Origin of the sequence: Rhizobium sp. BK538 (assembly GCF_014197575.1) — a bacterium.
In the GTDB taxonomy this organism is placed as follows: domain Bacteria; phylum Pseudomonadota; class Alphaproteobacteria; order Rhizobiales; family Rhizobiaceae; genus Rhizobium.
The window spans coordinates 170,875-221,423 of record NZ_JACIFT010000013.1 but is presented as its reverse complement, the minus strand read 5'-3'; the positions used below and the strand labels follow the sequence as shown (position 1 = coordinate 221,423).

The following is a 50,549-nucleotide window of genomic DNA, read 5'->3' as shown; positions in this document are numbered from 1 at the left end:
GCCTGCAGGTAGCGACGGATCAGTCGCAGTCCGGATACCATCCAGGTCAAACGGTGCCCTCCCACGACGCGCCATGCCTCGCGCACAACGAAAAAGCCGCCGGTCTTCCGGCGGCTTTCGATCAGTTCTGCCTCTCGGCTCAGTTGCGCGAGGCGACTGGGCGTACGAGGGCCGTCACGCGACGGATGGTAACGCGGCGGTTTTCCTGGTTCGGCCCCTGCGTATTGACCTTGAGGTAACGCTCGCCGTAGCCCTGTGTTGCCAGGTTTTCAGGCGGGATGCCGTAGACGTCAGTCATGACGTTCGCCACCGCCTCTGCGCGCTGGTCCGACAGGACGAGGTTGCTCTGGTCGGAGCCGACAGCGTCCGTGTGACCTTCGATCAGGAAGGTTTCCGACGGGTCCTTGCGCAGCACCTCGTTAATCGCATCGGCAACCTTGCGCAGGCTGCGCGCCTGGCTCATCGGGATCTCGGCACTACCCGTCGCAAAGGTGATCGTATCGAGGTCGATACGACGTACCTTGTCGCGGATACGGGCCGAATACTTCACCTCATCCAACGAATAGACACGCTCCACCGGCTCCACAGGTGGTTCGCGCAGGAAGTCGTAATAGTCGCGGTCGTCGTCGCTGCTCGTGTCCATGATGTAGTCATCAAGCGGAATGCGCAGGCGCATCGGCGGCAGATCACGGCCCGGATCCTCGAAGTAGCCGCGGTCCGGATCTTCATAGAGGTCGGGCGAATAGTAGAGCACGGACTCACGCCCGCGATTGTCGACGCGCGACCGCTGAATGATGTCGCCATAACGGTTACGGATCGTCACGATCTGATAGCCGTCACGGTCGATCGTCTCGCGGTAACGGTCCCGCGGCAGCTGCTCGTAGATCGGACGTTCGCCATCCCGCAGGAAGCGCCGGTCGTCATCACCGCGAATGATCGTCTGGTTGTTGATCTGGATGATCACGCGATTGTCGTCGCCGCGCTCGCCGAAGCGTGCGCCTTCCGGCTGTTCGAACTGCGGACGCCTGTCGAGACGCTGGCCCTGTTCGCTGGTGACGGCTTCGATCCTGATCGGGGCGGCCTTGGCGCCTTCTGTTATGATCTGGGCGTCAGCGTCGGATTTCGGAACGCGGAAATTCTGCTCCTGGCCACGCTGCCTGTCACGATCGCGACGGGACTGGATGCCACCGGAGCGGTCGGCGTCCTTGTCGCTATCGAGAACGGCGGCACCGTTCTCAACCGGCAAAACGACGGTCTCCGTGCTCTTGCTCGGATCCGCGGCAATTTCCTTGCGACGCTCGAGTTCCTTGGGCGTGATCTTCTCCGGTGCCGGGATAGCCTGCTCGGCCTGGCCCGTTACCGGCTGATCGGTTGGTGCGCCGTTTGGCTGAGCCGGGATTTGTTCGCCCTGCTGAGGTGCGGGCACCTGCTCGCCTTGCTGCTGGGTCGGCTGTGTGCCGCCAGGCTCGGCCTCTGTCGCAGGCTCCTGTGCGGGAACTGGCGGCTTTTCGGCTGTCGGAGCTTCCAGTGGCTTCGGAGCCTTTTCGGGCGCCGGCGATTCCTGTGGAACGGGTGTCTGTTCCGCTGTCGGCTTTTGCGTTTCCTGCTGCTGCGTTTCAGCGGCGGCCGGCTTCTTGCGCGGCTTTACCGGCTGTTCGGAACCTTCAGTCGCCTGCTGTTTGCCTCCCTTACCCTTGGGCTGCGACTCTTCACCCTGCGGCTGAGCCTGCTCCTGCTGCGGGGCGACCTGTTCTGTCTGGGGCTGCGGCGCGGCCTCCTGTTGCGATGGCTGTTTGTCGCGCTTATTTCGACGCGGCTTTTCCTGGTTGTCCGCGGGTTGCTGTTCCTGAGCCGGAGCTACCTGCTCCTGCGGAGCGGCGGGCTCTGCCTGCTCGGCAGCGGGCTGGCGCTTCTTGCGCGGCTTTTCGACGGGAGCTTCTTCCTGCTGCTGAGACTGTTGTTCGGCGGCAGGTTCTTGCTGGCGGCGCGGCTTCTCGGCCGGTGCTGCCTGTTGCTCGGGCTGCGCTTCGGCTGCCGGCTCAGGCTGCTTGCGGGGCTTTTCGGCAGGCGCTTCCTGCTGTTGCTGCGGCTGCTCGGCAGGGGCTTCCTGTTGTTGTGGCTGCTCCTGGGCCGCTGGCGCCTGTTGCTCGCCGCCACCATCCTGTTGTTTCCGCCGCTTCTTCAGAATCTCTTCGTCTGAAGGTGCTGCATCCTGCGCAACCTCGAAGCTGCCCGCGACCGCCTCCGGCGCCGTGCGAACCTGCTCAACGCTGGCAACCGCGGCAAAAGAATGCACTGGGGGCATTACAAGCGACAGCGACAACAGCGGAAAGGCGGCACTGGCAAACAATCTGGATTTCATTCCCATAGGGGCTCCTCGTTGACTTTATGTTTTTGAGACGCAGTCGTGGCCACGTCCGATTTTGGGGCAATCACCCGCGGCGAAAACCGCGCGAGGACTGCATTTGTTCCACGAGTTTTAGGAACTGGACTATTAACCCGGTATGAATGTGGCAGTGCGGCATTGTTCATCTTCGCCATAGCTGACCCTTCGCCGCGCCCCTCCGATTCCAGTTGCAATTCCATAGAAAAAGGGTTGAGTATCGCGTCAAGGCAGTGCCCAGCATCGCCCTGCTCAGCCGCCGTCCAAAAGAAGAACACGAGCGGCAGCACCAACAGAGAGGACTAACATGCGTATCTCCACCCGTATTCTTGCCGCCGTTTCCGTCGCTGCGATGTCTCTTTTCGCAGGCGCCGCCATGGCTGATGGCGAGAAGTATGTAATCGGCACAGACTCGACCTATCCACCCTTCGAATATGTTGACGCCAGCGGCCAGTTCCTGGGCTTCGACATGGACATCGCCCGCGCGCTCTGCGCCGAGATGAAGGCCGAATGCACCATCGTCAGCAGTGACTGGGATGGCATCATTCCCGCGCTGCAGGCCAAGAAATTCGACATGATCATCTCGTCCATGTCGATCACGCCGGAGCGCTCGAAGCTCGTCGACTTCACCAACAAGTATTACAACACCCCGCCGGCAATCGCCGTACCGAAGGATTCGACCGTCACCGACGTTGCCGGCCTGAAGGGCAAGATGATCGGCGCGCAGACCTCCACCACCCACTCGAACTACGCTGAAAAGCACCTGCCCGATACCGAGCTGAAGCTCTACCCGACAGCAGACGAGTACAAGCTCGACATCGCGAACGGCCGCGTTGACGCCGTCATCGACGACATCGTCGTTCTGTCGCAGTGGGTCAAATCGGATGCCGGCGCATGCTGCAAGATCCTGACGCCGCTCCCGGTCGACAAGGAAATCAACGGCGTGGGTGCAGGCATTGCCGTCCGCAAGGGCGACGACGCACTGCGTGAAAAACTGAACACGGCGATCGCCGCGATCCGCACCAGCGGTGAATACAAGAAGATCCAGGACAAGTACTTCGACTTCGACGTTTACGGCGAATAAGAAAAGCTGTAGCTCGCCCATAAAGCTGATGGCGGAAGGCTTGCTCTTCCGCCATTTTTGTTTGACAAGAATAGAAAGATCAAAGCGGTACAAACCGCGAGGGGAAACTGGCATGGGCGGATTATTTTCCGCACTAGGCTCATTTTGGGCCTGGATTGGTTACATCTTCGATCCGCTTTGCGGACCCGCAGGACTCTTCACCTGGTTCGGTTCTTCAACGATCCTGGCCTGTGGCGACACTGGTTGGGGCGATGAGATCGCCGCCGGTCTGAAAGTCACCGTTGCGGTCGCTCTGGTTACCCTGCCAATTGGACTGATCATCGGCTTTCTCGTGGCGCTGGGCCAGCAATCGGAAGAGAAATCGGTCCGTCTTGCTGCCGGCATCTACACCACGATCTTCCGCGGCCTGCCTGAACTGCTGACGCTGTTCATCATCTATTACGGCATGCAGATTCTGATCCAGTCCATCCTCGCCTCCATGGGCTACGACGGCCGCATCGAAATCAACGCCTTCTTCGCCGGGATGATCGCCCTTTCGGTCGTATTCTCCGCCTATTGCTCGGAAGTGTTGATGTCGGCGTTCCGCGCCATTCCGAAAGGCCAGTACGAAGCCGGCGACGCGCTGGGCTTTCATCGTGGCCGCACCCTGCTCCTGATCGTGCTACCGCAACTGGTGCGCATCGCCCTTCCCGGCCTCGTGAACCTTTGGATGATCCTGCTCAAGGACACATCCTATGTCTCGATCATCGGCCTTGCCGATATCCTGCGCCAGACCGGTGTGGCTGTTAAGGTCACCAAACAGGCGTTTTTGTTCTACGCGGTCGCCTGCGCTCTCTATCTCGGCCTTGCTGTCATTTCCTCCTTCGGCCTCAGCTACATCGAGCGGTGGGCCAAGCGGTCGGAGATTAGCCGATGAGCCACGCCCAGACGCTCATTCCGGCACAGCCGGCGCCGAAGCAAGCGCACAAGCCGATCACCGCTACGCGCATCACCGGCTACATCGTCGTCGCACTCTGGACCGCCCTTGCGGCTGCGCTGGTCGCCATGGTCGTGAGCGGCTGGGATCCGGAGAAGTTCACCCGCTATGGCCCTCGCTATCTGCATGGTCTGTACACGACGATCGCGCTGGTGGTGATCTCGGTGTTCTTCGGTGCCATCCTGTCGTTGCCGGTAGCCTTTGCCCGCATGTCGAAGAACAGGTTCATCAACGGCATCGCCTACTGCTACGTCTATGTGTTCCGCGGCACGCCGCTGTTGGCGCAGCTCTTCCTCATCTACTATGGTCTCGGCAGTTTCCGTCCGCAGCTGGAAACCGTCGGATTATGGTGGTTCTTCCGCGATGCCTGGTTTTGCGGCCTGTTTGCGATGACCATCAATACGGCCGCCTATCAGGCTGAAATCCTACGTGGCGCCATCCAGAGCGTTCCGCGCGGCCAGCACGAAGCCGCAGCCTCGCTCGGCATCCACAAGGTCATCGCCTTCCGCAAGATTATCTTGCCGCAAGCGCTGATCGTCGCCTTGCGACCCTACGGCAATGAGATCATCTTGCTGATCAAGGGCTCGGCGGTCGTCGCCATCATCACCGTCCTCGACCTGATGGGTGAAACGCGTTACGCCTTCTCGCGCACCTTTGACTATCAAACCTACCTTTGGGCGGCGATCTTCTACCTCAGCATGGTCGAAGCATTGCGCCACCTCTGGGGCTGGATCGAGCGTCGCATCACCCGCCACCTGAAACGCTAAGAACCTGGCAGCACTCACCGACGATAGCTGCTAACGATTTGAAATTATAAAACAAATCCACAAACCGCTGGCAATTCGTCAAGCTTCGGTTAAGCATGTGATGGTTCCATTTCCAAGATCACTAACAAGCGATCGTTTGGAACCAGAAGCGAGACGACGATGCACAAGGACATGGAAAGGCAGCTTCAGGGCTACGGCCTCACGACGGCTCAAATCATCTACAGGATGCCGGATCACCAAGCGATCCTTCAGACCTACATCTGGCAGGACTACGATCTTGCTCCAGACTTTCCCGAGATGCGTAGCTTCCTGAAATTTTGGCAGGAAAAGCTGGACGGGCCGTTGCATTCGGTGCGCTACATACACCGAAAACTCATCTCGGCCACCGAATGGCGCGCCCTGAGAGGCGAGTTCATCCTCAACTGACTGTGCAGCAAGCGCCGGTCAGACATGAGCCTCCCCCTGGACGAATTCGTCTTCGTCCATCTCGCGATGCAGTGTGCCGTACAGGATGCCGACATAGGCCAAGCTCACAATGCAGAGTACGCCCCAACCCGGAATCGGGCCAAGCGCCGCGTTGTCGATGACATAGCTCCATGAATGCGCCTGCGTCAGCGGATTTCCTTCGGTTTGGAGTTTGGGTGTCGTAATCTTCAGGCACCATGCGAGAAGCAGGATGAGGTACATCCAGCAATAGTTTCTCCGCAGTCGGCGCTTCACCGCCCCGGGATAGCTCAAGAGAAACTGCGGCTTGCGCAAACTCTTGGCGATGGCCCCGGCCCAATCGGGCCTGGCGTCACCATTCGGCGCAAGAACCTGCGCGAAATAGCCCCGCTCCAGCTTGCGTACACGGGAGCGATAAATGTCGAAGAAGCGGTAGCGGCGCGCTTCGATGAGCAACAATAGGGTTATCAGCATCATCCCGAAAAGCAGCACGCCATGGTGTGACGTGGGCGTTGACAGAGAGACTGAAAGGAGTGCCGCCGCGACTGTGATTGCCCAATTCGATGTTCGGTCGATGCGATCCCGCCAGCTTATCATGCGGCCGAGCTCGCCGCGATAATAATGGCTGAGCGTATTCGTGATCTCGCCTGGAGTGGCCGGGAGCGTCGGTCGCGGACTATCCATCTCCTTCTCGAAACTTGCCTTGCTGATTTCGGCGACCATGGCATTTCCTCCATTTTGTTCTTATCCATTAGGGGATGCTTATTCTGCGCCTCGGACGTCGCCATTGCAAAAGACATTCAGTCGCCTTAGACGCAGCTCTGGAATAAAAACGATGGTGAATTGCTATGGCCAAGAAGATCGACGAAGACGCACTCGCGGAAGCCTACGAGCGGGCTCTTGCCCTTGAGAAGGCGGGTGATGTTGATGCAGCCGTGAAGGCCTATGAAGAGGTTCTTGCCATCGATCCCGACGATCATGGCGGTGCGGCCGTGAGGATCGCCTCCATGGGACGCGGCGAGACCCCGACAAAGGCGCCGGACGCCTATGTCGAGACCTTGTTCGATCAGCATGCCGAGGTCTTCGAGGACGTTCTGGTGGAACAGCTCGGCTACCACGTGCCGATGATGGTCCGCCAACGCCTGCAGGACCTGAACCTTGGTCCCTTCAAGCGTATGCTCGACCTCGGCTGCGGCACCGGCCTTACCGGCAGCGCGCTCGGCGATCTCTGCGAGGACATGACCGGCATCGATATCTCCGAAAACATGGTCGAGATTGCCCACGAGAAGGATCTCTACGAAACGCTCTTCGTCGCAGAAGTCGAAGACTTCCTCGATGACAATGACGAGGATCCATTCGACCTCATCACCGCAACGGACGTCCTGCCCTACCTCGGCGCACTGGAGCCGCTGTTCTTCGGCGCGGCGGAAAACCTCAATCCTGGCGGCCTCTTCATCTTCTCCTCGGAGGAACTGCCCGAGGCATCTGCGAAAGGCCAACCTTACCTGGTCGGCCCCCACCAGCGCTTCCTGCATTCGGCGGCTTACATTCGCGAAAGGCTCACGGCGACCGGATTCGAACTCGTCGAGATGAGGGAGATCAACGTCCGCATGCAGGATGGTCAACCGAGCCCGGGCCATCTGGTGATCGCGCGCCTCGGCTGATGTCTGCAGCGAAAGATTTCCGCGACGCAGCAGTTGCGACACTGAATGCAATCAGTGATTGTATTGCGTTGCTAGACGAATGACGTGGGATCTATCAGACGATTGATTGGGTCGGGCAGGCGCAACTGTCGAGCATTCGAAGCGGCTGGACAACGGGCCAACACCGCCTCCGTCCGCCGATAGTTAGCCAATGACGCAACTTTTCCATTGAACCCACATCGACGACCTGATACTTAGCCAATCGCGCAAGTTTTTAACAGCGTGAAAGGCTGGCCGCATGTCGCTTTCCCTCCACAGTCACCCGCTTGCATCCTTCTGCCACAAAGTCTTGATCGCGCTTTACGAGAACGCCACCCCCTTCGAGGCCGTTCATGTCGATCTCGGAAACGAGGCATCGAGAGCGGCGTTCCTCAGCATCTCGCCACTCGGGAAGATGCCAGTGCTGCGCGACGAGGCGCGCGACCGCACGATCCCAGAAACGACAATCATCATCGAGTATCTCGATCAGTACTATCCGGGCAGGACGACCCTCATCCCAGACGATTTCGACAAAGCGCTCGAAGTCAGGCTGTGGGATCGTTTCTTCGACCTGCATGTGCAGGATCCGATGCAGCGAATCGTTGGCGAACGCCTGCGTGGCGGCGGCGATCCAGCCCGTGTAGCCGAGGCTGAGGCGGCGCTGCGCAAAGCCTACTGCATTATCGAGCGGCAGCTCGGCGAATACCCATGGATTGCCGGGGACAGCTTCACCATGGCCGATTGTGCCGCAGCGCCTGCCCTTTTCTACTCCGAGACACTGGTTCCCTTCGTGGACCAAGCGAAGCTGCAAGGTTACTATAACAGGCTTCTGACGCGCCCTTCCTTTGCGCGCGTCCTGGAAGAGGCGCGCCCCTACTTCAAGTTCTATCCCTACCGCGAACGCCTGCCTGCGCGCTTCCGGCCGGACGAAGCCGCCGAATGATGCACGAACCCGCCGCGCTCGATCAGATGTTCCGCGCGCTGTCGGACCGCAGTCGGCGCGGCATGGTCGATCGCCTCGGCCATGGGCCCGCCTCGGTATCGGAGCTCGCGGAACCTCTGTCGATGGCGCTTCCGACCGTTATGAAGCACCTCGCGGTTCTGGAAAAAAGCGGCCTCGTCCACTCGGAAAAGAGCGGCCGTGTGCGCACCTACCGCCTGCAGAAAGATGCACTGGCGCAGATGGAGCACTGGCTTGCCGCGCACAAGGCGAGCTGGAACAAAGCCTTTGACCGCCTGGACCAGTTCCTGGCAGACGACCAACCGGAGTGACGACCGTGATGATGAAATATTCCGCCATGCACGAAACCTTCTCGATCGAGCGAAAGATGCGGGCGCGGGTCTCACGCGTCTTTGCCGCTTGGGCCGATCCGGAAGCCAAGCGCCAGTGGTTTGCCTGCCACGACGAATGGGTGCCCCTCGAATACAGCCTCGACTTCCGTGTCGGCGGCCGGGAGCGAAACCGCGTCGCCGACAGCGACGGCGTTCCGCACGCCTATGAGGCGCGCTATCTCGATATCGTGCCGCAGGCACGCATCATCTATGCCTATGACATGAAGCTCGGCGAAACGCGCATTTCGGCATCGCTTGCGACAATCACCTTCGAGGCGACTCCATCGGGAACAACCATGCTCTTCACCGAGCAGGTCGTTTTCCTCGATGGCTACGCCGACGGCGGCTCACGGCGGCAAGGAACCGAGATTCTGATCGATCGCATCCAGGCCTATGTCGAGCGAGACGGCAGCACCGCACACTAAATATTGGACCGCTTTCATGCTATAGATTGGCGTCTTAACAATCCCACGGCTGCAAGTGAGGCGGTATGGCTGCAGAGAAGCGATCTTCACAAGGTGGAACCGCACTAAAGCGTCGGCACAAATTCAATCCCAAGCGCGGCCCCAGACCACAAGTCCTGGCCAATGCCAACCGCACGGTTGCTTGGGGAGCTTCCTTGGTCGTCGTTGCTTTTGTCGTGCTCGTCACCCTCAACGCATTGCTGTTCTAGCCGCCTCGCGAAACTGCGCCCGCTATTGCGGTTGCTTGGCTGTCTTCAGCCGGCCGGTTTACGCGCGCTGATGGCAAAGCGATGCTGGATTCCGCGCGACAGCGCCTTCAGATAGTTCCAGTGCTTCGCCTGGCTCCTGTGGATTTCGCGCAGGTTCGTGTCGATCGTGATCCCTTCGAAGCCGGCGTCGCCGAGCATGCCTGCGACCAGATCCGCCCGTGCCCCTTCCGAAAAGTGGACGCGCGAAACGATGTCACTGTGATTTTTCATGAGCTCGGGCGGTGCATGCGGCGGATCGGCCTTGAGCAAGCCTGCCCTCTCCATGGTCTTCGCGAGCGCCTTCAGAACGCGTTCTACCCGGCTGACATTCACGAAATCCCCATCGACGATGAGGATCGTCCCGCCCGGCTTCAAAACACGCATCCATTCGGCGAAAGCCGCCTTCGGATCCACTAGCGTCCAGACCAGATGGCGCGTTATGATGACGTCGTAGGTTTCGTCGGGCTCCATCGTGTTCTCGACATCGGCCATTCTAAACGAAATCGAGCGCCCCCTCGCCTTTGCCTTGGCGCGCGCTCGCTCCAGCATCGGCTCGGCCCAATCGAGCCCGGTCACCTTGAACCCCAGATCGTCCATCAGATGGGAAATCACGCCGGTACCGCTGGCGAGGTCGAGCGCCAGCCTGCCGTTGCCCGGCCCCAGATGCTTCAGAATCAGGCGATGCCAGGCAAGGCGCTCTGGCTCGGAAAAAATCTCGTGCCCAGGAGACAGATCGAAGGTCGCCGCGCGTGCTGACCAGTAGGCCTTGATCTCCTCGCGAAGTCCATAATTGTGCCCGCCTGCAATTCCCGTTTCACTCATACTCATGCCAATCGCCATTTCAGTTTGAAATCGTTCTAATAGATATAACTTGACTGCTTAAGTCATAAAATAATAGACGACGAAAAGTTTTCCATGGGGGTATACTTTTCGATGCGACTTACAGGCAAAACAGCAGCGCTTGCAATGGGCTTTCTCGTCTCCGCGGTCCTGCCCGCCCTGGCCGACAAGATCACGATCAAGGACGTGACCGGCCGAAGCGTCGAAGTGAGCGCGCCCGTCAACCACATGATTCTTGGCGAGGGACGGCAGATCTACTTCCTGGCTGCTCTCGACAAGGAGGCGCCTTTCGAGCACGTCGTCGGCTGGCGCGACGACCTGCCCAAGGCGGATCCCGAATCCTACCAGGCCTATCTCGCGAAGTATCCTGACATCGCCAAGCTTCCGACCTTCGGCGGCATGAAGGACGGCACCTTCGATGTCGAGCAGGCCGTGGCGCTCAAGCCCGACGTCATTCTGATGAACGTCGATGCCAAGACAGCAACCGAAGAAGCCGGCTATATCGAGAAGCTCGCCAAGGTCGGCATCCCGCTGGTCTACATAGATTTCCGCGAAAAGCCGATGGAAAACACCGAGCCCAGCATGCGCATCATGGGCCAGCTGATGGGCAAGGAGGCCGTTGCCGAGGACTTCATCAAGTTCCGTGCCGACAGCATCAAGCGCGTCACCGACATCCTCGAAAAGAACAATCCGGCCAAGCCCGTCGTGTTCGTCGAGCGCGCCGGTGGCTACTCCGACGATTGCTGCATGTCCTTCGGCGACGAGAACTTCGGCAAGATGGTCGAAATCGCGGGCGGAAAGAACATGGCCAAGGACATCATTCCGGGCACGTTCGGCACCGTCAATCCCGAGCAGATCATTGCCTCCAATCCTGACCAGATCATCATTACCGGTGGCAATTGGGACAAGTATGTTCCGGGCGGCGCCTGGGTCGGCGTTGGCTATGGCGCTGACCTCAAGGAAGCGCACCGCAAGCTCGAGGCCCTGACGAAGCGCCCTGCCTTCACCGACGTCAAGGCCGTCGAAGACAAGAACGTTCACGCCATCTGGCACCAGTTTTACAACAACCCCTACCAGTTCGTGGCAATCCAGGAGATCGCAAAGTGGCTGCATCCGGATCTCTTCGCCGATCTTGACCCCGAAGCGACGTTCAAGGAACTACACGCGCGCTTCCTGCCGCTGGAATACAAGCCGGGTTACTTCGTTTCGTTGAAGGACGACCAGTAGGACGCGACCGGCGGGACCACCGAAGGTCCGCCGGCATAGCAAGACGGGCCGCGCGTATGCGGCTCCGTTATTTCCTTTTTCAGATTGAGAGGTGTCCATGCGGCTCACGACACTCCGGCACATTGCCGTCCTTGCGCTTGCGCTCGTAACCAGGCCCGCCCTGTCTGCGGAAATCACCGATGTCACCGGTCGCACGGTCGAGATTGACCTGCCAGCCAAGCGCGTCATCGTTGGCGAGGCGCGTCAGATCCATGTGATTGCAGCGCTCAAGGGTGAGCAGACCTTCGGTACCATCGTCGGCTGGCGCGACGACCTCGTCAGGAAAGACCCTGATAGCTACAAGGCTTATGCCGAACGTTTCCCGCAGATCGAGAAGCTGCCGCGTTTCGGCTATGTGCCGCAGGGCGATTTCAGCCTCGAAACCGCGATCTGGCTCTCACCGGATGTGATTACGCTCAATCTCGAGGCGGAAAAGTCCGCGAAGGAGAGCGGATTCGAAGAGAAAGCGGCAGCCGCCGACATCAAGGTGATCTACCTCGATTTTCGCATCGATCCCGACAGGAACAGCGAGACTTCGATCGAGATTTTAGGCCAGCTCTTCGGCGCGGAGGAGCGTGCAAAGGAGTTCATCGCCTATCGCCGCGCAGAGATTGCGCGCGTGACCGACAGGCTTGCGACCGTCAAGGATCTCAAGCGACCGCACGTCTTCATCGAACGCGCGCCTGGCATTTCCGGCGAGAACACGTGCTGCCGCACCTTCGGCCCGGTCAATTTCGGCGCCATGGTCGAACAGGCGGGCGGCCACAACGTTGCCGCCGACGTCATCAAGACAACGTTCGGCGATCTCAATCCCGAACAACTTGTCGTTTCGGATCCGCAGCATGTCATCGTCACCGGATCGAACTGGGCAGCCGAGTCCGACATCAACCAGTTCGTGCCCGTCGGGCGCGGCGCGGATATGGCGCTGGCCCGCGAGCGGCTGGCAAATCTCATGACCCGCACGCCCTTTCCGGAACTGAAAGCTGTTAAGGACGGCAACGTGCATGGCGTCTGGCACCAGTTCTATGGCGCGCCTTACGAGTTCTTCCCGATTCAGCAATTTGCCAAATGGTTTCACCCGGATCTCTTCGCTGATCTCGATCCCGAAGCCAACTTCGCAGAATTCCACAAGAGGTTCCTGCCGGTGACTTACCAGCCGGGATACTTCGTTTCTCTCGAAAAGGGCTCCAACTGATGGCCTCATTCAGTCAGGTCCAGGTTGAAGCGACAGGGCGCGAGCAATATCGCGCCCTTGCGTTTCGCCGTATCCTCATCCTCGTCGGGCTAACCGTAGCGCTCTGTTTCAGCATCTCGGCCGATATGGCGCTCGGGCCTGCCAACTATGCGCTTTCGGACGTACTGTCGGCGCTCTTTGACCCGGCAGCGGCTGCCAACCAGCTTCGCGTTATAATCTGGGATATCCGCATGCCGATCGCCTTGATGGCGGTGACCGTCGGTGCTTCGCTTTCCGTGGCGGGTGCGCAGATGCAGACGATCCTTTCGAACCCGCTGGCTAGCCCCTTCACGCTCGGCATTTCCGCCGCCGCGAGCTTCGGCGCCGCCCTGGCGCTTGTCGGCGGCGTTGCGATCTTTCCGGGCGCAATCGAATACATGATTCCGTTGAATGCATTCCTGATGGCGATGGCCGCTGCGCTCTTCATTCACTTCGCCTCGACGATGCGCGGCGTGAGCGTCGAAACGATCGTACTGCTCGGCATCGCCCTCGTCTTCACCTTCAATGCCGCGCTGTCGCTTTTGGAGTATCTCGCCTCTGAACAGGCGTTGGCCGCCGTCGTCTTCTGGACCATGGGCAGCCTGACCAAGGCGACTTGGGCAAAGGTCTATTTCACCGCTGCCGTGCTCGTCGTCACCGTGCCGCTCTTCATGCGGCAGGCCTGGGCATTGACGGCCCTGCGGCTCGGCGACGACAAGGCGGCCAGCCTCGGCATCAACGTCCGCAGGCTGCGTCTACAAACGATGATGATCGTCAGTCTTCTGGCCGCCATCCCAGTGTCGTTCGTCGGCACCATTGGCTTCGTCGGGCTCGTCGGCCCGCATATCGCCCGCATGGTCGTAGGCGAGGATCAGCGCTTCTTCCTGCCGGGTTCGGTCATCTGCGGCGCCCTTCTCCTGTCGGTGACATCGGTCGTCAGCAAGATCCTGATCCCAGGTGCGATCCTGCCGATCGGTGTGATTACGGCGCTCGTCGGCGTACCGTTCTTCTTCGTTCTCATCTTCAGCAATAGGAGGCGCGCATGGTAGCCTTGGCTCTCGCAGATGTCGGCGCCTCCTACGGGCGCACGACCGTTCTATCGAACGTGAGCATCGACGACCTGAAAGGCGGCAGCGTCACGGCCATCATCGGCCCCAACGCGGCAGGCAAATCGACGCTGTTCAAGCGGATCGCGGCGCTGGTGAAAGGTCCGGGACTGGTCGAGCTTTCCGATACCGAGCGTGGATCACGGACGATCTGCTACATGCCGCAAGATACAGGCGCCAATGCCGTCCTGACCGTCTACGAGTCGATCCTTCTGTCTGCCAAGCAAGGCAGCGGTTGGCGGGTTGCCGACGACGAGCTTGACGGCATCGATGAAATCCTGAAGGCCCTCCGTATCGAAAATCTGGCCTTCCGTGGTCTCGGCGAACTTTCAGGAGGCCAGCGCCAACTCGTGTCTCTCGCACAGGCACTGGTACGCAGGCCCGAGGTCCTGCTGATGGACGAGCCGACCTCCGCACTCGACCTCCACAGGCAGATCGAAGTGCTGAGCTTTATCGCCGACCTTGCCCGCCGCGACGGGATGATCGTGCTCATCACGCTCCACGACCTCAATCATGCGCTGCGCTATTGCGAGAACACGATTGTCATCGCCAATGGAGCAATGGTGGCGAGCGGACCAACATCAGACGTCATCACCGACGCCATGCTTCGCGACATCTACAAGATCGACGCTCGCATCGAGCGCTGCTCGCAGGGCACGCCGATGGTGATCGTCGACGGCGCAATCTGAGATCGCCCGTCGCACATCACGACCTGCGCCGTTCAGTGGGCGGTGCCCGTCCCCAGGATCGCCGCCAGCAGCCGCCCTTCGAGCTCTGCCAGCGCGGGGTTGCCATGTCGGCGCGGGTGCGGATAGGGAATCGCCAGATCAAGCTCAACGCGCCCCTCTTCCAGCACGATCACACGATCGGCGAGATGCACCGCCTCGCTGACGTCGTGCGTGACCAGAACTGCCGTAAAGCCTAGCTCCCGCCAGACGCGATTGAGCAGTTCCTGCATGCTGATCCGTGTCAACGCGTCGAGCGCGCCGAGCGGCTCGTCCAGTGCCAGCACGCCGGGCTTGCTGATGAGTGCCCGCGCCAGCGCCACGCGCTGCCGCTGCCCGCCTGAAAGACGCGCTGGCCATTCGTTCGCCTTTTCGGCAAGCTGCACCTCGCCGAGCACAGCCTGGGCCTCCCTGAGGGCAACGCGCTTATCGATCCCATCGCCAAGGCCGACTACTACGTTTTCGGCGACGCTCAGCCAAGGGAGCAGACGAGGCTCCTGAAACACGATCCTCGCGTTCGCTTCAGCATCAGAGCCATCGGCGTTCTCGAAATGCAGTTCGCCGCTCGTCGGCTCGTCGAGCCCCATCAGAATGCGCAACAGCGTACTCTTGCCGCAACCGCTCTTGCCGATGACCGCGACGAACTGCCCGGCAGGAATGTGGAGGTTGATGCCGCGCAGCACGCGATTGCTGCCGAAACTCTTCTCAAGTCCCTTCAGCGTGATCGCAGCAGCCCCACTGCCAGCCGGCGTCGCACGGTCGGTCTCGTATTCGAGCTCGTCCACAGCCCCTTGAAAACGCTCATGCGCGATGATGGTCATGGCGCCTCTCCTACTTCTGGTAAACCGGGTTCCATTTGAGCGCCCGGCGCTCCAGCGCACGGGCAACGACATCGGCAAGCTTGCCAAGAATGGCGTAGATCACCAGCGCCAGCACGACGATGTCAGTCATCATGAACTCGCGGGCGTTGTTCGCCATGTGACCAATACCTGATGAGGCCGCGATTGATTCCGACACAATCAAGGTCAGCCACATGATGCCGAGCGCGTAACGCAGCCCGACGAAGATCGACGGCAGCGCGCCAGGGAAGATCACCTTCCTGAATAGGGTCCAGCTTCCCATGCCATAGACACGGCCCATTTCGATCAGGTCACGATCGACGTTGCGAACGCCGTGATAGGTGTTGAGATAAATGGGAAACAGCACGCCGAGCGAAGTCAGGAACAACTTGGATTCCTCACCAATCCCGAACCACAGGATGACCAGCGGGATCATGGCGAGATGCGGGATCGTGCGCAGCATCTGCAGCGTCGTATCCGTCAGTTGCTCCGCGATTTTCGAGACGCCGTTGGCGATCCCAAGGAGGAAACCGATCGAGCCGCCGACCAGCAGACCGGCAAAGGCGCGACCGGCGCTGACGAGGATATCGTGTGGCAATTGTCCTGTGATCGTCGTCGACCAGAAGGCAATCGCCACATCCACGGGTGACGGCATGATGCGGGAGGAGATCCAGCCGGCCGACGAGGCCAACTGCCAGACGGCAATAATTGCCACCGGCACGAGAAAGGGCAACAGCTTATGCCGCCCCGGAGGCGAGACGCGGACCCTTCCCTTGCGCTCAACGCGTTCGGTCAGCGCCCGCCCGATCGGCGTATCGAAAGTCGACATGAAGGTTTTTCCTCGCTTCTGCTTGCTTCACCCGAGCTTCTGGTGAGGCATGGTAAGCCTGTGCATCGTCAATGAAGAAGCGCCGCCCGATAGCGGACGGCGCCAATTGGCGGATCAGGAGCCGGAGACCACTTTCAGGTTTCCGCCATGGCTGCCGCCGCCGAAGACCTGATGCTTACCGAAATCGGTCTGGAAGCCGTGTCGCTGCTCTTGGCGCGTGATCCCGAGTTCGGGGAACAGCAGCTCGGCAACGCGGTATGCCTCCTCTAGGTGCGGGTAGCCCGACCCAATAACGGTGTCGATGCCAACGTCCTGGTATTCGCGCAGACGCGCGGCAACGGTTTTCGGCGAGCCGACCAGCGCTGTTCCTGCCCCGGCGCGCACCAGTCCGACACCGGCCCACAGGTTCGGCGACACTTCCAACTTGTCTCGCCGGCCGCCGTGCAATGCCGCCATGCGCTTCTGGCCGACGGAATCGGATTCGTTGACGAAGCGCTCCTGCGCCTCGCGAATCGTCTCATCGTCAAGTTTCGAGATCAGGCGATCGGCCGCTGCCCATGCCTCCTCGTCCGTTTCGCGGACGATGAAATGCAGGCGAATGCCGAAGCTGACTTCGCGGCCCTTTTGCGCGGCAGCGGCGCGCACCTTCTGAACCTTTTCGGCAACCTGCGCCGGTGGTTCGCCCCATGTCAGGTACTTGTCGACGCGGCCGACCGAGAAATCGATGCCGGCATCCGACGAACCACCGAAGTAGAGCGGCGGCCGCGGATTCTGCACCGACGGGAAGCCGAGGCGCGCATTTGTCGCCTTGATGTACTTGCCGTCATAGCTCGCGACACCCCTCTCCAACAGCTCTTCGAAAACCGTGAAGAATTCATCGGCATGGGCATAACGCTCATCATGTGCGAGATGAATGCCGTCGCCGGCAAGCTCCGCTGGACTGCCGCCAACGACGATATTGAGCAGCAGACGTCCGTTCGAAATGCGGTCCAGCGTCGTCGTCAGGCGCGCGTAATATGCCGGCGATGCCGTGCCAGGACGAATTGCCACCAGAAACTGTAGCTTCTCGGTCTTGGCGGCGAGTGCGGCGGCTGTCACGAAGGACTCCTCGCAGGCAACGCCCGTCGGCAGAAGGACACCAGAGTAGCCCAAGCGATCGGCTGCCTGGGCGATTTGCGTGAGATAGCCGATCTCCGGAGCGCGCGTCTGTTCGTTCGAACCGAGATAGGCGCCGTCCCCCGAGGTCGGGATGAACCAGAGGAAATTGATGGGGTCGTGTTTGCCGGTCATGGATGTGATGCCTTCTAGTCGGAATGGAAATCAGCTTGCCTTGGCGCGCCAGATAATATCGCCGGTGTTCAGTTGCTTCGGGACGATGCCGAGCTTGTAGAACTCATCGGCCAGCCCCTGCTGGTAGGCCGCAGCCGCATCCGTGATGCCGGATACGCTGCCAAGATCGGCGCCAGCACGCGTCAGCGTCACGCGCGTTACCTCCTGCGGCACGCCGGTAATTTCGGAGAGCTCCTTGATTGTCTGATCGAGATTGCTCTGTGCAGACCGACCGACTTGCTTAAGTTCATCAAGCACATCGGTGATGACCTGCGCGTTTGCGTCGGTGAACTCGGCATTCGCAAGGAAGAAACTATAGGAGTCGACAATGCCCTCGGCCGTTGTCAGAACCCGCGTTTCCGGATCGGCTTCTGCGATCGCGAGATATGGGTCCCAAATCGACCAGGCGTCGATGCTGCCATTCTTGAAGGCAGCCGCCGCATCCGCCGGGCTGAGATCCACGCCCTCGATGTCCTCAGGCGCCAGGCCTGCCTTACGCAGGGCCTTGACCGTAACGTTATGGGCGCTCGAACCGCGCTTGAAAGCAACCTTCTTGCCCTTGAGATCTTCTAGCGTCTGGATCGGCGAGTCCTTTCTGACAAGGATTGCCGAGCCTGCGGGACTGCCTCGATAGAGGCCCACATAATAGAGATGACCGCCAGCCGCCTGGGCGAAAAGCGGAGGCACGTCACCGGTCGCACCGAAATCGAGCGCGCCCGCGCCGAGTGCCTCGAGCAGCGGCGGACCGGAGGTGAATTCCGACCAGCTGACGGTAATGCCGCGGTCGGCAAGCCGCTTTTCCAGCGCGCCGCGCCGCTTGGCCAAAGCGAGTACCCCGTTCTTCTGCCAGCCGATGCGAAATTCGGTTGCTGCCGCACGCGCGCCCTTGATGCCGGGCAACAATGCCGTGGCCACCGCGGCGCCGAAAAGCCCCAATGTCTGACGTCGTGAAATCATGGTTGTTCCCTCTTTGGAAGCCGGCAGGTTTCACCGCTTCAAGTTTCGATATCCCAATTCTGATAAACTCTATAAAATCAATCGACATTTATATTTATGATCTTTCGGTCCTCACGGGATTATCCGGACCAGTAATCGCCGCTTTCGGGGAAAATTTTTCCACCTCAAGGTCACTTGCGTCCCACCCGACTTTCCGCGCGCCGTGCTTTCGGCTAATCCTCGTGCCCTGCATTCACGAAAGGATAGGCACATGGCAAAAGTCGCATTCATCGGTCTCGGCGTGATGGGGTTTCCCATGGCGGGCCATCTCAAGGTGAAAGGCGGCCATGACGTCACGGTCTATAACCGGACCGCAGAAAAGGCGGCCGCCTGGGCAGAGAAATTCGGTGGCAAATCGGCGCCCACTCCCGCGGAAGCCGCCAAAGCCGCGGATTTCGTCTTTACGTGCGTCGGCAATGACGATGATCTCCGCTCAGTGACAATGGGTGAGAACGGCGCTCTGGAGTCGATGAAGCCGGGTGCGATCCTGATCGACAACACCACCGCGAGCGCGGAAGTCGCCCGCGAGCTTTGTGCCGCGGCGAAAGACAAGAGCTGTGGCTTTATCGACGCCCCAGTTTCCGGCGGGCAGGCGGGCGCCGAGAATGGCGTTCTGACGGTCATGTGCGGCGGTGACGAAGCCACGTTCGAGAAGGCGAAGCCGGTGATCGATGCCTACGCCCGCATGGTCGGCCTCATGGGACCGGCTGGCGCCGGTCAGCTGACCAAGATGATCAACCAGATCTGCATCGCCGGCCTCGTCCAGGGGCTCGCGGAAGGGATTCATTTCGGCAAGCGCGCCGGCCTCGACATCGAGAAGGTTGTCGAGGTTATCTCCAAGGGTGCCGCCGGCTCCTGGCAGATGGAGAACCGGCACAAGACGATGAACGCGGGCAAGTACGACTTCGGCTTTGCGATCGACTGGATGCGCAAGGATCTCGGGATCGTCCTGAGCGAAGCGCGCCGCAACGGCGCGAAGCTGCCGGTCACCGCCCTTGTCGACCAGTTCTACGGCGACGTGCAGGCTATGGGCGGCAACAGATGGGATACGTCCTCGCTGTTGGCTCGATTGGAGAAATGATCGGTCCTTCCTCCAGCGCCGCAGAGCTGATTGCGCACCTGCAAACGTTGCGCTCGGAGGAAAACATCGCCGGGATGGCCAGTTTCGGTATCGTCACCGAAACTGCGCTCGGAATATCCAATCCGGATCTCCAAAAAGTCGCCAGAGCGGTCAAGCGAAACCACGGTCGCGCCCTCGAGCTTTGGCAGAGCAACATCCGCGAAGCCCACCTGCTCGCTCTCTACACAGCGGAACCCAAGAAGCTGACATCGGACATTGCGCGAACCTGGGCCAATGATTTCAACTCGTGGGAAATCGTTGACTGCGCTGCGGACCTCTACGTGGGAGCTCGTCTCGAGGCGCTTGTCCCCGAATTCGCAGCCGATGACCGGGAGTTCGTCCGACGGACCGCCTTCGCTATGATCGCCGGCGCCGCCGTTCATCTGAAGACAGAGCCGGACGAGACGCTGTTGGCATGGCTTCCGCTCATAGAGGCACATGCTGGCGACCCGCGCAATTTCGTGCGCAAGGCAGTGAATTGGGCGCTGAGAAACATCGGCAAACGCAACCTCCGCTGCCATGGTCCTGCGCTCAGGCTTGCGGAGAGCCTTGCCGCGTCGGACGACCGGACCGCACGCTGGATCGGCAAGGACGCCGTCCGGGAACTGACCAGCGAGAAGGTCGTGGCTAGGCTGGAGCGGACATCGGCAGCGTGGTGACCGCCACATTCGTCCGTCAAAGAGCAGCGGGCAGACGACCGCCGCCCACCCACTGTCCCTCCTGCCCAACTATTTCTGGATGCACGTGTCGACGGTATCCTTCGTGCACTCGTCGAGGCCGGTGAAGACAGGGTCGTCGACCGGCTTGCCGGCGATCAGATCCATCATCACCGATGGTGCCTTGTAGCCCATTTCAAATGGCCGCTGCCCGACAAGTGCCGTCACGAGGCCGTCCTTGGCAATGGCGACTTCATCGCCGATCGTGTCGGCGGCACCGATCACGAACTCGTTCTTGGCGATCTTGTCGGCCATTGGCTTGAACAGATCGCGGTAGGGCTGCGGCGCGCCGAATAGCGGCCAGCCGCCCATGATACCGAAGGCATCGAGATCCGTGTTGGCCGCGAGAATGTCAGTCATGGCCTGAACGCCCTTGGCGCCGTCGTCGTTCGTGAAGACCGGGCAACCGGCAACTTCCGTCCACCCGCCCTCGCCTTTCAGCGCGGCCAGGCCTTTCTGGCCCGTCAGGGTGTCACGCATCCCCTGGGCACGACGCAGAATATTGTCGGCACCCGGGTTGCCTTCGATCGTGCAGATCTTGCCGCCCTTCGGCTTTGCCTTCTTGATGTACTCGCCGATGCGCGCACCCATCAGATAGTTATCGGTGCCGAGATAGGTCTTGCGCAGTGCTGAATCCTCTGCCGCAAGATCGGCGTCGAGCGTCATGACAGGCACCTTTGGGTTTGCCGTTTTCAGCGTCTGCGCGATCAGCTTGGCGTTCGACGGAGAAATGGCGATTGCCGCCGTTTCCGCCTTGCCCAGTACGTCCTGAACGATTTGCGCCTCGCCGGCTTCATCGGAGGTCGATGCGGGACCGGTGTAGAAGCATTCATATTCGGAGTCCGGATTTTCCTTGTTCCACTTCTGGCAGCCCTGGTTGATCGCCTCGAAGAACGGGTTGTCGAGGCCCTTCACCACGATGACCAACTGTTTCTTGGCCGCCAGGGCCTGTCCGGCCGTCAGCGCCAGCACCGCGGCCGTAAGCAATAATGCCTTCCTCATAGCTTCTTCCTCCCATTGAAAAATGGCGGACGCCATCGCCCGCCACATGATCAACCCGGATACCAGACGATGCGAGGATCCTCCTCCGAACGCACATACCCCCAGGCCGAGTCGATAAGCATTTCCAGATCGTAGACGGGCCGCCATCCGAGCAAATATTTGGCCTTGCTATTGTCCATCCAGTTCGAATGGAACTGGCTCGGTATGTCGACGGAGCCAAGGCCGCGTGTGCGCGCAAGGTGGGCGGCAACCTCGCCGTAGTCGACGGGTCGATCCATGCAAATGTTGAACAGTTGAGCTCTCGCGCGTGGATTGTCGAGCGCGGCAAGGATCGCCGCAACAAGGTCGTCGACGTGAACGAAATTGCGCTTCAAGGGGCGGCCATCGGCATCACGCAACAGCGGAACCGTCTGCTCCCGGACATGGCGCGCGGCGTCGCCCGCCGGAACGAGCGTCTTCCAGTCCGGTCCGCCGAAAACATCATCCCCGAACGACAATGTGAACTTGAAATCATCCTTCTCCATGATCCATGGCGCCCGCAGGCAGCAGCCATTGATGCCATACTGGATCTTGAACTGCTCCAGCATCACCTCTTCCAGTACCTTCGATAGCGCATAGCAACCGGGATAAGCCTGGTGTGGCGTAGCTTCGGTGATTGGCGCCTCATGGCGATAGAAAAAGTGACCTATCCCCGCATCGCCGCCGATGAGAATGAATTGGCGCGCAGTGGCGCTTGTCCTGAAGCCCTCGAGAAGCCAGAAAAGTCCTTTGACGGTGACGTCCATGATGTCATCAGGCGTCTCCTTGCATGTCGCGAGATGCACGACATGCGTGACATCAGCAAGCGCACGCGTCACCACTCCGCGATCGCTGATCGAGCCGCGCACCGCCTCGACACGTTCGGTTTCTGGGCACAAGCGGTTATGACAAAGCGCGCGAATGCGCGCCTTCGAAAATCGCGGATCGTCGAGCAGCCCAGCGATGAAGTGCTGCCCGACCTTGCCCGTTGCACCGGTGACAAGGATCAGCATGCTCTCCTCCATCAACAGCTAATATACAGACACTTCCGCGCGTCAACGAAATTGTACTATAAAACGAATAATTGTAGCGGAGACCGTAAATTAGCAGCATCCGATTGACGGTCTCACGCGGTTCTGGGTAATGTTGAAAGCGCTCGCAGGGAGGAAACTGGCGGGTGAAATCGCGGCTGAAACACGGTCGCGGCTTTGGGAGGCTAGACAGCTGGTGGCAGTTCTCGAGCTCGCGAACATCTCGAAACATTTCGGGGCCATACAGGCGGTCAACGACGTCTCTTTTTCGCTGGAGGCGGGAGAGGTCGTTGGGTTGATGGGCGACAATGGCGCCGGCAAATCGACGCTCGTGAAAATGATTGCCGGCAATTTCCGTCCAAGCCACGGAACGATGCGGCTCGACGACGAAGACCTAGTCCTGCATCGGCCGGTAGAAGCCCGGCAGCGGGGCATCGAGATCGTCCACCAGGACCTCGCGCTCTGCAACAATCTGACGGCGGCCGCCAACGTATTTCTAGGCCGCGAGATGCGCCGCGGTTTCGGGCCCTTACGCATTCTCGACTACAAGACAATGTACAAGCGCGCCGGCGAAATCTTCAAGGACCTGAAATCGGAGACGCGGCCGCGAGATCTGGTCAAACAGATGTCGGGTGGTCAGCGCCAGGCCGTCGCGATCGCCCGCACTATGCTGGCGGAAGCAAAGCTCGTGCTCATGGACGAGCCGACGGCCGCCATCTCCGTGCGCCAGGTTGCCGAGGTTCTTGCTCACATCCGTCAACTGCGCGATCGCGGCATCGCGGTCATTCTGATCAGCCACCGCATGCCTGATGTCTTCTCGGTTGCTGATCGCGTGATTGTCATGCGGCGCGGGCGCAAAGTTGCCGACAAACCGATAGCGGCGAGTTCGCCGGAGGAAGTCACTGGGCTCATAACAGGCGCAATCGAACAGGTGTGATTAGCGCACTGTACCTACCTAATGTAAGCGAAGGTCGACCATGGCAATAACTCTAGATCAGACGATCGCGCAGAAGCAGCGCAACTGGCTCTCGTCCATTTTCGCGAGCCAGACCTTCTGGGTCCTCATGGCCGTTATCCTCGCCTGCATTTTCCTCTCCTTCGCCACGAGCTCCTTCGCCACGCCCACCAACCTTTACAACATCACGCGCAACGTCACGTTTGTCGCGATTATTGCTCTCGGCATGACGCTGGTCATCGTCACCGGAGGCATCGACCTATCGGTTGGGTCGGTGCTTTGCCTCTGCAGTATGGTGCTGGCGGTTACCATGCATGCCGGCTACGGCATCGGAACGGGCATTGCCGCCTCGATCGGCACGGCGCTAGTAATCGGCGCATTCAACGGCATCCTGATCGCTTATCTCGGATTCCCGCCGTTCGTCGTCACGCTCGGCATGCTGTCCATTGCCCGCAGCCTCGCAATGGTGGCCTCGAACAACACCGTCGTCTTCCAGTTCGGCCCGGATCACGACAAGCTGCTGGCGCTCGGCGGCGGTGCATGGCTCGGCATCGCCAATCCTGTGCTTTACATGGCCGTGCTGGCGCTTCTGACCGGCTTCGTGCTGCGCTGGACGCGCTTTGGCCGCTACGTCTTCGCCATCGGTGGAAACGAACACGCTGCGACGCTGACCGGTGTGCCAGTCAGGAAGATCAAAGTCGCGGTCTATATGATCTCGGCCTTATCAGCCGGTGTTGCCGGCATCATCCAGACCGGCTGGCTTGGTGCGGTAACCACAAACATCGGCGCGGGCATGGAATTGCAGGTGATTGCCGCAGCCGTGATCGGCGGCGCAAACCTCGCCGGCGGCGTCGGCACCGCCTTCGGCGCCATCGTTGGCGCAGCATTGATCGAGGTTATCCGCAACAGCCTTGGTCTCTTGGGGATCAACGCCTTCTGGCAAGGCACCTTCATCGGCGGCGCGATCGTGCTTGCGGTTCTGTTCGACCGGCTGAGGAACCTTCGCCAGAGCGAATAACAGATGGCCGCAGCCGTCTGTCAGTCCTCGTTCGACTTGGCGTTGTCGAGGATCATGTAGTCAAGCGGCAGCTGCGTCGAATACTTGATCTGCTCCATGGCGAAGGCGGACGAAACATCGCGGATCTCGATCTTTGCGATCATCCGCTTGTAGAAGGCGTCATAGGCGGCAATGTCAGGCACGACCACGCGCAGCAGATAATCCACGTCGCCACTCATGCGATAGAACTCGACCACTTCGGGGAAATCGGCAACGACTTCCGAAAAGCGCCGCAGCCACTCGATCGAGTGCGTTGCCGTGCGGATCGAGACAAAGACCGTGACCTTCGTGTTGACCTTTTCCGGATCAAGGATGGCGACGCGACGCTTGATCACGCCGTCCTCTTCCATCTTCTGGATGCGCCGCCAGCACGGTGTCGTTGAAAGCCCGACCTTCTTGGCGAGATCGGCAACGGCCAAGGTCGAATCTTCCTGCAAAAGGCGCAGGATCTTGCGGTCAAGACGGTCCATACAACAAAGCCCCTTCGAATTATTTTCTCTGTATAACGCGATTCCGGCAGTTTAAAAGAATTTTGTTTCAGTCGATCAAGAGTTTTACGCGCTCCCGCAGAACTGGCAGGAGCTCCGCCTCGAACCACGGATTGCGCTTGATCCAGCCAGTGTTGCGCCAGCTCGGATGGGGCAGCGGCAAGATCCCGGGCAAGCGCGGACGCGACAGCGTCGTTTGCCACGCCCGCACCGTCTCGGTCATGTTTTCGCGACGCTCCGCGCCCATATGCCAAGCCTGCGCATATTGGCCGATTGCCAGCACAAGTTCGATCTGCGGCATTGTCGAGATCACCCGGCTCCGCCAATGAGGCGCACATTCGCGCCGCGGCGGCAGGTCGCTGCCCTTGGCGTCATAGCCGGGAAAACAGAAGCCCATCGGCACGATGGCGAAACAGTCGCAATCGTAGAACGTCTCCCGATCGACCTGCAACCAGTCGCGCAGGCGATCGCCGGACGCATCGTTGAACGGAATGCCGCTCTCGTGAACCTTGAGGCCCGGCGCCTGCCCCGCGATCAGTATCCTCGCCTTCGACGACAACACCGCGACCGGCCGCGGCTCGTGCGGCAAACGAGTGTCCGCCCCGCCAAGCGGCGCGTCTCGACAGATACGACAGGCGGCGATCTCCCGCCGAAGAATATCGAGCGCCCGCTCGTCAGAGGCGTTTTTCTCGATCACCATCCGAGCAATCCCATGATGCCGCGGGCATCTGGTCGCGGCGTATGGTCCCGTACGCTTCGAGGCATCTCGAACGTGCCCGCCCAGAGCCCGGCCTTCTCTGCCTTCGCCCACGCCTCCTCGTCACCATAGGCTCCATAGGATACCGCCATGCCCCGGCGCACCATTTCGGCGTTTAGATCTACGCCACCGGCATGACAGACCACCAGCAAGCGATCGAAACGGTCCCGCCCGGTTCCGCTACATTGCGTGTCGGTCGGCGCGACAAGAGCCTGCAGTGTCCGCTTCGCCTGCTGCCCGCAGGTCCATGCAATGCCTGCCCATTCGCATGTCTGGCTGAGTTCGGGCGCATCGATGCCGTAAAGCCGCATCCGCTCCTTGCCGAGGTTCAGGCTATCGCCGTCAGCCGCACGAAACTGGCCGGAATGGACAGTTTCGGCGTGATCGCTCAGCTTGGCCGCAATCAGCCACAGGAATGCCAGCAGAGCCAGCGCCGTCACGCCGTCGCGCATCACTCGCAAACCGCGTGTCACGCTTTCGCCTCCTTAAAAAACAAATTCTTGGCAAAGATGGCTAACATCATCTTAAGAATTGCGGTCTAGGGTGTAGCCACCCGCGGATCAAGTTTCAACGTGCACAATGAGTACTGGCGTTAGCACATCGACCGATAAGAATATCGTCGACAAGTCACGCAGTCACCGAAACAAGCCAGTGTCGAAGGCTGTTCGGCTGACGCGGGAGCGCCTCCAGTCGAGCCACGCGGCAAGCGGCGCATTCGATCGCGACGTGCTCGTGATGCACATAAATGCCGTCCTCCAGGGCGCATCGATCGTACCGCTCTTTGTTACGATCATCGCCGCTCTCGGCGTCTATTTCACGGAAAACACTCAAATCTTTCTGTGGGCGCTGCTGACGCTGACGGCCCATGCCACAAACGTGTTTCTCGCGCGCCGCGCCCGCGGGCAGGAAATCAATACGACGACGGCGCGCAAATGGCGCCGTGTTCTCTTGCTTGGGCAATTCATGGTTGGCTGCTGCTGGGCTGTGTTCGCCCTGCAGGATTGCACCACGTGCGAACCGTCGAGCTTCCTGCTCTACAAGGGCGCCACGCTGCTCATTGCGCTCTCTATTACAGCAATGTCGAATTTCATGCTGACGCCGTCAGCGCTCATTACGTTCGCGCCTGTCGTTCTCGGATTGGTTGCCAAGGCCGGCCTCTCCCGCGAAATCCTCGAGATCAGCCTGACGGCCATCTTCACAACGACGGTCATCCTCTTCAACTACATCAGTGACCGGCTCTTCCAGTCCAACCTGAAGATCCTCGCCTATCAGGCCGAGAAAGACGATCTGATCGCCGAGCTCGAAGTCGCCAAGTCGATGTCGGATGAGGCCCGCCGCCGGGCGGAGGAGGCCAACCTGGCAAAGTCCCGCTTCCTCGCCTCCATGTCACATGAACTGAGAACGCCGCTCAATGCCATCCTCGGCTTCTCGGAGGTCATGTCCGCGGAGGTGATGGGGCCGCTCAACAACCCCACTTACAAGGAATACACCAGCGACATCCACCGCTCCGGTGAACATCTGCTGAATCTCATCAACGAGATCCTCGATCTCTCACGCATCGAGGCCGGCAAATACGAGCTAAGCGAGGAAGCGGTTTCGCTGCTGAATATTTCGGAAGACTGCATCGGCATGGTACAGCTGCGGGCCCGCGGCAAGAACATCACCATCTCGCAGCAGTTCGAGCTTGAATTGCCAGCCGTTTGGGCTGACGAGAAGTCGCTGCGCCAGGTCATTCTCAACCTCCTTTCAAATGCCGTAAAGTTCACCCCGCAGGCGGGCGAAATCCACGTCAAGGTCGGCTGGACGGCGGGCGGCGGCCAATACATCTCCATCAAGGACAACGGTCCCGGGATTCCCGAAGAAGAGATCCCGGTAGTCCTCTCCGCCTTCGGCCAGGGCTCGATCGCGATCAAGAGCGCCGAACAGGGCACCGGCCTCGGCCTGCCGATCGTTCAGGCGATCCTTGCCAAGCACGACGGCCAGTTCATCCTTAAGTCGAAGCTGCGCGAAGGCACCGAAGTCATCGCCATCCTGCCGGCCAAGCGCGTGCTGCAGACCGTCCCGGCCGTCGAGGATGCGCCGGCGGTCTCACGCAAGCGCAGGAGCTTTGCGTAACGATTTAATCGACGATCCGCTTGAAATCAGGATCGTCTGTGAAGTCCTGACCGCTCGTTGACATCGCATCCCCTGGCGTTGCGCCCGAGGATAGAGTGACATTCTAAACACATTCTAAAGATGCATTAGATAACAGATACAACCTAAAGCCCACTGCCGGTTGCAGACGTCATCACCCAAACAACAGATGCTTCCCGATCGTGAACAACAGGAACACGCCGCAGGCGGCGATCATGCAGACGACGGCAAACGATCCGAGATCCTTGGCGTGCTTTCCAACCATCGAGATCTCCGGGGAAATCCTGTCGATGACCTCCTCGATCGCCGTGTTCAGCGCCTCGACGGCGAAGAGGGCGAGAAACAGCACGATGGCGATCATCAGCTCCGAAAGCGTCGCGCCGACAGCAATCAAGAGGATCAACGAAACCGCGAAGAACAGCAGTTCCTGCCGGAACGCAGCCTCTTTGATCAGCCGCCGGAAGCCGCCGATCGAATAGCCGGCGGCTGCCAGAAAGTGGCTGATGCCGGTGAGTTTTGTCACGGCAGGTTTCATCAAGTGCCCTCGTCGTCCGTCGATGGCGGCTGTTGCCGCCACCAGTCAGAAATTGCGAATACCGGTTCACGGTCCCCGCGGCAAGAACTCTGTCATCAACCTGTCACAAACCTGAAAGCTCAGTGCTTGTTGCTGACGCCGGCCTGCGAGAACGTTGCCATGCCGGAATGGCAGGCCGCCGCGGCCTTGACGATGCCGGCTGCCAGGGCCGCCCCCGTCCCCTCGCCGAGCCGCATGCCGAGCGCCAGAAGCGGCGTCTTACCGAGCATCTCTATGGCCCGCAGATGTCCCGGCTCGCCGGAGACATGGCCGATCAGGCAGTGATCAAGCGCCGAAGGATTGGCGGCCTTCAGGATGGCTGCTGCGGCGGTCGCGACATAGCCGTCGATCAGCACCGGAATCCGTTCGACACGCGCGGCAAGGATCGCCCCGGCCATCGCCGCGATCTCCCGGCCGCCAAGGCGGCGCATGATCTCCAGCGGATCGTCGAGATGATCGCTGTGCAACGCGACCGCTTTTTCGACGGCTGCAATCTTGCGCTCCAGCATATCGCCTTCCGAGCCGGTTCCCGGACCGACCCAGTCGCGCGCGGTGCCGCCGTAAAGCGCATAGTTGATCGCCGCTGCGATCGTGGTGTTGCCGATCCCCATCTCGCCGATGCAGAGAAGATCCGTGCCGCCTGCGATCGCCTCCATGCCGAAGGCCATGGTCGCCGCACAGTCACGTTCGGACAAGGCGGGTTCCTCGGTAATGTCGCCGGTCGGATAGTCGAGCGCGAGATCGAAGACCTTCAGGCCGAGATCATAGGCCACGCAGATCTGGTTGATAGCCGCGCCGCCAGCCGCGAAATTCTCCACCATCTGCTGCGTCACGGTCGGAGGAAACGGCGTGATGCCCTGCCTGGTGACGCCGTGATTGCCCGCAAAGATCGCCACCAACGGCCGGTTCACCGCCGGTGCCTTGCCCGTCCAAGCGGCAAGCCAGAATGCGATTTCCTCGAGCCGCCCAAGTGCGCCCGGCGGCTTCGTCAGCTGCGCATCGCGTTCGCGCGCGGCCGCGAGTGCTCTGGCATCCGGCCCCGGCAGATCGCGCAGAAGTGCCCGGAAATCGTCGAATGGCAGGCCTGAAACGCTCATGAATGCGGTTTCCTTGTCTTGGTCGGTAACTTGTCTTTTCGCTGCAAATCAGCTTCTTTCGTCGCCACTCTCTTAAAGGCAGGCGCGGAGGCGGACAACTCCAAAAGCGCTGCAAATGGTCGCGGGGTCGGGCTGCACAATGAACATTGGAAAATACGCAACCGACGTCGCCCGCGCCGTTGCCTTCCTCAGCCGCATTCCGATGCCGCCTTCAGCCTTCGCCGATTTCAACGGCAAGCTTGATAGAGCCTCCCGCGCCTTTCCAGTCGCGGGCATTGTCATCGCACTCCTGCCTGCGCTTGTCTTCCTCGTGATGCTTTGCCTGCGCGCAGACCGGCTGATGTCGGCTTTCGCCGCGCTCGCCGTCCAGACGGCATTGACCGGCGCGCTTCACGAGGATGGCCTGGCCGACTGCGCCGACGGCCTCGGTGGCGGGCGTGACCGCGAGCATGCACTCACGATCATGAAGGACAGCCGCATCGGCACCTTTGGCGCGATCGCCTTGATCCTGTCGTTTGCGCTTCGAGCAGCGGCACTTGCCGCAGTCGCACGAGCAGCACCGCCGCTGGCCGCAGCACTCGCTATTCCGGCGATCGCCTGCATCAGCCGTGGCGCTCTCGTTTGGCACTGGCATCGGCTGCCATCGGCAAAACCCGATGGCGTGGCCGCCGCCGCAGGACAACCGGGCGAGGGCGCGATGCACATGGCGCTGGTTACCGGCGGCCTTCTCGCCGCCCTGCTGCTCTGGCCGAGCCTCGATCTCCTCCCCGTCGTCTGCGCGCTTCTTGCCTGTGGCTTGTCGGTCATGGCCTTCACCCGGTACGTCCGTCACAAGCTCGCCGGCCATACGGGCGATACACTTGGCGCCGCCCAGCAGATTTCGGAAATCGCCGCCGTTTGCGCCCTTGCCATGGCTTTGTGAAACCTCGATATAGATCGCATGCAAACACCCTGCATCCATGTCTGCTCCATCGATCCGGCAACCGGCCTGTGCATGGGTTGCGGCCGTACGCTTCCCGAGATCGGCGGTTGGATGTCCTTCTCCGACGAGGAACGCCGGCAGCTGATGGCCGTATTGCCCGCGCGGCTTGCCGCAAGCCGACTGGCAATCCCGCCACAGCCGACGATGCAGGCGACAGCGGAGCCGCGTGCATGAACCGTCTGACGATCGTCCTTGCGGTCATTGGCCTGGGCCTCGCCGTACTTATATTCAGCGACGACACGAGCCGGATCTTCGGCATGCGGACCGACGATTTCGGCCGCTTTGTCTATCTGCTTCCGATCGTGCTGATGCTGGCCGCCGGCATTTGGGCGCGGCGCACCAGCGCGAGCGAGACTTTGCGCAACCTGATGATCTGGCTCGTGCTGATCCTTGGTCTTGCGACCGTCTATCTCTATCGGCAGGAGGCGCTTGGCGTCGGCAACCGTCTGCTCGCCGGGCTCGTGCCGGGCCGCGCAGTGATCGTGACGACCAGCGAGGGCGGCCAAGAGGTGATCCTTCACAAGCTGCTGAACGGACACTACGAAGCGTATGTTACGATCAACGGCCAGAGCATTTCGATGCTGGTCGACACCGGCGCCAGCATGATCGCGCTTTCCCGCGAGGACGCGGAGCGGGTGGGCATCATCCCCGACAATCTCGAGTATTCAATGAGCGTCATGACGGCCAATGGTCGCGCCCGCGCAGCCCGTGTCACGCTCGCCGAGGTGGCAATTGGCCCGATCGTACGCCACAACGTTCCCGCCAGCGTCGCGCAGGATGGCAAGCTCGACCAGAGCCTCCTCGGCATGAGCTTTTTGTCCACCCTCGGGTCTCTGCAGATCCAGACGGACGAGCTGCGGATGCGAGACTAGGGACGGCCCTGCACCTCGCGCCGGTCCCTGCTAGCTCCGCAGCCTGTATCCCGTCTTGAAGATCCAGCCGAGCGTCCCGAGGCAGATCGCCAGGAAGATCGAGATCATCCCGAGGCTCACCAGCGGATTGACGTCGGCGATGCCAAAGAAGCTCCAGCGGAAGCCACTGACGAGATAGAGCACCGGATTGAAGTGGCTCACAGCCTGCCAGAACGGTGGCAGCATGCTGATCGAATAGAAGCTGCCGCCAAGGAAGGTCAGCGGTGGCACGACGAGCATGGGGATCAGGTTCAGCTGCTCGAAGTTGGTCGCCCAGATGCCGATCATGAATCCGAACAGGCTGAACGTGATCGCCGTCAGCAGGAAGAACAGGACCATCATCACCGGATGCTCGATCCTCACATCCACGAATATATTCGCGGTTAGCAGGATGATAATCCCGATCATCAACCCCTTTGTCGCCGCAGCCCCGACATAGCCGAGCAGGATCTCGCTCATAGCCACCGGCGCCGACAACACTTCGTAGATCGTTCCGGTGAACTTCGGAAAATAGATGCCGAAGGAGCCATTGCTGATGCATTGGCCAAGCAGCGTCAACATGATCAGTCCGGGAGTGATGAACGCGCCGTAGGACACGCCCTCGACTTCCTGGATCCGCGAGCCGATCGCCGCGCCGAAAACGATGAAATAGAGCGAGGTCGAAATGACGGGCGAAACGACGCTTTGCAACAGCGTCCGGCGTGTGCGCGCCATTTCGAAGAAATAGATGGATTTGATTGCTTCGACGTTCATTTCGCTCCTCCCACGAGCGCCACGAAGATGTCTTCCAGCGAGCTCTGCTGCGTCGAAAGATCCTTGAAGTGAATATTGTGCTCGCCGAGCCGCGTCAGCAGCGTGGCGACGCTCTCCTGCTCGTTCTGAGCATCGAAATCGTAAATCAGGCGGCTGCCGTCTGCAGCGAGCGAAAGACCGTTGCCGGCGAAGCGCTCCGGCAGCTCTTGCAGCGGCTCGTTCAATTCGAGAATGAGCTGCTTGCGGCCAAGCTTCGCCATCAGCGCCGTCTTGTCTTCCACCAGCAGCAGCTCACCGCCGTTGATGACGCCGACGCGATCGGCAATCTCTTCTGCTTCTTCGATGTAGTGCGTGGTCAAGATGATCGTGACTCCGGAGCGCCGCAGCTTTTCGACGACGTGCCACATGTCCTTGCGCAGCGTCACATCGACGCCCGCGGTGGGCTCGTCGAGGAAAAGGATTTCCGGCTCATGCGACAGCGCCTTGGCAATCAGCACCCGCCGTTTCATACCGCCGGACAGTTGCCGCAGCATGTTGTCTTTCTTGTCCCATAGCGAAAGATCGCGGAGCACCTTCTCGATATGGGCCGGATCGGGTCGCTTGCCATGCAGCCCGCGCGAGAAGCTGACGGTGTTCCACACCGTCTCGAACTGATCCGTGGTCAGCTCCTGGGGAACGAGGCCGATCATCGAGCGCGTCGCCCGGAAATCCTTGACGACGTCATGACCGTCAACGGTCACCATGCCGCCGCTCGGATTGGTAATGCCGCAGACAATCGAGATCATCGTCGTCTTGCCCGCCCCGTTCGGCCCGAGCAACGCCAGGATCTCGCCCCTCTCGACATCGAGGTCGATGCCCTTGAGCGCTCGAAATCCATTGGCATAGGTCTTGGTGAGGTTTCGGATGGAAATGATCGGGGCCATAAAGGGCTCTTCTGACGTCTGCGGCGGGAGTTGCTGGGGCGCTATATATCCGCTTTGAGTAGTTTTGACATCCCGGCACAGATGAACAGAGTATTCACTTGCGTGAAAACGCGTCTGAAAGAAAAAAACATTCGCGCCTGTGGAAAACTTCAAAGCGACAAGATGTCATCAGCCGGTGATATTTTTCAGCCATAAAGACGGCGAGGCAAGCAAGCGCTCTCCGTCCCGCCGCACCCCTTGCGGAGAGCCGCCTGAGCGACCTCGTTACGCTCCCTTTGCTTCCTCGACATGCAGTGAGTGTATCCAGTCATCACAAGACCTGACCCGGCTGGGCGGCGCCGCCCGCGCCGCGTTCTCCTTGGGCCGGCCTTCGAGCCGGCCTTTCCTTTCAATCGCAGTAGACCCTGCCGCTCTGGCGTGCCCTGAGATCGAAGTGGAAATGGTTCCAATGCTCCGGATTGCTACCGGGTCCGAGCACTGTGTTGAAATATTTACAGCTGTCGCTGCGCACGGCCTGCAGCAGCCTGCCTTCGCGGAACGAGAACAGCCCCTTCTTACGCACGTCGATCGCATGGCCGCTCTTCAGGACGAACTTGCCGACATCGATTGCGTTGCCGCGGGCATGCTCAGACATCGGATTGTAGCGCTGCCGGCTGTTGTTCATGCGCCGACAGCTATAACCGCCGAGCGGCTGAATGGTCTTGATGCCGGACCAGTAGCGAAACCGAGCAGATGGCGCGAGCTCGTTCTTGACCCATTTGGCGAAGGCAAGCGTCACCTGGCAATTCAGCGTCACCGCCGGGCGGACGCCAATATTGCCGGACAACCCCTGCAGGGAGATCGGGTACGGCACCTGGCAGGCCGGCCCGTTCGAGATCGGCGGCTTCTCGGAATAGACGACGCCCATCCGCTTCAATTCACGGCGGCAGGCAAGCTCCGAGGCCGGCATCACGCTCGGATCTACGGGGGCGGCCGGTTCGCTCATCATTGGTGCGGTCGGGTTGTTCGGTCGCAGCATGGCGACCTCCCGCTCCTCGTTCTCCTCAGGCACGCGCGCTGGCGCAACCACCGGCCTTCCATCGTTCCACACAGGCGCGTTGCCCATCTGCGCCTGCGCTGTGGGCGCCGGAATCCGCGCACGATTGAGCTGCGTCGGATTATCGGTACCGATGCCATCGACGACGGGCTGATCGGATTGGCCCTCGGCGATTTGCTGCTGTTGCTCCTCGGCGAGGCCGACCACAGGCTCGGCTCCAAGCTCGGCGTCCATATTGACACCGTCCTCGGGCACGATGAGCTGCTGGGTGCCGCCCCAGGTCGAAGGCTGATTGCGAAGAGAGCCGGCGGCGCCCTGCGCGCCCGCCATTGCTTCGTCGCTGTCGATCATCGGCAGCCGCCCGGGCTGTGCAGGTGCTTGACGCGTTTGCGGTTGGCTCTGGGCGCGGCGTTGTCCCATTCCGGCAAGATTGGGTGTGTTGAGGTAGTCGACGGATCCCGCAGCATCACTGACCGGGGCATTTGCTACCGGATAGGCCTGCTCAATCGGTGCCGTTTGCATCCGCGCCGCAGCCACGCGACGCTCAGGCGTAGAAATCGACCCTACCCGTGTGCCGTTGTCCACGTCACCAGGCGGAATTAGGCCATCGGTCGAACACGTCACCAGAACCGTCGAGAGCAGCACTGGCAGCACGTATTGCCGAAGTATGGAAACAAACGCCATGCTCTCATCGCTTCCGAGGAACGGCAAGGATCTAAAACTTACGCCGAAATTTAATGAAGAACGGTGAACGAAAGCTTACCTGGATTGCTTAAGCCCGCGTCTTGAGCCCGATATAGAGCCGGAACAGCGCACGCAGGCCCGAAGGAGAAACGCTTGCTTGGACGCGCAGATGTTCCGGTTTGGGCATCGTTTCGTTCGACAACGCAACTTGCTGCACAATGCACAAAACGAAATCTTAAGTCATTCCAACGATTGTAGGATTTGGATCGTCAACCGTTGGGTCGGGAATGAAGCTCCTCGCTACTTTCGCCAAAATCGCCGCTCGCCTGGCACCATCCACGCGCGGCAGCCAGGCTGTGGTAGAAGCGCTCCAAAGTGCCGTCGCGGAAAAAGAACAGCAGCTCGAACAGCAGGCGATTGCCCTCGCCCACAGCCGCAAGATATTCGATCGCTCATCCGAAGCCGCACGGATCGGCGTGTGGGAATGCAGCCTGCCGGACAACTGCCTTGTCTGGACCAAGATGGTCTATGATCTCTTCGACGTGCCATACGAGGCCGATCTCGATCGCGCGGAGATCTTGAAATGCTATTCCAGGGATTCGCTGGCTGAACTTGTGCGGCTGCGCAGTCACGCGATTGAGGAGCGAAGCGGCTTTACGCTCGATGCCGAGATCGTGACGCCGAAGGGCAATACCCGTTGGATCCGTATCACGGCCACCGTCGAATGTGAGGGCGATGTCCCTGTCCGCATCTTCGGCATGAAACTCGACATCACGGCCGAAAAGATGATGTTCGACCAGATTCGCTATCTCGCGGAATTCGACATCCTCACCGGCCTACCGAACCGCGCGCAGTTCCAGTCTGCCCTGCAGCGTCTGCCCCAGCACGCTGTCGGCGAAACCGCCGCAGCCCTGCTTCTCATTGATCTCGACGGCTTCAAGGGCATCAACGACACGTTCGGCCACCAGGCTGGCGACGAGTGCCTCAGGGAAACGGCCAAGCGGCTGCTGGCAGCGTGCAAGGGAACGGACCTCGTAGCCCGTATTGGCGGCGACGAGTTTGCTGTCCTTGTCAGCGGCTACAACAGCGCCGAAAGCGTCGCCAAGCTTGCTGAGACCGTCGTCCACTGCCTCAACCGCTCGGTCGAACGGGACGGGTCCAGAATGCATGTTGGTGCGTCCGTGGGCGTCGCCTTCTTCGATCCATCAATGAACTCCGACATCTTCGTTTGTGCCGACTCCGCGCTCTACAAGGCCAAGACTGACGGCAAGAACCGCTTCTGGATCCACGGGGCTCCCGCGGGTATCGACAGTCCAAAAATGGACGCTGCCTAGCCTCCTGCTCACGCCGCGGGCTCAGGAGGCAAGGCTGACGAATCCTCGTCTCTGGGCTATAATGCGAGCACGCTGTCTCGGATCGTTGGTAGCGCGGCATGGAGGTTCCTATGGCAGACGGCAAATCCTCGGTCGGCACAGGAGCGATCGATATTGCGCTATTGATCGGCCGGCTGCTTCTCGCCTGGATCTTTCTGCATGAGGGCGTCTCGCTGGCGTTGAATTTTTCGGGCGCCGTCGAGATGGCTGCACAATTCGGCTTGAGTGTTCCACTGCTTGTGGCAACGATCGCTCTCCAGATCGGCGCCGGCCTATCCATCGCCGCCGGGCTTTTGACGCGCGTCGGCGCGACCGCCTTGGGCCTGTTTTGCGTCGCCACTGCCACGCTCTATCACACCAACTTCAGCGACCAGAACGAACTCTTTCATTTCGAAAAGGACCTCGCCATTGCAGGCGGCATGTTCGTGCTCGCCGCCGTCGGTGCTGGCTCTCTCTCGATTGACAGTTGGCTGAGGGGCCGCGGGTTGTAGGGTGGCGCACGGCAGGTCACCATATGGTCACACGGCGTCTCGCCGCTCTGCCCGATAGGCTCTCAAGATTGCGTCGACCGCCTTCGCCACTTCGGCAGCGTTCGTCTGGTAATTGGTAACCGATAAGCGCATGACTTGTCTGCCGCGCCATGTCGCTCCGCCGGCAAACAGAGCGCCTTCGCGTTGCAAGGCGCCGATCGTTCGCCTGGTCAGGTCGTCGGCCTGTTCGCTCGGCAAGTCCGCTCCGAAGCGCACGATCACTTGGTTGAGCTGAACATCGTTGCCGATTGCAATTCCCGCCTCCTCAGCGAGCGCCAGCGCCATGCCGGCAGCTGCCTCACACGCTCCGTCGATCAGGGTCTCGATGCCGCTACGCCCGAGATGCCGGATCATCGCCCATGTGGCAAAGCCGCGCGCCCGCCGCGACAGCTCCGGCACATAGTGCGAGGGATCCCGCTCGCCCTCGCTGGCAAGTGGCAGATAGCTCGCCGAAATGGTCATCGCCCGCCGATGTGCCAGTTCGTCACGCACGATCGCATAGCCACAATCATAGGGCGTCTGCAGCCATTTATGCCCATCGGTAGCCCAGCTGTCCGCCTGCTCCACGCCGGCGGTCAAATGACGCCGCCGCGCCGAGGTCTGCGCCCAGAGGCCGAACGCCCCGTCGACATGCACCCACGCGCCCTTCGATTTGGCGATCGGGATCAGTCTGCCGAAATCATCGCAGGCGCCAGTATTGATCTGCCCTGCCTGGAGGATCGTTGTGCAAGGGCCGGAGACGGCAGCCATGGCCTGCTCGAACGCCGCTGGTACGATGCGCCCCTGATCGTCCGTCGGGATCCGTACCACGCGATCGTGGCCGAGGCCGAGAAACTGCAGCGCGGAGAACACGGTCGTATGTGCATCATCGCCAATCAGCACCGTGATCGGCGGTGCTCCGAACAGTCCGTTGGCATCGACATCCCAGCCGGCCTGCAACAGCACCTCGCCTCGAGCAGCCGCGAGGCAGGTGAAGTTCGCGACGGTCGCGCCAGTGACAAGGCCGACAGAACAGCCCGCCGGAAGTCCAAGCAGCTGAAGCAGCCAGCGTGCGGCGACTGTTTCAACGGCCGCCGCCGAAGGCGACGCCGCATGGTTGCCGGCATTCTGTCCCCAGGCGCTCGTCAGGAAATCAGCGGCAACTCCCATGGGATGCGAGCCGCCGATGACCCAGCCGAAGAAGCGCGCTCCGGTCATCAAGTGCAATCCAGGTTCCGCCGTCACCACCAGCTCGTCGAGTACGTCGATCATCGGCGACGACAGTTCAGGCAGCGGGGCGCCAAAGGCCTCCACGGCGGCGGGATAGTCCCGCAAAGGACGATGCGGACGGCTGTCCGTCGTGTCGCGAAAACGTGCCGCATTAGCGGCGGCGATCGAGAACAATTCCTTAGTGCTCACGGCATCCGCCTCCCCGCCTATGCCGCGCGCCTCCCAAATACGCACGCGACATCGCTGCCCAAGCCTGCGGTGACGGAGAATAGCCTGAACCTTATGCCCGTGCCAGCCCGGCGCTCACAACTCGCAACGGTGACGCCCGAGAACATCAACCCCCGGCACTGCGACACGCAGTCGGGCTAAAGTCGTTGCCGGATAAACGAGCCGCGTCGCGCTTCTCGTTGCCGTACAGCTCGTTCATGATCTTGGCAACTTCGACGGCGTGGCGTTCCGTCAAGCCATGCAATATCTGTCCGCCGAACGATGCAGGCTCTTCTGTCTGGTTGTCCCACACCATCCAGAGATCGAGTGGGTCGCAAATGACGTCGTAACGTTGATCGGTACTACACATGGGTAAATTGCCTCAAGAACCCTACCCGATTAAGCCCCTGACTCTTAACGTGCTCTTGCTTCGGACGACCAATTAGCGCGAGCGATTTCTTGTCCTGATGATCGGGAAGCCCAAAAAATACCAGGACAAGGCTGTTCCCAAACCCACCGGCGCGATCGCACCGATGTTGCCGCCACGCAGCAGGCAGGCCAGAAGCCCCGCGACCACCCCGACGATCACCAGATCGATCAGACACGGCCGCGACTCGGATGATGATTTCTCTCCCATGATCTCGACTTAGGTCATCCGCCGATGTTGACAAAGGCCTCGCGGTTGCGATGCCTAACAAAGTCTGAATGTCAGCCTCGACACCTCTCCAAGGGAGGTCCAACGTGCCGATTCGAAGCGCCCGCCGCCGCTGACACGGTATAAATCTGACACTTTCTCAATTATCGCGCAGGAACGCTGCCCGTGACGATCCGGTCTGTCTTCATCACCTGCATCTGCGGCCAGTTGGACGCGGCTTCACTCGCCGGACGACTGCCGACCGCCAGAATTGTGATCAAACCAGCCACGATAGCAGTAAGAAGCAATCCGCTGTAGGTCATTGTTTCGAGCCTCAATGCTGTGGTTTCCCAGCCACTGCGGCGCAAACTGATACGAGACGCTAAATGAAAAGCTAACAACCATGGTTAATGCACAGCGTTTCCCGGTTTAGGACGCTGACTGTGGATAACTAGTCACCTACGCCTGCCTGCACCGATCGGGCCTCGAACAGCCGTTTCAGCGCATCGATCTTCTCGGCATCAATCTTCGCGTCCGTCACGGCAACCCAACCGTCAATATAGTGCTGCGGAGCATAGACGTGGCCGTACCCCATCGGAGAGCTCGTTGCGATCGCCAAATCGACCAGCAATTGCAGCATCGTCAGCGCGGGAAACCAGCGCAGGCTCGGCGAAACGTCCGGCCCGCGCGGACGCCTCATCCAGGCCGGTTCCCGATAGAAAGAATAGGGATCGAAGAACGTCACGGCATCGCTGGCATACTGCAGATAGACGATGCGAATGGGTCCCCAGTTTGCGCCGGGAATATTCAACTGGTTCGTCTGGTTGGTGAACCGGATGAGAGACCCGTCGCGGAACTGCGGCAACCACGCAGGCGATTGGGGATTGCGCGCCGCCGTCACGTCTCGCCACATCCTGCTTTCAAAAGGCGGCCCGCTCCAAAACGCCCCCTGAAATGGATCCGCCACGATGTCGAAGATATCGGCCGAGACCTGCGAATTCAGCGCTCCGAGGCTGAGGCCGTGCAGGTAAAGCTTCGGTCGCCCGTCCCGTGGCAAGGTCGTCCAGTAACCGTAGACTTCCCGAAACAACGCCCTGGCGGACGCCGAACCGTATTCCGGCTCGACCAGCAGCGACAACCAACTCGTGAGATACGAATACTGAAGCCCGACGCTCGCCACGTCGCCGTGATGCAGATATTCGAGCGTATCCATTGCCTCCGGATCGATCCAGCCAGTTCCCGTCGGAGCAATGATGACGAGGAGCGAGCGTTCGAACGCGCCTTGGCGCTTCATCTCTTCGAGCGCGAGCTTTGCGCGCTCTTCAATCGTTTCCGCGTTGTTCAGACCCACATAGGTACGCAGCGGCTCGCGCGCCGGCGTCTTCCAGAAATCGCCGATCTGCGCAGCTGTCGGGCCGGACACAATGAAATTACGGCCCTGGCGCCCAAGTCCCTCCCAAGTGACAAGCGAGGCGGCGCTTCCGGTCTTTGCCGGATCACCTGGCATGGGGACGCCGTCTTCCAGAAGCGCATCGACCCTCTGGAATGAACTATCGGCTAGATGCAACGCTGCACGCAGCAGCACGCCGTCAACGACAGACCAGAAGAGTGCGATCGCAAGGACACCCCCGATCACTTGAGAAACGCGGCGCGGCACGAAGCGCGATAGCCATTCCGACAGGAACAAACACGTCAGCCGGAACAGCCGACCGATCAGAACCGCAATGAAGAAGGCGACGATTGCGACAAAGGCGACGCTGAAGGGCTCAGCCGTATCGACCCGCTCCATGTGCCATAAGTCGCGGATCGAGTTCTGCCATCCCGCAGCGCGCCACAGGACGAGCACTGACAGCACAATACCAAGTCCGCAAACGATCAAGTTGCCGGGCAGTCTTCGTCCCGCCGGCATCGGCAGCTCTAGGTATTTCCAGAGCCATGTAAAGGTTACCCCGAACAGATACCCTACGGCGGCGGCGATGCCGGATAGCGCGCCTTGAACAAAGAAGGATCGTGGCATGAGGCTCGGCGTCAGCGACGCGGCAAAGAAGATGAAGCCAAGTGCCAACCCCGGCGTCGAAAGCGATGCGAATAGGCGCAGCAGCAAACGTCTCATGCGTTCCTCTCTTGCTTCTCGCGCCGATAACGACCAGCCCTGCACCTTACTATCTGAAAGCGCAAATTCAAGGGACGCAACGGGCAGGTAGGCATCACGAAAAAGGTCCCCCGTGGCGTCGCCCGGGAGACCCTTGGCCTATTTGTTAGTCAGCTAATCAGGCAGCGCGGGCAATCCGTCCCGCGCTGCTGCCACCGGCGGCGCGCAGCCTGAAATTGGCCAGCAAGGTGCCCAGCTGCCGGCTTTCTTCGGCCAGCGTCTGGCTTGCGGCCGTCGTCTCCTCCACCATCGCGGCATTTTGCTGCGTCATCTGATCCATGTGGTTGACCGACGTGTTGATCTCGTTGAGTCCCGTGGCCTGCTCGCGCGCTGCAGTCGCAATCGAGGTCACGTGATTGTTGACGCGATTGACCAGTTCCTCGATTTCAAGCAGCGCATCACCGGTGGAACGCACCAGCGTCACGCCGTTGCCGACCTCGCTTGCCGAGGTGCGGATCAATACCTTGATCTCCTTGGCGGCATTGGCGGAGCGTTGCGCAAGTTCGCGCACTTCCTGTGCTACCACAGCAAAACCGCGGCCCGCCTCGCCTGCACGCGCCGCCTCGACGCCGGCATTCAGCGCGAGCAGGTTCGTCTGGAAGGCAATCTCATCGATGACGCCGATGATCTGGCTGATACGGTTTGATGAGTCCTCGATGCGGTTCATCGCGGTGACCGCATTGCGGACGATCTCGCCGGACTTGCCGGCGCTGGTCTTGGTTTCCGCCACCATCTCGCGGGCTTCGGCCGCACGTTCCGAAGCGGTCCGCACGGTCGCGGTGATCTCGTCGAGCGCCGCCGCCGTCTCCTCCAGCGCGGCCGCCTGCTGCTCGGTGCGCTTCGACAGATTGTTCGTGGCTTCACTGATGTCGCTGGCGCTGTCGTTAACGACGCGGGTCGATTCCGCGATCGCCTGGATGACGCCGCTCAGCGCATCGACGGCCGAGTTGAAGTCGGAACGCAGCTTGGCGTAGTCGTCGCCGAGATCGCCGATGGACACGGTGAGGTCGCCGGCAGCCAGTTTCTCAAGTCCCGCACCGAGCGACTGGATGGCAAAGGTCTGGCGATCCGCTGCCGAGCGCCAGTTGGCCTCGTTGCCGCGACGCTCCTCCTCGATCTGCAGCTGGTGCCGGCTCTCGCGATCGCGCATCAGGGCTCGCTCGCGGACGGAATCACGCAGCACAAGTAGAGACTTCGCCATGGCGCCGATCTCGTCGCGCCGGTCGTGGTCGACGATGTCGACGGCGTCGCGCTCATCAGCAATGGCGTTCATCGCGCCCTTCAGCCGAGCAATCGGAGACGTCACGCTGCGCACGATGCCAAAAGCGACGCCGAGGATGACGATCGCGCCGACGAGGCAGGCGCCGGCCGCCAAGATCGCGTTCTGGCGATAAAGCGCCGCAAGATCGTCAGCGTAGACGCCGGTGCCGACGACCCAGCCCCACGGCTCGAAGCCGACTACGTGCGAATATTTCAGAACCGGATCGGCCGCGCCCGGCTTCGGCCAGTAGTAGTCGACGAAGCCTTCGCCACTCTTCTTCACGGTATTGGCGAACTCGACGAAGATGAACTTGCCGGTCGGATCCTTGTTCTGGGACAGGTCCGTTCCGTTCAGCTCTGGCTTGATCGGATGCATGACCATCGTCGGATGCATGTCATTGATCCAGAAGTAGCCGTTACCGCCGTAGCGCATGGCCGAGATCACGTCCTTTGCCGCGGTCTGCGCCTGCTCCCGCGTCATGGCGCCGGACTGTTCCAGCTTGTAGTATTTCTGGAAGATGGCGATCGCCGTCGCATCCATTTGTGCAAGACCATGCTTGCGCTCGCTCTCCAGCTTCGCGTGCGAATAGTTGAGGAAGAAGGTGATGGCGAGAACCAGAATAGTCAGCGTCAGCCCCACGAGAGAATAGAGGCGGGTGGAAATCTTGACGTTACGCATTGAGCCCCGACAGTTCAGAATTTGAGAATAGTCAAATACTGCTATGCGGGCCTTACCGGATCGTGAATTTTAATTAGAGTTGACTCAGCTGCCGTAGGGTGAGCGTTTTCGTCAGCAGCTCAAATTTCCGTGCAAATCATTGATCTATATCGGCAATAAGCGGTTGCCACTAATCGCGCTAGGTAATTTCTCATAGGACCATGGTAGCAGATGCGGCGACGAACCTACTGCCTCTGGACAGCGCTACGTTTCGCTTCAGAGGCATCTGCGCTACGGTCCTTTCGGAATCGCTATCTATCTTGCCGAACAGGAGCCTTGCATGACCGACAACGCCAAGCCGAACGGCGCGCTGACCCTTCGCACCGTTGCCATGCCCGCCGACGCCAATCCGGCGGGCGATATTTTCGGTGGCTGGGTCATGGCGCAGATGGACCTTGCCTCGGGCATCACCGCGTCCGAGCGCGCCAAAGGCCGTGTCGTCACGGCCGCCGTCAAGGAGATGGCCTTCGCCCTGCCGGTGAAGATCGGCGATACGCTCTCGGTCTACACAACGATCGAGGCCGTCGGTCGCACCTCCATCACGCTCTCGGTCGAGGCATGGGCAACGCGCGCCCGCTACAACAACATGGAACAGGTGACAGCGGCGACCTTCATCATGGTTGCGCTCGACGAGAGTGGAAAGCCGAAGCCGGTCCCCGCAGAGTAAGCCATGGAAACGGTCGCCTCGCCCGAAGTCTTTCTCCACATCAAGGTGGTGATGGGGATGGTGATCTCGCTGAGCCTTGCGCGGCTGCTGACCGGCATCGCTGGCATTATCCAGCATCCGGCAAAGGCCAGGCCCTATGCCGTGCATCTCGGCTGGGCGGCCTCCATGTTTCTCTTCATCATCCACATCTGGTGGTGGGAATACCGGCTGCAGGCGGTGCCGGTGCTGCATTTCGGCATCTACCTGTTTCTGGTTTCTTTCTGCTGCCTGTTCTTCATGCTCTGCGCCCTGCTCTTCCCCGCCTCGCTCGACGAATACGGTGGCTACGAGGAGTATTTCTACTCCCGCCGGCGCTGGTTCTTCGGCACGCTCGCCCTCACCTATGCCATCGATATCGTCGACACTGCGATCAAGGGCACTGATCACATCCAGTCCATCGGCTGGGAGTTTCCGGCGCGCAATATCGTCTATGTCATCCTCTGCGTCATTGCCGCATGGACGGCCAACCGCCGCTTTCACGCGGCCTTTATCTGGCTCAATCTGGTCTATCAGGTCAGCTTTATCTTCCGCATTTATGACGTCCTCGGATAGCGATGCGCAACTTTTTGGTTGCCAATCAACGACAGATATGAGATTAAAAGGCAACCAGGAGGTTGCTGATATGTCTGACCGCATCGAGAAGATCATCGAACTGAATGCACCAGTCGAGCGCGTCTGGAAAGCCATCACCGATCACCGCGAATTCGGCGAATGGTTCCGCGTCCAACTGGACGGCCCCTTCGTGCCGGGCGAGAATTCGACAGGTAACATCACCTATCCCGGCTACGAACACATTCGTTGGCAGGCGACCGTCAAGCGCATGGAGGAGCCCGAGCTCTTTTCCTTCACCTGGCATCCCTACGCCGTCGATCCCAATATCGATTATTCCGGTGAACCGCCGACTCTCGTCGAGTTCCGCCTGGAGCCGACGCCGTCCGGTTCACGACTGACGGTCACGGAATCGGGCTTCGATAAGGTCCCGCCGCACCGGCGCGAGGAAGCCTTCCGTATGAACGACGGCGGCTGGGCCGCGCAGATGAAAAACATCAAGGAATACGTCGATCGCTAACGTCGAACTCCATCGCGAGAACGCGGCGATCCTGTTTGCCGCCCTCGGAGACCCGACGCGCCTGTCGCTGCTGACGACCCTCAGTGACGGGCGCGAACGCTCGATCGCAGGTCTTTCGGTCGGCACCGTGCTCACCCGCCAGGCGGTGACGAAGCATCTGCGCGTGCTGGAACAGGCGGGCCTCGTCCACTCGACGAAGGTCGGGCGGGAAAGCCACTACGCATTCCAACCGGATCGGATCGGCGAAATGCGCGCCTATCTCGACAGCGTCTCCCGGCAATGGGACGACGCGCTCGAACGCCTGCGCGCCTTCGTGGAGCGGTAGGCGTAGCGCGCCAGCCAGCCTGTCAGCCCTAACCGCGGAAAATGAAGGATGCGCCGATCGCGATCAGGGCAAAGCCGATCACGTGGTTCCAGGTCAGGCTCTCGCCGAGCCAGAAGACCGAGAAACCCGAGAAGACGAGCAGCGTGATCACTTCCTGCATTGTTTTGAGCTGCGCCGTCGAATAGACGGCCGAACCGATACGGTTGGCCGGTACGGCAAGGCAGTATTCGAAGAAGGCGATCGCCCAGCTGACGACGATGGCGATGAACAGCGCCGCGCCCTTGTGCTTGAGATGCCCATACCAGGCGAAGGTCATGAAAATGTTGGAAGCGAAAAGCATCACAATCGGCCAGACGGCGGCCGGGTTGAAGGCAAAGGGCATGGGTGATTCCCGACGTTGAAACTGGCGGCAGCATGTATCGCCAAATTTCCGCTCCGCAAGAGGCTGCACTGACTTGCAGCTTCACGCTTGCCCAGTAGCCGAGGGCGACATCTAAGATGTCCTCCAAACACAATCAATGATTGACGTTGATTTGTGGGAGATCCTCAAGGGCTGTGCGCCTAATACGAGAAGGCATCCGAGACGGCGGGAACGTCGGTGTGGAACTCCTCGGCGATATATTTGAGAACGAAGACCAGTATCAAGAAATCGAAGGCATCGAGCGTCCCGCCGAGATAGCTGGCGATGACAGTGTTGCGCTGCTGCGGGGTAGCGCGCGCAGGCTCTACATTGCGGACATCATTGTTCCTCAGTCCGAAAGCGGCGGCGAGGCGGGCAATTTCCGGATGCCGTCGAAGAGAGGGATCGCCCGGGGATGGGCGAGGTTGACGCTGTGACAGGCAGCCTCGTCTAACGTCAGCATTTTGCTGTCCTGGTTCCCGCCTGCGACAGTTTGACCGTCGCTCAGCGTTCGGCCGCCAACTTCTCGCGAATACGATGCGGCCCGCCCGTCATACGTCGGGCAAATGGACGGTCCGGGTCAACGACGCGCCAGAACGGAGCGCTGCCATCCTGGCTAATGGGTACCAGATGCTGCTGCACCGTCACCGGGCAGCACGCATCCGCGCCGTATTCCGCCGCGAGCGTGCGCCTGATCCCCCAGAGCCGACAGACGACCCGCTTGAGCCGCCCGCAAGGCGTCGACGACCATCTTTTCGCTCGGGATTAGCATCCGCTGCTCAAGGTTCTTGCCCTTGCGCCGCATTTTGATGACCGGAACGTCCTCCATGACTTACCTCCACATACGCTTTCGATCGACGCGAAGAGCAACGGCGATGCGCGGTTCTCCGCATACGGCACTGAATGGTCGCTCACGTCAGGCTCTTTCTCCGCTCCAGCTCGGCGGCCGTCGGCTGTTCGAACTCGAACGAGCCGGGCACGATGTCGCCGCTACGAACATATTTGTTAGTGGTCACGCCGGAGCCCGAAACCCGGGAACCGACAAGTTTCATGGCGCCAGCAAAGGCGCCGTCGCCGAACAGTTTCTTGCCCTTGCCGAGCACGACGGGAAAGAATGAAATATGCAGTTCGTCGACCAGGTCGTTCTTGAACAGCGTCTGCAGGAAGTCGGTCGATCCCTGCGTCAGGAGATCCGGGCCGTCGCTGCTCTTCAACGCCCTGAGCGCGCCAACCACGTCGGCCCCCAGCACCTGGCTGTTCTGCCAGCTGGGCCTGAACTCCGGATTGCGGGTCGCGACGTATTTGGTGATCCGGTCGAACAGCGGACCGATCGGGTCGTCGGCCGCCACATAAGGCCAGTGCGCGGCGAAGATGTCGTAGGTCTTGCGGCCGAGCAGCAGATCGAAAGGATTGGCGAACATCTCGCCCACGGCCTCGCCCATCGCTTCGTCGAAATAAGGCGCGGCCCAGCCGCCATACTTGAAGCCGCCGATCGGATCCTCGTCCGGACCGCCCGGCGCCTGCATGACGCCGTCGAGACTGACGAATGCACCTGTAATGATCTTCCGCATCTCTCTCTCCTTGGCGAGAACGTTCACTGCCCCAAGGACGGTCGGCCGCGGGTGGTGCCGACAACCGGTGGAGATAAAAATCAAACGCCACTGTTTGCCAAATCCGAACGATTCTTTTGTTTCCCTTTTGTACTCTTTGCCTCTTCACTTTCGCAGTGAGTCTCGCCATATTCCGGCCATGGCCAAAGCTCCGAAGAAATCTCCCGCCCCGAATGGCTTCGAGGAAGCCCCACAGTCGTCTTTTGAAGGTGCCCCTCTAGAGGGTTCCGTCGCCGAGTGGGTGAAGCAGCTGGAAGCCGATGCGGAGGCCTCCGGCGTCGAGAGCCAGCGCCAGATCGCCTCGAAGGCCGGAAAGCACCGCATGAAGGTGGAGATCGCCGCCTCCAAATCCGCGCGCGGCACCTCTATGGGCGGTTCGACCGATCCGAAGACCCGCGCCGCCGCCGGCCTCAATCCGGTGGCAGGCATGGACACGACGCTGGAGGAAGCCGCCTCGCTGCAGGCTGGCACCGCCGTCACCGCCACGGTCGAGGCTTTGTCGGCGCTGATCGAGAGCGGCAACCCGCTGCACAAGAACGGCAAGATCTGGACGCCCCACCGCCCTGCCCGGCCGGAGAAGTCCGAGGGCGGCATCTCGATCCGCATGGACTCGGAATACCAACCCGCCGGCGACCAGCCGACCGCCATCAAGGACCTCGTCGAGGGCCTGGAGAACGGCGATCGTTCCCAGGTGCTGCTCGGCGTCACAGGCTCCGGCAAGACCTTCACCATGGCCAAGGTAATCGAGCAGACGCAGCGCCCGGCGCTGATCCTCGCGCCGAACAAGACGCTCGCCGCCCAGCTCTATTCCGAGTTCAAGAACTTCTTCCCCGACAACGCGGTCGAGTACTTCGTCTCCTACTACGACTACTACCAGCCGGAAGCTTACGTCCCGCGCTCCGACACCTATATCGAGAAGGAGTCCTCGATCAACGAGCAGATCGACCGCATGCGCCACTCGGCGACGCGCTCGCTGCTGGAACGCGACGACTGCATCATCGTCGCCTCCGTCTCCTGCATCTACGGTATCGGTTCGGTCGAAACCTATACCGCCATGACCTTCCAGATGAATGTCGGCGACCGCCTCGATCAGCGCCAGCTGCTCGCCGACCTCGTCGCCCAGCAATACAAGCGCCGCGACATGGATTTCCAGCGTGGCTCTTTTCGCGTGCGCGGCGACACCATCGAAATCTTCCCGGCCCATCTGGAAGATGCGGCCTGGCGCATAAGCATGTTCGGCGACGAGATCGACGCCATCACCGAATTCGACCCGCTAACCGGCCAGAAGACCGGCGATCTCAAATCGGTGAAGATCTACGCCAACTCGCACTACGTCACCCCGCGCCCGACACTGAACGCCGCCATCAAGTCGATCAAGGAGGAACTGAAGCACCGCCTGGTCGAACTGGAAAAGGCCGGCCGCCTCTTGGAAGCCCAGCGCCTGGAGCAGCGCACCCGCTACGATCTCGAAATGCTCGAAGCCACCGGCTCCTGCCAGGGCATCGAGAACTATTCGCGCTACCTGACCGGCCGCGACCCCGGCGATCCGCCGCCGACACTCTTCGAATACGTGCCCGACAACGCCATCGTCTTCATCGACGAGAGCCACGTCACCGTGCCGCAGATCGGGGGCATGTACCGCGGCGACTTCCGCCGCAAGGCGACGCTCGCCGAATACGGCTTCCGCCTGCCCTCCTGTATGGATAACCGGCCGCTGCGCTTCGAGGAGTGGGACGCCATGCGCCCCGACACAATCGCCGTGTCGGCAACGCCGGGCGGTTGGGAGATGGAACAGTCCGGCGGCGTCTTCGCCGAGCAGGTCATCCGTCCGACCGGCCTGATCGATCCGCCCGTCGAAGTCCGCTCCGCCCGCAGCCAGGTCGACGACGTGCTCGGTGAGATCCGCGAGACGGCGGCCAAGGGCTACCGCACCCTCTGCACCGTGCTGACCAAGCGCATGGCCGAGGACCTCACCGAATACCTGCACGAGCAGGGCGTGCGCGTACGCTACATGCACTCCGACATCGACACGCTGGAGCGCATCGAGATCATCCGCGATCTGCGCCTCGGCGCCTTCGACGTGCTCGTCGGCATCAACCTCTTGCGCGAAGGCCTCGACATTCCCGAATGCGGCTTCGTTGCGATCCTCGACGCCGACAAGGAAGGTTTTCTCCGCTCCGAAACGTCGTTGGTCCAGACCATCGGCCGCGCCGCGCGTAACGTCGACGGCAAGGTCATCCTCTATGCCGACAACGTCACCGGCTCAATGAAGCGGGCGATGGAGGAAACCACCCGCCGCCGCGAAAAGCAGATGGCCTACAATGCCGAACACGGCATCACGCCGGAGAGCGTCAAGGCGAAGATCTCCGATATTCTCGACTCGGTCTACGAGCGCGACCACGTCCGCGCCGACATATCGGGCGCCTCGGGCAAGGGCTTTGCAGACGGCGGCAACCTCGTCGGCGGCAACCTGCAGGCGCATCTCAACGCGCTGGAAAAGCAGATGCGCGACGCCGCCGCCGACCTCGACTTCGAAAAGGCCGCGCGCCTGCGCGACGAGATCAAGCGGCTCAAGGCCGCCGAACTCGCCGTCATGGACGATCCAATGGCGCGAGAAGAGTCGAAGGCGCTGGAAGGCGGCCGCCTTCGTCCTTCGAGGGGCGCTACGCGCCCACCTCAGGATGCGGACGGAGCTGCGACCGCGGCGGGTAGCCCTCATGGTGAGGTGCGGAACCCGAAGGGCGGAGCCTCGAACCGCGAGGGCGGGCGAGGAACCTCCTACTTGGCCAAACCCACCCTCGAGGACATGGGGCCGGGCACCGACAGCGCGACGCCGCTATTCCGCAAGCCTGACCTCGACGAAATGGGCCGCGACATAGCCGAGCCCGCGGGCAAGAGCCTCTTCCGCCGGAACTCCCTCGACGAAATGACCGTCGGCCGCACAGAAAAACCGGTCGCCGGCCAGCTGCCGGAGAAGCCAGGGGAATCGATCGGCACGAAGAAGCGCGTCTCGCCGCCGCTGGAACAGCAGACCGACGACGTCCGCCCGCTGGTGCGCGGCAAGACGGGGGTTGGGAGCTATGAGGATCCGACAGAACAACGCCGCAAGGGGCGCACGAAGGGGAAGACGGGTCGGCCGGGGCGGTAGACGCAACGACCGCTTACGGCCAATGCAGGCCATCCGACCCACCGCATCTACAGCGGCCGGAGCATGCTTCAGTGTATCTGGCAAATCCGCTGGTAAGGAGGCCGGCGCCGCGACCTTCAACCATTTGAAGCCCGATCCGCTCCGAACGGTACGTTCGACCAGACTACTGCGCGCGCCGCAGCTTTGCGGCGTCGCGAAATGAGATCAGGCGTCGGCTGTGCTCATCCCACAGAACCAGTTTTACACAGCGCAGACTTTCCATCATGGTGATGCGGCCAATGCCGGCCAATGCCGGGTGGTCTCTCAGCACTTCCGGAAGCCTGTAATAGGGCACCCTGCTCGACAGGTGGTGAACGTGATGGATACCGATGTTGCCAGTGATCCAGCGAAGGGCCAGCGGCAGGTCGTAATGCGATGCACCGTGAAGGGCCGCATGTGGAAATTGCCA

General features: G+C 60.8%; 53 protein-coding genes and 2 pseudogenes (1 of these 55 running past the window's edge). 27 read left to right on the top strand and 28 right to left on the bottom strand.

The window, feature by feature from the left end; genetic code table 11:
* Window positions 1-139 precede the first annotated feature (139 nt).
* Window positions 140-2,368 carry an OmpA family protein gene (locus tag FHX09_RS18135; RefSeq protein WP_184450490.1) on the bottom strand — a complete coding sequence of 743 codons (2,229 nt, stop codon included), beginning with the start codon at window positions 2,366-2,368 and terminating at the stop codon, window positions 140-142.
* A gap of 322 nt (window positions 2,369-2,690) precedes the next feature.
* Between FHX09_RS18135 and FHX09_RS18130 the strand changes: the two genes are divergently transcribed.
* The 4 genes from FHX09_RS18130 (at window position 2,691) to FHX09_RS18115 (ending at window position 5,636) form a co-directional block, all read left to right on the top strand.
* Window positions 2,691-3,467, top strand: coding sequence for an ABC transporter substrate-binding protein (locus FHX09_RS18130; RefSeq protein WP_007802843.1), 777 nt, complete (start codon window positions 2,691-2,693; stop codon window positions 3,465-3,467).
* 112 nt (window positions 3,468-3,579) lie between these two features.
* Window positions 3,580-4,383 carry an ABC transporter permease gene (locus FHX09_RS18125; protein WP_184450489.1) on the top strand — a complete coding sequence of 268 codons (804 nt, stop codon included), beginning with the start codon at window positions 3,580-3,582 and terminating at the stop codon, window positions 4,381-4,383.
* Window positions 4,380-5,210 (top strand): ABC transporter permease, encoded by an 831-nt coding sequence (locus tag FHX09_RS18120; RefSeq protein WP_007802838.1) that lies wholly within the window; start codon window positions 4,380-4,382, stop codon window positions 5,208-5,210. Before FHX09_RS18125 ends, FHX09_RS18120 begins: the two co-directional genes overlap by 4 nt.
* Window positions 5,211-5,369: 159 nt before the next feature.
* Window positions 5,370-5,636: an aspartate-semialdehyde dehydrogenase gene (locus tag FHX09_RS18115; protein WP_132594262.1), complete on the top strand. Its 267-nt coding sequence runs from the start codon at window positions 5,370-5,372 to the stop codon at window positions 5,634-5,636.
* Between the two features lie 18 nt (window positions 5,637-5,654).
* On the opposite strand, the gene FHX09_RS18110 is transcribed toward FHX09_RS18115, so the two are convergent.
* Entirely contained in the window at window positions 5,655-6,377 is a 723-nt protein-coding gene (locus tag FHX09_RS18110) for a DUF2270 domain-containing protein (protein ID WP_007802835.1), read from the bottom strand.
* A gap of 125 nt (window positions 6,378-6,502) precedes the next feature.
* Between FHX09_RS18110 and FHX09_RS18105 the strand changes: the two genes are divergently transcribed.
* The 4 genes from FHX09_RS18105 to FHX09_RS18090 all read left to right on the top strand — a co-directional run bounded on the left by FHX09_RS18105 (window position 6,503) and on the right by FHX09_RS18090 (window position 9,093).
* Window positions 6,503-7,318, top strand: coding sequence for a class I SAM-dependent methyltransferase (locus FHX09_RS18105; protein WP_007802833.1), 816 nt, complete (start codon window positions 6,503-6,505; stop codon window positions 7,316-7,318).
* A gap of 277 nt (window positions 7,319-7,595) precedes the next feature.
* The gene (locus FHX09_RS18100; protein ID WP_132594264.1) at window positions 7,596-8,279 is read left to right on the top strand and encodes a glutathione S-transferase family protein; all 684 of its coding nucleotides are present in this window, start codon (window positions 7,596-7,598) and stop codon (window positions 8,277-8,279) included.
* Window positions 8,276-8,608: a metalloregulator ArsR/SmtB family transcription factor gene (locus tag FHX09_RS18095; protein WP_132594266.1), complete on the top strand. Its 333-nt coding sequence runs from the start codon at window positions 8,276-8,278 to the stop codon at window positions 8,606-8,608. Before FHX09_RS18100 ends, FHX09_RS18095 begins: the two co-directional genes overlap by 4 nt.
* An 8-nt stretch (window positions 8,609-8,616) precedes the next feature.
* A complete protein-coding gene (locus FHX09_RS18090) occupies window positions 8,617-9,093 on the top strand; it encodes an SRPBCC family protein (protein ID WP_183722969.1) in 477 nt (158 codons plus the stop codon).
* A 293-nt stretch (window positions 9,094-9,386) separates the two neighbouring features.
* Here FHX09_RS18090 and FHX09_RS18085 read toward each other — a convergent pair whose 3' ends face one another.
* Window positions 9,387-10,202, bottom strand: a complete 816-nt coding sequence (locus FHX09_RS18085; RefSeq protein WP_132594329.1) for a class I SAM-dependent methyltransferase — start codon at window positions 10,200-10,202, stop codon at window positions 9,387-9,389.
* A 111-nt stretch (window positions 10,203-10,313) separates the two neighbouring features.
* Here FHX09_RS18085 and FHX09_RS18080 point away from each other — a divergent pair, with 111 nt between their 5' ends.
* The 4 genes from FHX09_RS18080 (at window position 10,314) to FHX09_RS18065 (ending at window position 14,494) form a co-directional block, all read left to right on the top strand.
* On the top strand, window positions 10,314-11,447 hold the full coding sequence (locus tag FHX09_RS18080; protein WP_183722971.1) for an ABC transporter substrate-binding protein: 1,134 nt from the start codon (window positions 10,314-10,316) through the stop codon (window positions 11,445-11,447).
* Between the two features lie 97 nt (window positions 11,448-11,544).
* Window positions 11,545-12,681 carry an ABC transporter substrate-binding protein gene (locus FHX09_RS18075; RefSeq protein WP_183722973.1) on the top strand — a complete coding sequence of 379 codons (1,137 nt, stop codon included), beginning with the start codon at window positions 11,545-11,547 and terminating at the stop codon, window positions 12,679-12,681.
* Entirely contained in the window at window positions 12,681-13,748 is a 1,068-nt protein-coding gene (locus FHX09_RS18070; protein WP_132594274.1) for an iron ABC transporter permease, read from the top strand. Before FHX09_RS18075 ends, FHX09_RS18070 begins: the two co-directional genes overlap by 1 nt.
* Window positions 13,742-14,494 carry an ABC transporter ATP-binding protein gene (locus FHX09_RS18065; protein ID WP_132594276.1) on the top strand — a complete coding sequence of 251 codons (753 nt, stop codon included), beginning with the start codon at window positions 13,742-13,744 and terminating at the stop codon, window positions 14,492-14,494. Before FHX09_RS18070 ends, FHX09_RS18065 begins: the two co-directional genes overlap by 7 nt.
* Before the next feature lie 32 nt (window positions 14,495-14,526).
* Here the strand turns inward: FHX09_RS18065 and FHX09_RS18060 are convergent, their stop codons facing one another.
* The 4 genes from FHX09_RS18060 to FHX09_RS18045 form a co-directional block, all read right to left on the bottom strand.
* Window positions 14,527-15,351 carry an ATP-binding cassette domain-containing protein gene (locus tag FHX09_RS18060; RefSeq protein ID WP_132594278.1) on the bottom strand — a complete coding sequence of 275 codons (825 nt, stop codon included), beginning with the start codon at window positions 15,349-15,351 and terminating at the stop codon, window positions 14,527-14,529.
* A 10-nt stretch (window positions 15,352-15,361) separates the two neighbouring features.
* Window positions 15,362-16,198 carry an aliphatic sulfonate ABC transporter permease SsuC gene (gene ssuC / locus FHX09_RS18055; protein WP_183722975.1) on the bottom strand — a complete coding sequence of 279 codons (837 nt, stop codon included), beginning with the start codon at window positions 16,196-16,198 and terminating at the stop codon, window positions 15,362-15,364.
* A gap of 114 nt (window positions 16,199-16,312) precedes the next feature.
* Window positions 16,313-17,488 (bottom strand): FMNH2-dependent alkanesulfonate monooxygenase, encoded by a 1,176-nt coding sequence (gene ssuD, locus FHX09_RS18050; protein ID WP_183722977.1) that lies wholly within the window; start codon window positions 17,486-17,488, stop codon window positions 16,313-16,315.
* A 30-nt stretch (window positions 17,489-17,518) separates the two neighbouring features.
* Window positions 17,519-18,484: an aliphatic sulfonate ABC transporter substrate-binding protein gene (locus tag FHX09_RS18045; protein ID WP_183722979.1), complete on the bottom strand. Its 966-nt coding sequence runs from the start codon at window positions 18,482-18,484 to the stop codon at window positions 17,519-17,521.
* A gap of 250 nt (window positions 18,485-18,734) precedes the next feature.
* Between FHX09_RS18045 and FHX09_RS18040 the strand changes: the two genes are divergently transcribed.
* Both FHX09_RS18040 and FHX09_RS18035 read left to right on the top strand, forming a co-directional pair.
* The gene (locus tag FHX09_RS18040) at window positions 18,735-19,604 is read left to right on the top strand and encodes an NAD(P)-dependent oxidoreductase (protein ID WP_184450488.1); all 870 of its coding nucleotides are present in this window, start codon (window positions 18,735-18,737) and stop codon (window positions 19,602-19,604) included.
* Complete coding sequence (locus FHX09_RS18035) at window positions 19,601-20,302, top strand: DNA alkylation repair protein (protein ID WP_184450492.1); 702 nt, start codon at window positions 19,601-19,603, stop codon at window positions 20,300-20,302. Before FHX09_RS18040 ends, FHX09_RS18035 begins: the two co-directional genes overlap by 4 nt.
* Before the next feature lie 69 nt (window positions 20,303-20,371).
* Here FHX09_RS18035 and FHX09_RS18030 read toward each other — a convergent pair whose 3' ends face one another.
* Both FHX09_RS18030 and FHX09_RS18025 read right to left on the bottom strand, forming a co-directional pair.
* The gene (locus FHX09_RS18030; protein ID WP_132594288.1) at window positions 20,372-21,361 is read right to left on the bottom strand and encodes a substrate-binding domain-containing protein; all 990 of its coding nucleotides are present in this window, start codon (window positions 21,359-21,361) and stop codon (window positions 20,372-20,374) included.
* A 50-nt stretch (window positions 21,362-21,411) separates the two neighbouring features.
* Complete coding sequence (locus FHX09_RS18025) at window positions 21,412-22,392, bottom strand: NAD(P)-dependent oxidoreductase (RefSeq protein ID WP_132594290.1); 981 nt, start codon at window positions 22,390-22,392, stop codon at window positions 21,412-21,414.
* Between the two features lie 130 nt (window positions 22,393-22,522).
* On the opposite strand from FHX09_RS18025, the gene FHX09_RS18020 reads away from it, so the two are divergent.
* On the top strand, window positions 22,523-23,347 hold the full coding sequence (locus tag FHX09_RS18020; RefSeq protein WP_245505566.1) for an ATP-binding cassette domain-containing protein: 825 nt from the start codon (window positions 22,523-22,525) through the stop codon (window positions 23,345-23,347).
* 40 nt (window positions 23,348-23,387) lie between these two features.
* Window positions 23,388-24,383 carry an ABC transporter permease gene (locus FHX09_RS18015; RefSeq protein ID WP_132594292.1) on the top strand — a complete coding sequence of 332 codons (996 nt, stop codon included), beginning with the start codon at window positions 23,388-23,390 and terminating at the stop codon, window positions 24,381-24,383.
* Between the two features lie 20 nt (window positions 24,384-24,403).
* Here the strand turns inward: FHX09_RS18015 and FHX09_RS18010 are convergent, their stop codons facing one another.
* From FHX09_RS18010 to FHX09_RS18000, 3 genes are all read right to left on the bottom strand, one after another.
* Entirely contained in the window at window positions 24,404-24,892 is a 489-nt protein-coding gene (locus tag FHX09_RS18010; protein WP_007533095.1) for an Lrp/AsnC family transcriptional regulator, read from the bottom strand.
* 67 nt (window positions 24,893-24,959) lie between these two features.
* On the bottom strand, window positions 24,960-25,610 hold the full coding sequence (locus FHX09_RS18005; protein ID WP_132594294.1) for a uracil-DNA glycosylase family protein: 651 nt from the start codon (window positions 25,608-25,610) through the stop codon (window positions 24,960-24,962).
* The gene (locus tag FHX09_RS18000; RefSeq protein ID WP_132594296.1) at window positions 25,604-26,140 is read right to left on the bottom strand and encodes a thermonuclease family protein; all 537 of its coding nucleotides are present in this window, start codon (window positions 26,138-26,140) and stop codon (window positions 25,604-25,606) included. Before FHX09_RS18000 ends, FHX09_RS18005 begins: the two co-directional genes overlap by 7 nt.
* Window positions 26,141-26,246: 106 nt before the next feature.
* Between FHX09_RS18000 and FHX09_RS17995 the strand changes: the two genes are divergently transcribed.
* On the top strand, window positions 26,247-27,782 hold the full coding sequence (locus tag FHX09_RS17995; protein ID WP_132594298.1) for a HAMP domain-containing sensor histidine kinase: 1,536 nt from the start codon (window positions 26,247-26,249) through the stop codon (window positions 27,780-27,782).
* Between the two features lie 172 nt (window positions 27,783-27,954).
* Here the strand turns inward: FHX09_RS17995 and FHX09_RS17990 are convergent, their stop codons facing one another.
* Together FHX09_RS17990 and cobT are read right to left on the bottom strand one after the other, a co-directional pair.
* Window positions 27,955-28,335, bottom strand: a complete 381-nt coding sequence (locus FHX09_RS17990) for a diacylglycerol kinase (RefSeq protein ID WP_007802791.1) — start codon at window positions 28,333-28,335, stop codon at window positions 27,955-27,957.
* A 119-nt stretch (window positions 28,336-28,454) separates the two neighbouring features.
* Window positions 28,455-29,471, bottom strand: a complete 1,017-nt coding sequence (cobT, locus tag FHX09_RS17985) for a nicotinate-nucleotide--dimethylbenzimidazole phosphoribosyltransferase (protein WP_132594300.1) — start codon at window positions 29,469-29,471, stop codon at window positions 28,455-28,457.
* A 139-nt stretch (window positions 29,472-29,610) separates the two neighbouring features.
* On the opposite strand from cobT, the gene FHX09_RS17980 reads away from it, so the two are divergent.
* From FHX09_RS17980 to FHX09_RS17970, 3 genes are read left to right on the top strand one after another with little or no spacing between them, the layout of a single operon-like run.
* Window positions 29,611-30,393: an adenosylcobinamide-GDP ribazoletransferase gene (locus FHX09_RS17980; protein ID WP_037083738.1), complete on the top strand. Its 783-nt coding sequence runs from the start codon at window positions 29,611-29,613 to the stop codon at window positions 30,391-30,393.
* An 18-nt stretch (window positions 30,394-30,411) separates the two neighbouring features.
* Window positions 30,412-30,627, top strand: a complete 216-nt coding sequence (locus tag FHX09_RS17975) for a DUF1289 domain-containing protein (protein ID WP_037083732.1) — start codon at window positions 30,412-30,414, stop codon at window positions 30,625-30,627.
* Complete coding sequence (locus tag FHX09_RS17970) at window positions 30,624-31,325, top strand: TIGR02281 family clan AA aspartic protease (RefSeq protein WP_132594302.1); 702 nt, start codon at window positions 30,624-30,626, stop codon at window positions 31,323-31,325. The genes FHX09_RS17975 and FHX09_RS17970 overlap by 4 nt, the downstream gene beginning before the upstream one ends.
* Window positions 31,326-31,355: 30 nt before the next feature.
* On the opposite strand, the gene FHX09_RS17965 is transcribed toward FHX09_RS17970, so the two are convergent.
* The 3 genes from FHX09_RS17965 to FHX09_RS17955 all read right to left on the bottom strand — a co-directional run bounded on the left by FHX09_RS17965 (window position 31,356) and on the right by FHX09_RS17955 (window position 34,760).
* Entirely contained in the window at window positions 31,356-32,117 is a 762-nt protein-coding gene (locus FHX09_RS17965; RefSeq protein ID WP_007799433.1) for an ABC transporter permease, read from the bottom strand.
* Entirely contained in the window at window positions 32,114-33,040 is a 927-nt protein-coding gene (locus FHX09_RS17960; RefSeq protein ID WP_132594304.1) for an ABC transporter ATP-binding protein, read from the bottom strand. The genes FHX09_RS17965 and FHX09_RS17960 overlap by 4 nt, the downstream gene beginning before the upstream one ends.
* Before the next feature lie 388 nt (window positions 33,041-33,428).
* Window positions 33,429-34,760 (bottom strand): extensin family protein, encoded by a 1,332-nt coding sequence (locus FHX09_RS17955; protein ID WP_184450487.1) that lies wholly within the window; start codon window positions 34,758-34,760, stop codon window positions 33,429-33,431.
* 287 nt (window positions 34,761-35,047) lie between these two features.
* Between FHX09_RS17955 and FHX09_RS17950 the strand changes: the two genes are divergently transcribed.
* Together FHX09_RS17950 and FHX09_RS17945 are read left to right on the top strand one after the other, a co-directional pair.
* A complete protein-coding gene (locus FHX09_RS17950; protein ID WP_184450486.1) occupies window positions 35,048-36,094 on the top strand; it encodes a sensor domain-containing diguanylate cyclase in 1,047 nt (348 codons plus the stop codon).
* Window positions 36,095-36,204: 110 nt separating this feature from the next.
* Window positions 36,205-36,624, top strand: coding sequence for a DoxX family protein (locus FHX09_RS17945; RefSeq protein WP_132594309.1), 420 nt, complete (start codon window positions 36,205-36,207; stop codon window positions 36,622-36,624).
* A gap of 27 nt (window positions 36,625-36,651) precedes the next feature.
* On the opposite strand, the gene FHX09_RS17940 is transcribed toward FHX09_RS17945, so the two are convergent.
* The 6 genes from FHX09_RS17940 to FHX09_RS17915 form a co-directional block, all read right to left on the bottom strand.
* Window positions 36,652-38,061: an aspartate aminotransferase family protein gene (locus FHX09_RS17940; RefSeq protein ID WP_184450485.1), complete on the bottom strand. Its 1,410-nt coding sequence runs from the start codon at window positions 38,059-38,061 to the stop codon at window positions 36,652-36,654.
* 145 nt (window positions 38,062-38,206) lie between these two features.
* Entirely contained in the window at window positions 38,207-38,449 is a 243-nt protein-coding gene (locus FHX09_RS17935) for a hypothetical protein (protein ID WP_007799422.1), read from the bottom strand.
* Window positions 38,450-38,521: 72 nt separating this feature from the next.
* Window positions 38,522-38,716, bottom strand: coding sequence for a hypothetical protein (locus FHX09_RS17930; RefSeq protein WP_037083729.1), 195 nt, complete (start codon window positions 38,714-38,716; stop codon window positions 38,522-38,524).
* A 161-nt stretch (window positions 38,717-38,877) separates the two neighbouring features.
* A complete protein-coding gene (locus tag FHX09_RS17925; protein WP_007799420.1) occupies window positions 38,878-39,036 on the bottom strand; it encodes a hypothetical protein in 159 nt (52 codons plus the stop codon).
* Window positions 39,037-39,164: 128 nt separating this feature from the next.
* Window positions 39,165-40,826, bottom strand: coding sequence for an alpha/beta-hydrolase family protein (locus FHX09_RS17920; RefSeq protein ID WP_132594313.1), 1,662 nt, complete (start codon window positions 40,824-40,826; stop codon window positions 39,165-39,167).
* A 157-nt stretch (window positions 40,827-40,983) separates the two neighbouring features.
* The gene (locus tag FHX09_RS17915) at window positions 40,984-42,804 is read right to left on the bottom strand and encodes a methyl-accepting chemotaxis protein (RefSeq protein WP_184450484.1); all 1,821 of its coding nucleotides are present in this window, start codon (window positions 42,802-42,804) and stop codon (window positions 40,984-40,986) included.
* Between the two features lie 319 nt (window positions 42,805-43,123).
* On the opposite strand from FHX09_RS17915, the gene FHX09_RS17910 reads away from it, so the two are divergent.
* The 4 genes from FHX09_RS17910 to FHX09_RS17895 all read left to right on the top strand — a co-directional run bounded on the left by FHX09_RS17910 (window position 43,124) and on the right by FHX09_RS17895 (window position 44,943).
* Window positions 43,124-43,510, top strand: a complete 387-nt coding sequence (locus FHX09_RS17910) for an acyl-CoA thioesterase (RefSeq protein ID WP_007799415.1) — start codon at window positions 43,124-43,126, stop codon at window positions 43,508-43,510.
* 3 nt (window positions 43,511-43,513) lie between these two features.
* Window positions 43,514-44,101, top strand: coding sequence for a hypothetical protein (locus tag FHX09_RS17905; protein ID WP_132594319.1), 588 nt, complete (start codon window positions 43,514-43,516; stop codon window positions 44,099-44,101).
* A 70-nt stretch (window positions 44,102-44,171) separates the two neighbouring features.
* A complete protein-coding gene (locus FHX09_RS17900; RefSeq protein ID WP_007799409.1) occupies window positions 44,172-44,618 on the top strand; it encodes an SRPBCC family protein in 447 nt (148 codons plus the stop codon).
* Complete coding sequence (locus FHX09_RS17895; protein ID WP_183722985.1) at window positions 44,611-44,943, top strand: metalloregulator ArsR/SmtB family transcription factor; 333 nt, start codon at window positions 44,611-44,613, stop codon at window positions 44,941-44,943. The genes FHX09_RS17900 and FHX09_RS17895 overlap by 8 nt, the downstream gene beginning before the upstream one ends.
* Before the next feature lie 28 nt (window positions 44,944-44,971).
* Here the strand turns inward: FHX09_RS17895 and FHX09_RS17890 are convergent, their stop codons facing one another.
* The 4 genes and pseudogenes from FHX09_RS17890 to FHX09_RS17875 form a co-directional block, all read right to left on the bottom strand.
* Entirely contained in the window at window positions 44,972-45,325 is a 354-nt protein-coding gene (locus tag FHX09_RS17890; RefSeq protein WP_007799405.1) for a DMT family protein, read from the bottom strand.
* A 191-nt stretch (window positions 45,326-45,516) separates the two neighbouring features.
* A pseudogene (locus FHX09_RS17885) lies at window positions 45,517-45,696 on the bottom strand (hypothetical protein); the annotation flags it as partial.
* 151 nt (window positions 45,697-45,847) lie between these two features.
* Window positions 45,848-46,172, bottom strand: a pseudogene (locus FHX09_RS17880) (hypothetical protein).
* Between the two features lie 82 nt (window positions 46,173-46,254).
* A complete protein-coding gene (locus FHX09_RS17875) occupies window positions 46,255-46,914 on the bottom strand; it encodes a dihydrofolate reductase family protein (RefSeq protein WP_132594325.1) in 660 nt (219 codons plus the stop codon).
* A gap of 178 nt (window positions 46,915-47,092) precedes the next feature.
* Between FHX09_RS17875 and uvrB the strand changes: the two genes are divergently transcribed.
* Window positions 47,093-50,101: an excinuclease ABC subunit UvrB gene (gene uvrB / locus FHX09_RS17870; RefSeq protein ID WP_184450483.1), complete on the top strand. Its 3,009-nt coding sequence runs from the start codon at window positions 47,093-47,095 to the stop codon at window positions 50,099-50,101.
* A 163-nt stretch (window positions 50,102-50,264) separates the two neighbouring features.
* Here the strand turns inward: uvrB and FHX09_RS17865 are convergent, their stop codons facing one another.
* On the bottom strand, window positions 50,265-50,549 hold the end of the coding sequence (locus FHX09_RS17865) for a fatty acid desaturase (RefSeq protein WP_132595331.1). 756 nt of this gene lie beyond the right edge of the window; 285 of the gene's 1,041 nt are visible here — the last part of the coding sequence; its start codon lies beyond the right edge, outside the window; it ends in the stop codon at window positions 50,265-50,267.

Bases quoted from the DNA above. Each gene is read 5' to 3' on its own strand.
- FHX09_RS18060 (WP_132594278.1), bottom strand. From the start codon at position 15,351: ATGACCATCATCGCGCATGAGCGTTTTCAAGGGGCTGTGGACGAGCTC.
- FHX09_RS18110 (WP_007802835.1), bottom strand. From the start codon at position 6,377: ATGGTCGCCGAAATCAGCAAGGCAAGTTTCGAGAAGGAGATGGATAGT.
- FHX09_RS18105 (WP_007802833.1), top strand. From the start codon at position 6,503: ATGGCCAAGAAGATCGACGAAGACGCACTCGCGGAAGCCTACGAGCGG.
- uvrB (WP_184450483.1), top strand. From the start codon at position 47,093: ATGGCCAAAGCTCCGAAGAAATCTCCCGCCCCGAATGGCTTCGAGGAA.
- FHX09_RS18090 (WP_183722969.1), top strand. From the start codon at position 8,617: ATGATGAAATATTCCGCCATGCACGAAACCTTCTCGATCGAGCGAAAG.
- FHX09_RS18095 (WP_132594266.1), top strand. From the start codon at position 8,276: ATGATGCACGAACCCGCCGCGCTCGATCAGATGTTCCGCGCGCTGTCG.
- FHX09_RS17945 (WP_132594309.1), top strand. From the start codon at position 36,205: ATGGCAGACGGCAAATCCTCGGTCGGCACAGGAGCGATCGATATTGCG.
- FHX09_RS17970 (WP_132594302.1), top strand. From the start codon at position 30,624: ATGAACCGTCTGACGATCGTCCTTGCGGTCATTGGCCTGGGCCTCGCC.
- FHX09_RS17975 (WP_037083732.1), top strand. From the start codon at position 30,412: ATGCAAACACCCTGCATCCATGTCTGCTCCATCGATCCGGCAACCGGC.
- FHX09_RS18020 (WP_245505566.1), top strand. From the start codon at position 22,523: ATGTTGAAAGCGCTCGCAGGGAGGAAACTGGCGGGTGAAATCGCGGCT.
- ssuD (WP_183722977.1), bottom strand. From the start codon at position 17,488: ATGACCGGCAAACACGACCCCATCAATTTCCTCTGGTTCATCCCGACC.
- FHX09_RS18025 (WP_132594290.1), bottom strand. From the start codon at position 22,392: ATGCTGATCCTTGTCACCGGTGCAACGGGCAAGGTCGGGCAGCACTTC.
- FHX09_RS17905 (WP_132594319.1), top strand. From the start codon at position 43,514: ATGGAAACGGTCGCCTCGCCCGAAGTCTTTCTCCACATCAAGGTGGTG.
- FHX09_RS17960 (WP_132594304.1), bottom strand. From the start codon at position 33,040: ATGGCCCCGATCATTTCCATCCGAAACCTCACCAAGACCTATGCCAAT.
- cobT (WP_132594300.1), bottom strand. From the start codon at position 29,471: ATGAGCGTTTCAGGCCTGCCATTCGACGATTTCCGGGCACTTCTGCGC.
- FHX09_RS18010 (WP_007533095.1), bottom strand. From the start codon at position 24,892: ATGGACCGTCTTGACCGCAAGATCCTGCGCCTTTTGCAGGAAGATTCG.
- FHX09_RS18125 (WP_184450489.1), top strand. From the start codon at position 3,580: ATGGGCGGATTATTTTCCGCACTAGGCTCATTTTGGGCCTGGATTGGT.
- FHX09_RS18070 (WP_132594274.1), top strand. From the start codon at position 12,681: ATGGCCTCATTCAGTCAGGTCCAGGTTGAAGCGACAGGGCGCGAGCAA.
- FHX09_RS17965 (WP_007799433.1), bottom strand. From the start codon at position 32,117: ATGAACGTCGAAGCAATCAAATCCATCTATTTCTTCGAAATGGCGCGC.
- FHX09_RS18015 (WP_132594292.1), top strand. From the start codon at position 23,388: ATGGCAATAACTCTAGATCAGACGATCGCGCAGAAGCAGCGCAACTGG.
- FHX09_RS17930 (WP_037083729.1), bottom strand. From the start codon at position 38,716: ATGGGAGAGAAATCATCATCCGAGTCGCGGCCGTGTCTGATCGATCTG.
- FHX09_RS17925 (WP_007799420.1), bottom strand. From the start codon at position 39,036: ATGACCTACAGCGGATTGCTTCTTACTGCTATCGTGGCTGGTTTGATC.
- FHX09_RS18120 (WP_007802838.1), top strand. From the start codon at position 4,380: ATGAGCCACGCCCAGACGCTCATTCCGGCACAGCCGGCGCCGAAGCAA.
- FHX09_RS18130 (WP_007802843.1), top strand. From the start codon at position 2,691: ATGCGTATCTCCACCCGTATTCTTGCCGCCGTTTCCGTCGCTGCGATG.
- FHX09_RS18100 (WP_132594264.1), top strand. From the start codon at position 7,596: ATGTCGCTTTCCCTCCACAGTCACCCGCTTGCATCCTTCTGCCACAAA.
- ssuC (WP_183722975.1), bottom strand. From the start codon at position 16,198: ATGTCGACTTTCGATACGCCGATCGGGCGGGCGCTGACCGAACGCGTT.
- FHX09_RS17890 (WP_007799405.1), bottom strand. From the start codon at position 45,325: ATGCCCTTTGCCTTCAACCCGGCCGCCGTCTGGCCGATTGTGATGCTT.
- FHX09_RS18075 (WP_183722973.1), top strand. From the start codon at position 11,545: ATGCGGCTCACGACACTCCGGCACATTGCCGTCCTTGCGCTTGCGCTC.
- FHX09_RS18065 (WP_132594276.1), top strand. From the start codon at position 13,742: ATGGTAGCCTTGGCTCTCGCAGATGTCGGCGCCTCCTACGGGCGCACG.
- FHX09_RS17990 (WP_007802791.1), bottom strand. From the start codon at position 28,335: ATGAAACCTGCCGTGACAAAACTCACCGGCATCAGCCACTTTCTGGCA.
- FHX09_RS17950 (WP_184450486.1), top strand. From the start codon at position 35,048: ATGAAGCTCCTCGCTACTTTCGCCAAAATCGCCGCTCGCCTGGCACCA.
- FHX09_RS18135 (WP_184450490.1), bottom strand. From the start codon at position 2,368: ATGGGAATGAAATCCAGATTGTTTGCCAGTGCCGCCTTTCCGCTGTTG.
- FHX09_RS18005 (WP_132594294.1), bottom strand. From the start codon at position 25,610: ATGGTGATCGAGAAAAACGCCTCTGACGAGCGGGCGCTCGATATTCTT.
- FHX09_RS17955 (WP_184450487.1), bottom strand. From the start codon at position 34,760: ATGGCGTTTGTTTCCATACTTCGGCAATACGTGCTGCCAGTGCTGCTC.
- FHX09_RS18115 (WP_132594262.1), top strand. From the start codon at position 5,370: ATGCACAAGGACATGGAAAGGCAGCTTCAGGGCTACGGCCTCACGACG.
- FHX09_RS17910 (WP_007799415.1), top strand. From the start codon at position 43,124: ATGACCGACAACGCCAAGCCGAACGGCGCGCTGACCCTTCGCACCGTT.
- FHX09_RS18080 (WP_183722971.1), top strand. From the start codon at position 10,314: ATGCGACTTACAGGCAAAACAGCAGCGCTTGCAATGGGCTTTCTCGTC.
- FHX09_RS17980 (WP_037083738.1), top strand. From the start codon at position 29,611: ATGAACATTGGAAAATACGCAACCGACGTCGCCCGCGCCGTTGCCTTC.
- FHX09_RS18040 (WP_184450488.1), top strand. From the start codon at position 18,735: ATGGCAAAAGTCGCATTCATCGGTCTCGGCGTGATGGGGTTTCCCATG.
- FHX09_RS17920 (WP_132594313.1), bottom strand. From the start codon at position 40,826: ATGAGACGTTTGCTGCTGCGCCTATTCGCATCGCTTTCGACGCCGGGG.
- FHX09_RS18045 (WP_183722979.1), bottom strand. From the start codon at position 18,484: ATGATTTCACGACGTCAGACATTGGGGCTTTTCGGCGCCGCGGTGGCC.
- FHX09_RS18085 (WP_132594329.1), bottom strand. From the start codon at position 10,202: ATGAGTGAAACGGGAATTGCAGGCGGGCACAATTATGGACTTCGCGAG.
- FHX09_RS18030 (WP_132594288.1), bottom strand. From the start codon at position 21,361: ATGAGGAAGGCATTATTGCTTACGGCCGCGGTGCTGGCGCTGACGGCC.
- FHX09_RS17995 (WP_132594298.1), top strand. From the start codon at position 26,247: ATGAGTACTGGCGTTAGCACATCGACCGATAAGAATATCGTCGACAAG.
- FHX09_RS18035 (WP_184450492.1), top strand. From the start codon at position 19,601: ATGATCGGTCCTTCCTCCAGCGCCGCAGAGCTGATTGCGCACCTGCAA.
- FHX09_RS17900 (WP_007799409.1), top strand. From the start codon at position 44,172: ATGTCTGACCGCATCGAGAAGATCATCGAACTGAATGCACCAGTCGAG.
- FHX09_RS17935 (WP_007799422.1), bottom strand. From the start codon at position 38,449: ATGTGTAGTACCGATCAACGTTACGACGTCATTTGCGACCCACTCGAT.
- FHX09_RS17875 (WP_132594325.1), bottom strand. From the start codon at position 46,914: ATGCGGAAGATCATTACAGGTGCATTCGTCAGTCTCGACGGCGTCATG.
- FHX09_RS17915 (WP_184450484.1), bottom strand. From the start codon at position 42,804: ATGCGTAACGTCAAGATTTCCACCCGCCTCTATTCTCTCGTGGGGCTG.